General features: G+C 67.6%; 38 protein-coding genes. 14 read left to right on the forward strand and 24 right to left on the reverse strand.

Annotated features, from left to right (window positions below):
• Window positions 1–19 precede the first annotated feature (19 nt).
• From DRB06_RS09265 to DRB06_RS09275, 3 genes are all read left to right on the forward strand, one after another.
• The gene (locus tag DRB06_RS09265) at window positions 20–1390 is read left to right on the forward strand and encodes an anaerobic glycerol-3-phosphate dehydrogenase subunit C (RefSeq protein ID WP_111819783.1); all 1371 of its coding nucleotides are present in this window, start codon (window positions 20–22) and stop codon (window positions 1388–1390) included.
• A gap of 212 nt (window positions 1391–1602) precedes the next feature.
• The gene (locus DRB06_RS09270) at window positions 1603–2631 is read left to right on the forward strand and encodes a sugar-binding transcriptional regulator (RefSeq protein ID WP_258522219.1); all 1029 of its coding nucleotides are present in this window, start codon (window positions 1603–1605) and stop codon (window positions 2629–2631) included.
• On the forward strand, window positions 2609–3319 hold the full coding sequence (locus tag DRB06_RS09275) for an amino-acid N-acetyltransferase (RefSeq protein ID WP_083565793.1): 711 nt from the start codon (window positions 2609–2611) through the stop codon (window positions 3317–3319). The genes DRB06_RS09270 and DRB06_RS09275 overlap by 23 nt, the downstream gene beginning before the upstream one ends.
• Window positions 3320–3386: 67 nt before the next feature.
• On the opposite strand, the gene DRB06_RS16160 is transcribed toward DRB06_RS09275, so the two are convergent.
• Window positions 3387–4712, reverse strand: a complete 1326-nt coding sequence (locus DRB06_RS16160; protein ID WP_181575244.1) for a hypothetical protein — start codon at window positions 4710–4712, stop codon at window positions 3387–3389.
• 103 nt (window positions 4713–4815) lie between these two features.
• The gene (locus DRB06_RS09290; RefSeq protein ID WP_108965889.1) at window positions 4816–5229 is read right to left on the reverse strand and encodes a hypothetical protein; all 414 of its coding nucleotides are present in this window, start codon (window positions 5227–5229) and stop codon (window positions 4816–4818) included.
• 335 nt (window positions 5230–5564) lie between these two features.
• On the opposite strand from DRB06_RS09290, the gene DRB06_RS09295 reads away from it, so the two are divergent.
• Entirely contained in the window at window positions 5565–6467 is a 903-nt protein-coding gene (locus DRB06_RS09295; protein ID WP_111819784.1) for a hypothetical protein, read from the forward strand.
• A gap of 100 nt (window positions 6468–6567) precedes the next feature.
• On the opposite strand, the gene DRB06_RS16165 is transcribed toward DRB06_RS09295, so the two are convergent.
• The 13 genes from DRB06_RS16165 to eccD all read right to left on the reverse strand — a co-directional run bounded on the left by DRB06_RS16165 (window position 6568) and on the right by eccD (window position 20582).
• Complete coding sequence (locus DRB06_RS16165; protein WP_181575245.1) at window positions 6568–6723, reverse strand: hypothetical protein; 156 nt, start codon at window positions 6721–6723, stop codon at window positions 6568–6570.
• Entirely contained in the window at window positions 6720–7691 is a 972-nt protein-coding gene (locus tag DRB06_RS09300) for a hypothetical protein (RefSeq protein WP_111819785.1), read from the reverse strand. Before DRB06_RS09300 ends, DRB06_RS16165 begins: the two co-directional genes overlap by 4 nt.
• A gap of 231 nt (window positions 7692–7922) precedes the next feature.
• Complete coding sequence (locus DRB06_RS09305; RefSeq protein WP_111819786.1) at window positions 7923–8171, reverse strand: hypothetical protein; 249 nt, start codon at window positions 8169–8171, stop codon at window positions 7923–7925.
• Between the two features lie 287 nt (window positions 8172–8458).
• Window positions 8459–9517 carry a DNA/RNA non-specific endonuclease gene (locus DRB06_RS09310; RefSeq protein ID WP_111819787.1) on the reverse strand — a complete coding sequence of 353 codons (1059 nt, stop codon included), beginning with the start codon at window positions 9515–9517 and terminating at the stop codon, window positions 8459–8461.
• Window positions 9518–9860: 343 nt separating this feature from the next.
• Window positions 9861–10388, reverse strand: a complete 528-nt coding sequence (locus DRB06_RS09315; RefSeq protein WP_111819788.1) for a hypothetical protein — start codon at window positions 10386–10388, stop codon at window positions 9861–9863.
• Window positions 10385–11350, reverse strand: coding sequence for a hypothetical protein (locus DRB06_RS09320; RefSeq protein ID WP_111819789.1), 966 nt, complete (start codon window positions 11348–11350; stop codon window positions 10385–10387). Before DRB06_RS09320 ends, DRB06_RS09315 begins: the two co-directional genes overlap by 4 nt.
• Window positions 11351–11464: 114 nt before the next feature.
• Window positions 11465–12100, reverse strand: a complete 636-nt coding sequence (locus DRB06_RS09325; RefSeq protein ID WP_220093012.1) for a DUF6301 family protein — start codon at window positions 12098–12100, stop codon at window positions 11465–11467.
• 155 nt (window positions 12101–12255) lie between these two features.
• Window positions 12256–15393, reverse strand: a complete 3138-nt coding sequence (locus DRB06_RS09330; RefSeq protein WP_146750852.1) for a hypothetical protein — start codon at window positions 15391–15393, stop codon at window positions 12256–12258.
• A gap of 70 nt (window positions 15394–15463) precedes the next feature.
• Window positions 15464–15775: a type VII secretion target gene (locus tag DRB06_RS09335; RefSeq protein ID WP_073330027.1), complete on the reverse strand. Its 312-nt coding sequence runs from the start codon at window positions 15773–15775 to the stop codon at window positions 15464–15466.
• Window positions 15775–16287: a YbaB/EbfC family nucleoid-associated protein gene (locus tag DRB06_RS09340; RefSeq protein ID WP_111819791.1), complete on the reverse strand. Its 513-nt coding sequence runs from the start codon at window positions 16285–16287 to the stop codon at window positions 15775–15777. Before DRB06_RS09340 ends, DRB06_RS09335 begins: the two co-directional genes overlap by 1 nt.
• A gap of 84 nt (window positions 16288–16371) precedes the next feature.
• Window positions 16372–17946, reverse strand: coding sequence for a S8 family serine peptidase (locus tag DRB06_RS09345; protein WP_108965907.1), 1575 nt, complete (start codon window positions 17944–17946; stop codon window positions 16372–16374).
• Window positions 17943–19271, reverse strand: a complete 1329-nt coding sequence (eccB, locus tag DRB06_RS09350; RefSeq protein ID WP_108965909.1) for a type VII secretion protein EccB — start codon at window positions 19269–19271, stop codon at window positions 17943–17945. The genes DRB06_RS09345 and eccB overlap by 4 nt, the downstream gene beginning before the upstream one ends.
• The gene (eccD, locus tag DRB06_RS09355; protein ID WP_111819799.1) at window positions 19272–20582 is read right to left on the reverse strand and encodes a type VII secretion integral membrane protein EccD; all 1311 of its coding nucleotides are present in this window, start codon (window positions 20580–20582) and stop codon (window positions 19272–19274) included. It abuts the gene before it with no gap.
• 438 nt (window positions 20583–21020) lie between these two features.
• Here eccD and DRB06_RS09360 point away from each other — a divergent pair, with 438 nt between their 5' ends.
• Entirely contained in the window at window positions 21021–21353 is a 333-nt protein-coding gene (locus DRB06_RS09360) for a WXG100 family type VII secretion target (protein WP_073330015.1), read from the forward strand.
• 53 nt (window positions 21354–21406) lie between these two features.
• A complete protein-coding gene (locus DRB06_RS09365) occupies window positions 21407–21697 on the forward strand; it encodes a WXG100 family type VII secretion target (RefSeq protein WP_073330012.1) in 291 nt (96 codons plus the stop codon).
• Between the two features lie 185 nt (window positions 21698–21882).
• On the opposite strand, the gene DRB06_RS09370 is transcribed toward DRB06_RS09365, so the two are convergent.
• Both DRB06_RS09370 and DRB06_RS09375 read right to left on the reverse strand, forming a co-directional pair.
• A complete protein-coding gene (locus DRB06_RS09370) occupies window positions 21883–23388 on the reverse strand; it encodes an FHA domain-containing protein (protein WP_108965911.1) in 1506 nt (501 codons plus the stop codon).
• The gene (locus tag DRB06_RS09375) at window positions 23385–24737 is read right to left on the reverse strand and encodes a hypothetical protein (protein WP_073330003.1); all 1353 of its coding nucleotides are present in this window, start codon (window positions 24735–24737) and stop codon (window positions 23385–23387) included. The genes DRB06_RS09370 and DRB06_RS09375 overlap by 4 nt, the downstream gene beginning before the upstream one ends.
• A 219-nt stretch (window positions 24738–24956) precedes the next feature.
• Between DRB06_RS09375 and eccCa the strand changes: the two genes are divergently transcribed.
• The 3 genes from eccCa to DRB06_RS09390 all read left to right on the forward strand — a co-directional run bounded on the left by eccCa (window position 24957) and on the right by DRB06_RS09390 (window position 32037).
• Entirely contained in the window at window positions 24957–29018 is a 4062-nt protein-coding gene (gene eccCa, locus DRB06_RS09380) for a type VII secretion protein EccCa (protein ID WP_111819800.1), read from the forward strand.
• A 181-nt stretch (window positions 29019–29199) separates the two neighbouring features.
• Window positions 29200–30375, forward strand: a complete 1176-nt coding sequence (locus DRB06_RS15835) for a hypothetical protein (RefSeq protein ID WP_146750853.1) — start codon at window positions 29200–29202, stop codon at window positions 30373–30375.
• 234 nt (window positions 30376–30609) lie between these two features.
• Complete coding sequence (locus DRB06_RS09390; RefSeq protein ID WP_146750854.1) at window positions 30610–32037, forward strand: C2 family cysteine protease; 1428 nt, start codon at window positions 30610–30612, stop codon at window positions 32035–32037.
• 23 nt (window positions 32038–32060) lie between these two features.
• On the opposite strand, the gene DRB06_RS15840 is transcribed toward DRB06_RS09390, so the two are convergent.
• The 7 genes from DRB06_RS15840 to DRB06_RS09420 form a co-directional block, all read right to left on the reverse strand.
• The gene (locus tag DRB06_RS15840) at window positions 32061–32387 is read right to left on the reverse strand and encodes a hypothetical protein (RefSeq protein WP_146750855.1); all 327 of its coding nucleotides are present in this window, start codon (window positions 32385–32387) and stop codon (window positions 32061–32063) included.
• A 399-nt stretch (window positions 32388–32786) separates the two neighbouring features.
• Window positions 32787–33032, reverse strand: coding sequence for a hypothetical protein (locus DRB06_RS09395; RefSeq protein ID WP_073330000.1), 246 nt, complete (start codon window positions 33030–33032; stop codon window positions 32787–32789).
• Window positions 33033–33314: 282 nt separating this feature from the next.
• Window positions 33315–33695 carry a hypothetical protein gene (locus DRB06_RS09400; protein ID WP_108965916.1) on the reverse strand — a complete coding sequence of 127 codons (381 nt, stop codon included), beginning with the start codon at window positions 33693–33695 and terminating at the stop codon, window positions 33315–33317.
• A gap of 123 nt (window positions 33696–33818) precedes the next feature.
• A complete protein-coding gene (gene disA, locus DRB06_RS09405; protein ID WP_073329994.1) occupies window positions 33819–34889 on the reverse strand; it encodes a DNA integrity scanning diadenylate cyclase DisA in 1071 nt (356 codons plus the stop codon).
• A 164-nt stretch (window positions 34890–35053) separates the two neighbouring features.
• Window positions 35054–36475, reverse strand: a complete 1422-nt coding sequence (gene radA / locus DRB06_RS09410) for a DNA repair protein RadA (RefSeq protein WP_073329991.1) — start codon at window positions 36473–36475, stop codon at window positions 35054–35056.
• A gap of 43 nt (window positions 36476–36518) precedes the next feature.
• Window positions 36519–37019 (reverse strand): hypothetical protein, encoded by a 501-nt coding sequence (locus tag DRB06_RS09415; protein ID WP_073329988.1) that lies wholly within the window; start codon window positions 37017–37019, stop codon window positions 36519–36521.
• Between the two features lie 114 nt (window positions 37020–37133).
• Window positions 37134–37772, reverse strand: coding sequence for a hypothetical protein (locus DRB06_RS09420; RefSeq protein ID WP_111819793.1), 639 nt, complete (start codon window positions 37770–37772; stop codon window positions 37134–37136).
• Between the two features lie 583 nt (window positions 37773–38355).
• Between DRB06_RS09420 and DRB06_RS09425 the strand changes: the two genes are divergently transcribed.
• The 5 genes from DRB06_RS09425 to DRB06_RS09445 all read left to right on the forward strand — a co-directional run bounded on the left by DRB06_RS09425 (window position 38356) and on the right by DRB06_RS09445 (window position 43703).
• Entirely contained in the window at window positions 38356–39573 is a 1218-nt protein-coding gene (locus DRB06_RS09425; RefSeq protein ID WP_111819794.1) for an ABC transporter substrate-binding protein, read from the forward strand.
• A gap of 221 nt (window positions 39574–39794) precedes the next feature.
• Entirely contained in the window at window positions 39795–40808 is a 1014-nt protein-coding gene (locus tag DRB06_RS09430; RefSeq protein ID WP_073329983.1) for a siderophore ABC transporter substrate-binding protein, read from the forward strand.
• 104 nt (window positions 40809–40912) lie between these two features.
• Window positions 40913–41824, forward strand: coding sequence for an ABC transporter permease (locus DRB06_RS09435; RefSeq protein WP_395994439.1), 912 nt, complete (start codon window positions 40913–40915; stop codon window positions 41822–41824).
• 2 nt (window positions 41825–41826) lie between these two features.
• Window positions 41827–42954: an iron chelate uptake ABC transporter family permease subunit gene (locus DRB06_RS09440; protein ID WP_111819796.1), complete on the forward strand. Its 1128-nt coding sequence runs from the start codon at window positions 41827–41829 to the stop codon at window positions 42952–42954.
• The gene (locus tag DRB06_RS09445; RefSeq protein WP_108965927.1) at window positions 42951–43703 is read left to right on the forward strand and encodes an ABC transporter ATP-binding protein; all 753 of its coding nucleotides are present in this window, start codon (window positions 42951–42953) and stop codon (window positions 43701–43703) included. Before DRB06_RS09440 ends, DRB06_RS09445 begins: the two co-directional genes overlap by 4 nt.
• The last annotated feature ends 162 nt before the right edge of the window (window positions 43704–43865 follow it).

The following is a 43865-nucleotide window of genomic DNA, read 5'->3' on the forward strand; positions in this document are numbered from 1 at the left end:
TAACGAAGGAGCAGGACTGATGTTCGACGTCGACACCCTGGCTCAGCGCTGGGACCTGCCGCTGCCCGGCAAGGGCGGGGCGCGGGTCAAGAGCGGCGCCGCCGCCGTCGAAACCGCCGCCCACTCGCTGGCTCGAGCCAGCCTTGACTGCTGCGTCAAGTGCACCATCTGCGAGACGATGTGCCCGGTCATGGAGGTCACCGACCTGTTCCCCGGCCCGAAGTTCGTCGGCCCGCAGGCGGAGCGCTACCGCAACGGGGAGAGCGTGGACCACTCCATCGACTACTGCTCCTCCTGCGGCACCTGCACGCGGGTGTGCCCGCAGGGCGTGAAGATCGCCGAGCTGAACAACCAGGCCCGCGCCGTCATGCGCGCGCAGAACAACGCTGTGCCCGTGCGCGACCGGCTGATCACCCAGACCACCCTCATGGGCAAGGTGATGACCCCTATCGCGCCGCTGGCCAACGCCGCACTGGCCAACAAGCCCATCCGCGTGGTCATGGAGAAGACGGTCGGGGTGCACCGCGACGCGCCCATGCCGCACGCACAGCCGCAGTCATTGTCCGGCTGGCTGCGTCGTCGCACCAAGCGGGCCCGCACGCTGGTGCCCGCCGGCTCCCGCGGGCCGATCGTGTTCTTCCACGGCTGCGCCGGTGGCTACTTCGAGGTGGAGACCTCCAAACGCGCCATCGAGGTGCTTGAGCACATCGGCTATGAGGTGATCGTGCCCAAGCAGGGCTGCTGCGGCCTGGCCGCCCAGTCCAACGGCCTGTACGGGCAGGCGTCTGCCAATGTGGTCAAGTTGTGCGAGCAGCTGGCGGCGGCCGGCAAGGACCTGACGATCGTTTCCTCCTCCGGCTCCTGCGCCGGCATGCTCAAGCACGAGGCTCACGAGATCATGGGCGTGGACGCCGAGGTACTCGCCGACGTGTCCCCGCGGACGGTGGAGCTGTCGGAGTTCCTGCGCGACCTGGACGACGCCGGTGAGTTGCCGCACCACTTCCGCCGCATCGACGCCACGGTCGCCTACCACGCCCCCTGCCAGCTCAAGGGGCAGAACATGGGGATGCCCGCGATCGAGCTCATGGAACTGGTGCCGGGCTTCCACGTGGTCGAGTCCGGCCGGGCCTGCTGCGGCATCGCCGGGACCTACGGTTTGAAGAAGGAGAAGTACGACGTCGCCCAGGCGGTCGGTGGACCCCTGTTCGACATCGTGCGTGAGGTGAACCCGAACCTGGCGGTGTGTGAGACCGAGACCTGCCGTTGGCAGATCGAGCAGTCCAGCGGCGTCAAGACGGTCCACCCGATCTGGGTGCTGCACGCCGCCTACGGCCTGTCCCGGCTGGCCGGCATCGAGCCCAAGCCGGAGCGCGCCGACCGGGCGCGCTGACCCCGCGGATATCGCGTCCAACCCGTTTGGACCGCCATCCTCTGTTCGGACCCCTGCCTTCGGTTTGGAGCGCCGCAGTGTGCTACTGGGGCGATCCAAACCGACTTACGGGGGCCAAACCGGTGCCAGGTGTCAAGGGCAGCCGCCGGCGCATGCGATAATGGTCGCTCATGGCGCACGAACGTGCAGGCCAGTGGGTGACAGGGGGATGCATGACGGAGGGGGCCGGCAGCACGGTCTCACTCGAGCGCTGCTATGAGGCCGCCTCGATGTACTACGTCCAAGGGGAGACCATGGACGTGATCGCCCGCCACCTGGGCGTGTCGCGCTCCACCGTGTCCCGCCTGCTGACGCGGGCACGCGCCGACGGCATTGTCCGCATCACCCTGACCGCGCCCGGCGGTGCCGGCACCCTGGAGGCGGCACTGAGGGACACCTTCAACGTCTCCGCCCGGATCGTGCCCGTGCGCGAGGGCACCACCGAGATTCACCGGCTGGAGCAGGTCGCCGCCGTGGCCGCCGAGGAGCTGGTGGCCCTCGCCCCCGAGAACGGGGTGATGGGTGCGGCCTGGGGCACCACCATGTCGGAGGTCTCCGCCGCCCTGCCGCGACGCCGCGTGCCGGGACTGACCGTGGTTCAGCTCAACGGGGCCACCGCACCCGAGGGCGACGGCCCGAATGTGGGGGAGGTACTGGCCGACTTCGCCGAGCGACTCGGCGCGCGCACCGTCGCCTTCCCGGTTCCCGCGTTCTTCGACCACGCCGCCACCCGGGAGGCCATGTGGTCGGAGCGCTCCGTGCGGCGCGTGCTGGCGCTCGCGGACCGGGCGAGCCTGGCGGTTTTCGGCGTCGGCTCACTGGATCCGAGTGCGGCGCTGCCCAGCCAGGTCTACAGCGGCGGGCACCTGAGCGAGCAGGACCGCGCCCTGCTGCTGCGCGACGGCGTCGTCGGTGACGTGTGCACCGTCATGCTGCGTCAGGACGGCACTTGGCGTGACGTCGCCCTCAATGTGCGCGCCACCGGTCCGACGCCGGCGCAGCTGTCGCGGATTCCTCGCAGACTGTGTGTGGTGGCGGGTGTCGGCAAGACGCGCGCCCTGCTGGCGGCGTTGCGGGCCCGCGTGGCCACCGACCTGGTGGTCGACGACGCGACCGCCCGCGCGGTGCTGGCGCTGGCCGCACGGAAGGAGAAGCGCGAACATGGGCCGCATGCGCAATATGCCCAGCACCGACAACGCTGAGTCGAGCGCCGTGGTGCCCGCAACCAGCGCGGGAGCCGAAACGGATGCGACCACCGCGGCGGATGCGGCGGCGTCTGCCGCCCCGACGGCATCGCCGGCGGTACCCGTGGCTGCGTCCGACGCTGCCGCCCGGCTGCCCGACCGCTTCCGGGACGCGGCCTGGCGCACCGTGCTGCGCCCCGCCCGCCCTGCCGACGCGCGCGCCATCGCCGAGCTCGTGCGCCCCTATGCGGAGCGGCGCATCCTGATCGGTAAGGACCTGATCAACTACTTCGAGGACATTCAGGAGTTCACCGTCGCGGAGGGCACCGGCCAACTCGACGGCGCTACCGAGTCGGGGCTGATCGGCTGCGGCGCCCTACACGTCATGTGGGATGACATCGCGGAGGTGCGCACGCTGGCGGTACGCCGCGACCACCTGCACCACGGCGTCGGCCATGCCATCTTGAACAACCTGCTGGACCGTGCCCGCACCCTGGGGTTGCGGCGGGTGTTCTGCCTGACCTTCGAGGTCGACTTCTTCGCCGCCCACGGGTTCAAGGAGATTCAGGGCACGCCCGTGGGTACCGACATCTTCGTGGAGATGCTGCGCAGCCACGACGACGGCGTCGCCGAGTTCCTCGACCTGGCGCGTGCCAAGCCCAACACCCTGGGCAATACCCGCATGCTCCTGGAGCTGGACGACTGAGAGAACATCCGTTAGCCGCTCCGGGAGGCGAAGGACGCCGCTCGCGTTCAGGCGTTGTTCGTCGGGGTCACCAGGAGTCGGACTCCTGGGTCCACTCCGGGGTGGTCAAGGTCTCCAGCGAGCCCGCCTGCCCGGCCACGCCGGGATCCGCGATGTAGTCCTCCTGGACCTCGTCTTCCAGCAGTGGGATGTCGTAGGTGCCGTGGGGGCGCCGCCGTTGGCGCGACTGCCCCCCGCCGCGTCCCGCGGCCGGCGCACCCATGGCGGGGCGTCCGGTTGCGCCGTGCGCGGCGGATCCCGCGGTGCTGCTGCCCTGAGCGGAAGCGGCACCAGCAGTGGTAGCCGCCATTCCGGTGCTGCCGTTGATGCCGGCGGTCGTGGTGGCGCCCATTGTTGCGCTGGTGCCGACGGCTGCGGTTCCGCTGGCTCCGCTCAACCCGCGCACGACAGCCGCGGCCGCGGCTGTGGCGCCGACAGTGCCAGCAGTTCCGGCGACAAGGCCGGTGGTGCCGGGACCGCCCGCTCCGCCGACTGACGTGGTGTGACTTGCGGATGCCAGGGGGATGAGTTTGCCGTTCTCAACCGTGTAGCGTGCCGACGCAAATGCGGTGCTCTGTGTCGAAGCCGGACCGTTGACTCTGCTGGTGAAGCGATCAACCTGGGTGACGGAGTGACCGATATGGGTGTTGGGAACGAGACGTGAAGTCGCGGTGACCGCCGTCGTACCGATTGCGGCTGTACCGGTTGCGGTTGGCACGAGGGGGACGGCGTGACCGGTGGCGTAAGTGCCTGCCCCGTAGCCGGCGGTGCTCCCGGCTCCTCCGGAGCCTGCGGCCCCACCGCCGCCGGCGCCTGCTCCCGAAGTGGTGCCACCGCCGCCGCCGTTGCCTGCGGAACTGGAGCTGGGAAGCTCGTCGAGCGGTGTCTGGTCGACCTGGCGATTCGGGTCGAACTCCGGCCGTGAGAGGTCAATCGCGCGCAGGGCCGCTGCCGAGGCGGTCAGCGTGGTGTCCATGGGGGAGAGCGCTTCGGCGGCCTGCCTGTTACGCCTGTCCTCAATGACGATTTCTTCATCCATGATGTCTGAGGTGTGCTCGGGCAGTTCGTCATACTTGGGCTTGGCGGTGCGCATGGAGTCGCGGGCCGTGGTGCGCTCGGATTTGATGGCGTCTACTGCTGCGTACCATTTGCGCACCTCCGCCTGCAGCTGGGCGAGTGCCCCGTTGACGGCGAGTTGGGTCTCGCCCTCGAAGGCGGGGCTGGCGGCGATCGTGCGGATGGTGTCGTCGCAGGAGACCAAGTTCGACCGGATCTGGGCGAGGATGACGTCGTCCCCGTAGTCGTCCAGGTCGAGGTCGTGGATCTTCTTCAACTCGTCGGCGTTCGTTCCCATGCTTCGTTAGTCCTTGTCGATCCTTCGTCGTATGTCAGTCTTCTTGGTTTTCTCTACGCCGGGCCGAGGCGCGTGCGAATCGTACGGCCGCGGGCGGTGGACGCTACTCGGCGGTGGCCCTTGTCTGAGCGGGACCGCCGGGCAGGCCGGTGGGCCTCGACGTATCGGGGATTTCGGAGCGGTTCTCGCTCCACTTCTTCAGGGTCTGTAACGCGTCTTCCTTACTCTGCTCGTCCTGCTCGGTGAAGGCGGTGACGGCGGCGTCATAGTTCGTCTTGAGCGTGTCCAGATCCTTCTGCGTGGAGGCGATGCAGGCCTGGAGCTGATCGAGCACATCGGTGTATGCGCGCATGCAGGAGTGGGCCTGGGTGTGGGTGGACCAGGTCGTGGTCGACTGGTTGACGGTGACCGAGTCCACGCTGGTTGCTGCTGGTGAGGCGTACTCGTCGGAGGCGGTGGCCATCTTGGCGGAGTTGCTCGTCGCGGTGTCGTAGTCGACCGAGAAAGTACCGGACATTGTGTCTCCAACTGTTCGCAGGGGCGGATGTAAATCTGTAGTGGTTGAGGTGGCGGTGGAGCCGTATGTGAACGACCGTAGCCGGTGAGGGCGTTGATCTGAAGGCATGAGAGTGGGGAGCGCTCCCCACCCTCGCGCCGACGTCGAAGCGCCAGGCGTGGTGGGGGGGGCCGACCACCCACATGTCACGAACACGCTACGCCAGTTGTGTCCGGACTGTCACCGTTGTGCGGGCGCTGAAGGCGTGACATCTGCCTCGCCGCCGCGTCATCCCGGGGTTCCCGTCGACTAGCCCCGGTCGTTATCATGATCGTCCCGTGACAGAGGAGAGTGAGATGACGCAGCCGACACCGGGACGGGGGCAGGTCCAGGCGCCTCAGGGGCAGGGGCAAGGGCTGAGCCCGGGCGTACAGGGTTACGGCCAGTACGGGCAGCCCGGCGGGTATGGAGCCCCCGAGTACGGCTCAGATGCCGGCGGGCAGGCGCTCGGGAGCGGTCAGTATGGGCACGTCCCCACGCAGTCCGGCTACGGTTACGTGCAGCCGGGCCCCCCGGCCGGCCAGGGGGCGACGACGCCGTCGGCCGGGCAGCCTTATCCTGCGGGTTTTCAGCAGCCGGGAATGGCGGGTGAGGAGCAGCCCCTGAAAGTTGAACTGGCCCCGATCCCGCTCTCGCAGGAGCGGCTCGTGCTCAAGTCCAACATCACGACATCCGGTGGCTTTGCCTTCTGGTTGACGGCGGGTTTCGGACTCGCCTGCCTGTACGGCGCCGGCTGGTACCTGGTGAATGAGCCGGACAGGATCGGCTACATGCTGGTGGCGCTGTTCGCGGGCCTGGCGTCGCTGGCTCTGGTCGTCACCATGGCGCGCAGTCACACCGTACTGGACGCGACCGGAATCCACCTGCATGTGTTCGGACAAACGCGCGACTTCCCCTGGCCGACCTCGCGCACCAGCCTGTTCGCCCGCGTGACGCTGGGGAAGGTGGTTAAGAGCGCGGATGCCTACATGGTGATGCCGGATGGACAGGCGGTGGCGCTGACGGGACTGTCCTGGATGGGGGCGTGGCCGCCGTCGCTGGAGGCTCGGGCCGTGGCCCAGTGCTCGCGGATCTGGGACTGGGCGGTGGCCCGCGGCTACACGCAGGAGACGCATGAGTACATTCCGCTGTCGGGCGTCACCTGGCAGGCGCAGCAGGTGGTGCGTGAGAGTCAGGAGCGGCGTTACGGGCTGCGGTGATCGACGACTGCTATGAGCCGGTCCAGCATGTGCTGGTTCAGCTTGTCAGTGAGTTGATCAACCCGTCGTCCCGGCACTGCAGCATGTGCCGGGCTGTTGCTCATGCGATTGGTGCTGCGAAGCGGGCGCAGTAGGTGGGGTCTACCGGGGGTGTTTGGCCCTGGGCGTTGGTGATGGTGATGGTGATGGCGACGGCGCGTTCGAAGCGTTCCTGGGGCGTGGGCTGGTCGGGAACGGGCTGGTTTGGCGTGGTCATTGGCTGGTGTCCTCCTGGTCCGGGCCGCTTTCGGATTGTTGGCGCTCCTGCATCCTACGAAAAGTGAACATGGCGGCAATGCCCTCGGACTGCCGGTAGTACCGACGGTTTGGTGCGGGCTTGATCCATGGCTGGGGCCGGTAGGGCAGGATCGGATCACCGTCCCTCCACCAGGGGCCGAACAAGGCGTGGTCGGTGGCGACCCGTGCCGGGACGGGTTCGGCGGAGGGGACAGTTATCGGGCTGCCCGGGTCGGTTGGGACGGCGGGCAGTGGCGTAAGGGTCACGGGAAGCCACAGGACCGGGAGCCTGATCTCCATGGCGTTTAGGTCGGTGGGCCAGGGCTCTGCATCGGTGCGTGAGGCCGCCCATGCCCGCCCGTAGTGCTCCAGCACGAATGTGGTCTGGCCTGCAGGGTTGGTGGTGCGGAATAGTCCTACGATCCAGACGTCCTGATCCGACCGCTCCAGCCCGTAGTCCCACCGATCGGCGTCTATTTCTGTCCGGTCGGCCTGGTCGGTGTCGAGGCGGATGCTGGTCGAAAAGCCTCGACGCAACCGAAGGCTGTAGGTGGGAGGAGTCTTTACCGGCGATAGGACCTCATCGGCCCAACGCGGCTTGCTGGGCGGGACCCGACGCACCCTCGTACCGCCACGCTGATCCTCTAATGCGACGTATTCTGTCTGTGCGTGGCGCAGCCGGTTGCGGCGCCAATTCTCGGCGTCACGTTCTTGGGACTCCTGATCGGTCATGCATTCGTAGTCGATGGTGCCGTCCTCAGGACGGGTGGGGTACCAGCGTCGGTCCCAGTGCTGGTCCTCAAGATCATCGGGGATCTGTCCCAGCCCCAGACGTGTGGACTCGGACTGGTCAATGCGCAAACGGTCTTTGATGACACCGAAGCGGAGGTCTCTGATGTCGCCGGTGAATGGACGGCGCACCCCATCGTCGCCAATCAAATCAAACATGGTTGTGCGGCTCTCCCGGTTTGAGGGCGCAGCGGTTCCCGCGCGGGGCTGCGATCTGTGGTCGTATTTGGGTGCGAGGTGGCGTTGTCGTTGTCGGGTTGGGCGGCGGTGGGGCGTCGCCGATGCCGTGTGCATCGCTCAGGCACGTCCGTATTCCCAGGCGACGTTGCCGATTCCGGGCTTCCTAATCTCAATCGGTGATATAGGTCGACGCCCGCAAAACGGCTGTGGTCAGTCGCCGCGTTCCTGCTCGCGCTTGCGGCGGTAGTTCTCACGGCGACGTGCATTGCGCTCCTGGCGTTTGAGTTCGGCCTCGTAGCCCTTGCGCAGCCAGTCCGGGATGAACTCGTCGTCACGCGGATACAGATCCAGCTCAATCCAACAATCCCGCGGTCCCGGCGGGCCACCATCAGGTTCGTCGAAGATCGGCTCGCGCATCCAGTCGCTCTCCTGGTGCAGCACCCCGTCGGCGGCATCCATCCACAAGTGGCACCACGTCCACGCACCACGACCAGGCAACGCCTGCGCGTGACGAAGATCGCCGAATGGTAGTCGTGTACCGTATGGGGGTATAACCCTATTCGTGGTTCCGTCAACAGTTAACTGTGGGTCGTACTGGCTGGTTCGACCAATAGCGTTGATGACTATTTCGGTATGGGATGCTCCAGCATGCTGTATCCAGTTTTGGATAGTTTCTTCTAATTCTCTAATGACGCACTCTGTCGACTTTATTTCCCTTGGCGTCATTCTTGGTCCTCTTCTTGTGTTCACCGGTTTTCAAAGCGTCTTGGAACTCTAGAAATGCCATTCGCGTCCTGTGAATGTACTTCCCAACGTGTTGGTACTCTATCAACCGGGTTGACGTCGCTGAGACGGTTGACGGAGTCGGCGTTGGCTGGTGGGCCGTCGTACTCGATGCGGATGTCGATGTTCCTGTAGTTGTCCGGGTTAGCGGCGACCTCATACTCAAACCGTCTATAACTCTTCGGGTAGGTGCCGTTGGTCCCGCGGTTGACGTCCTTGTGCATGGGGACCTCGTTGAGATCCTCGGGCCCGCCTCCGCTCTGCGAACCAACCATGTGCCCACCATCATAGGTGTCCTTGGCGATTCCGTCCCCGTAATGGCCGATCCGCTGCTGCACGGACTCGGACCGATACCGCAGGCTCTGGTCGACCACATCCATGCGATCGACTTGGATGCGTACGGTGCGACCCCAGGGGTCGGTGGTGTAGTGGAACTTGCCGTCCACCGTATAGGTGGCATTAGGCAGCGGATCCTTCAGGTCCGGGTTCATCGGGGACACGCCGTCGTGGTCCCACCACGTCTGGCGCAGAGCCGCGGACTCGGTCTCCACGTGCACGATCTCGCCCTGCTCGTTGGTGTAGAACTTGCCGCGTTCGGCCACGTCGTAGCAGGTGTTCGGTTGCAGGTCGACGCCGTCACCGAAGGGCTTGGTCGTCTTAGGTGCCAGTGGGCTGTCGGCTCCAACCGTGACGTTGTGCTTGATGTCGGGCCGGTGCTCGTGGTTAAAGGCATCCTGATCCGGGTCATAGTGCTGCTTGCCGTCCCCGGCGTCAGGCGAGTCCTTCGCATCTGCAGAATCAGCATCCGAGGTCGACTCGCCGTGACGGTCATTGACGGCCTCGTGCTGACCGTCCTTATCGGCAGCGCCGTCCTTCGCGTGGTCGTTGCTGGTGTGGGTGTCGTTGTTGTGGCTGGTGTCGGGGTTGGGTGTGTCGTCGGTTTTGGTGTGTGGGGTTGTGGCCTCGGCTGCTGCGGTATTCGAGTGGGAGTTGTTGTCTTCCGGGTCCCTGCGGGCAGACACGGATTCGGGTTCCTGGCCCTTGGGGCGCTCGGGGTCCGGCGATTCTGGATCCTTGGGGTGCTCGTCGGGGGCCTGTTTGCCGTGCTCGTCGGGTTGATGCTGCTGTGGGCTGTGGTCGCCAGGCCGGTTGCCACCCGGGTCGGCGTCAGCATCGGACCGGCCGTGAGTGTCGGTGTCTGTGTCGTTGGGGTTGGTGTTCCCGGGGTCGCTGGTGCGCGAGAGTCAGGAGCGGCGTTACGGGCTGCGGTGATCGGCTCTGGCTGCTGTGAGCCGGGTGCTGGTTCAGCTTGTCAGTGAGTTGATCAACCCGTCAGCCCGGTACTCCAGCATGTGCCGGGCTGTTTCATGCGATTGGTACGGCGAAGCGGGCGCAGTAGGCGGGGTCTACCGGGGGTGTTCGGCCCTGGGCGTTGGTGATGGTGGTGGCGACGGCGCGCATGAGTTGGGCGACGGCGTCATTGGTGAGCTGGCTGGCCCACTGCTGTTCGTCGGTGGGCATGAGCTGCTCAACCAGTTCGACGGTGTGTCCGGCGACCTGGAGGAAGCGGCCGGTGTACAAGACGGTTCCGGGAAGCAGGGCCACCTCCTGGGCCTCGGGTACGGCAGAAACCGGTGCCACGTCCCTTCCTGTGTGCATTACCACGACGGCGATGCCGGGGCTGGTCATGCCCGCGGTGGCTACCACGAGGTCACGGCTGGTGGCGGTGATACCCCGGGGCACTACCACTCCTGGCTGGGTGCCGGTCGGGCTGGTAATGCCGCGGAAGGTGACCGCCCCGGTGGGCGGCAGCTCGCGCAGTCCCGCGACGGCGCGCTCGAAGCGCTCCTCGGCCGTGGGCTGATCGGGAACTGGCTGGTCGGGCGTGCTCATTGGCCAGCGTCCTCCTGGTTGCGGTGCATCTCCTGTTCCCTTTGCTCTTGTGCCTTCCGGTAGGAGCGCTTGGCTTTGTGGCCCAGTGCTTGTCGGTAGTGTTCACGGTTGGGGGCCGGCTTGATCCATGGCTGGGGCCGGTACGGCAGGACCGGGTCTCCATCACTCCACCAGGGGCCGAACACGGCATGATCGGTGGCGACTTGGGCCGCGACGGGCTCGGCGGATGGGGGGATGGATACTGGGCTGCCCGGGTCGTTGGGGATGGTGGGCAGGGGTGTCAGGGTCACGGGCAGCCACAGCGTCGGAATGCTGAGTTCACTGGCGTTCAGGTCGGTGGGCCAGGGGACGCCATCGGTGCGGGCCGCCGCCCATGCCTGCCCGTAGTACTCCAACACCAAGGTGGTCTGGCCTTCAGGAGCGTCAGTACGGAACAGTCCCACAATCCAGGCATCCTGCTCCTGACGGTTAAGCCGGTCATACCACTGGTTTACGTCGGGCTCAGGCTGGTTGGCGTCGAGGCGGATGCTGGTCAGAAAGCCCCGACGCAACCGGAAGCTGCAGGTGGGCGGGAGCATCTTCAGCCCCGTCGGGTCATCCGCCCAGCGGGGCCTTTTCGGCGGGACCTGGCGTACACGGGTCCTGCCGCGTGTGTCCTCGGTGACCGTGTAATGCAACTGTGCGTGGCGCAGCCGGTTGCGGCGATGATTCTCCGCGTCGCGTTCAAAGAACTCGTCTTTGGTTAAACAGTCGTAGTCGATGGTGCCGTCCTCAGGACGGGTGGGGTACCAGCGACGGTCCCAATACTGGTCCTCCAGATCGTCAGGGATCTGCCCCAACCCCAGGCGCGTGGCCTCCTCCTGATCAATACGCAAACGGTGTTGCACGACGCCTGGGCGGAGGTCACGGATATCGCCGGTGAACGGCCGACGCACTCCGTCGTCACCAATCAGGTCAAACACGGTCGTTCCTGGAGCGTGTGAGTGTCGTATTCAGGCATCGCGATCCGCCTGATAGCCATGCTCGCCTGGCAGAGGATCTGGAAGGGGCGCCAGCACCGCGGTGACCGTCTTGGGTCACCTGTTGGTGCGGGGCCGTGGCGGGGGCTCGGTTGGGAACTCAGCTTCCTCCGCGAGATAGCGTCGTTCAGCCTCGGCCGCACGATTAGCAGCAGGCGAGTCCACGGTGACGTCAATAATCCTTCCCAGGACGCCCACTGTCAGTGATGCCCCGCTCGGCAGGGTCCAGGTGGTGGACTCCTGGGGGCCGTTACGCCCCTGGAAGTGCTTAGTAGTGCCGGTACCGTACAAGCCGGTCAGCACTTCGACGTACTGGGCGTACACCTGGCGCACCAGCACAGCCGCCTCCGGCGGCGCACTGGCTTTAGGAATACGCGAAGCCAACCCCATGTGAAAGGAATTCAGCTGACCTTTGAGATCGATGAAGTATGCATCTTTTCCGCCCAGGTCGTGACCCGTAGTAAACATCATCTCGTCTGTTGGTGACGATTGCCAGCCGAGACGGTCGCGCAGCTCCAGGCCCTCCCGGACACTCATGGGCCACTCGTGCTCCAACCACAGCCGGATCACCGGCACACCCACCTCCGGCGGAACCACCCGAAACACCCCACCACCAGGCAAAGACAACTCAAACCCCGGAACCGCCCCAGCAGGGCCGCCGGTCCCGGCCTGTCCGTCGCTGGCACTGCTCATACCTGCTTCCTCCCTGAATCACTCGGACTGCCCAGTCGGCAAGGCTGTGACCCTTTAGACTACTAAGTATTTTAGGCTGCGCTGTCCGCAATGTCTACTGTATCGGCCGTTGAAGACTTTGCGTAACGCTCAATGCTCGTGGTTAGGGCCGTCATTCAGTCGAGCGCGTCGATCATCTCCTGCAGGGTGTCGCGAACCTTGTGGCCGTTTGGCCCGTCTCCGACCAGGTCGAAGAGGACGTCCTGCACGTGCGGCTCCCCGTGTGGTGTGCGAGTGGAAATGGTTCGGAAGCATAGTTTGGTCTTCCCGCTCTTGATCGCTTCCCACACGTCTTTATGGTCATGGAAGTACTGGGCGTAGCGCGGGTCGGTGATAAGGTGATCGCGCGCGTACTCTGGTGTGCCCTGAGGAAAGTCTCCTTCGAACGTGGTGTGCACAGGCGTTTTGCTCAGCTTGGCGGTGACGCCCTTGTACTCCAGCTCGTAGAAGGTCTTGCCGTCATCGCTCAACGCGGCGCCGTCGGAGTAGCCCCCCGGCGGGGTGTGGCCATTGTTCTCGTTACGCCACGCATCCAGCACCGGAGCGCCATGCGTATCCGAGTAGTGCTGCCCGCCGACCTCGCCGATCGCCGCGGAAGTCTCAGAGACATTCTGCCTGGCGGCGGTCAAATCGGTTGAGATCTTTTGCAGCTTCTTGATCTCTTCCGGGTCGTAGCCATCATCTAAAAGATCACGTATGGTCTGCTGTCGGTTCTCGACATTGAAGGCGTTTCGTCCTAGGCCGTCGGGCATTGAATCGTCCAATTGTCCCAGCAACTCATCGCGCACATTTATATAGTCTTTTCGGTCCTCGAATAACTCAGGAACACTCTTCTGATACCTGTCATCAACGTCGCCGTCAGCACCGTCTGCTCCATCTCCATCGGCGTGATCGTCAGCGTTGTGGTCGTCATCGCCCTCGTGCTGACCGTCCTTGTCGGCAGCGCCGTCCTTTGCGTGTTCGTTGTTGGTGTCGGTGTCGCTGTTGTGGGTGGTGTCGGCGTCGGGTGTGTCCTTGTGGTTGCCGGTGGGGTCGGGTGTGTCGTCGGTTTTGGTGTGTGGGGTTGTGGTGTCGGCTGCTGCGGCGTTCGAGTGAGAATTGTTGTCTTCCGGGTCCCTGCGGGCAGACACGGATTCGGGTTCCTGGCCCTTGGGGTGCTCGGGGTCCGGCTCCTGGCCCTTGGGGCGCTCAGAATCCGGCGACTCCGGGTCCTTGGGGTGCTCGTCGGGAGCCTGTTTGCCGTGCTCGTCGGGCCGGTTGCTGCCTGGGTCGGCGTCAGCATCGGATCGGCCGTGGGTGTCGGTGTTGTTGGGGTTGGTGTGCTCGGGGTCGCTGTCGGTGCCAGTCTTGCCGTCACCGGTGTCGTTGGCGTGTTGGGTGTCAGGCCGGTCACTCTCGGGGGCGCGCTCGGAGTGCGGGTTGCTGGCGTCCGGGGTGTCGGTATCGGGACTGCTGGTGCGCGAGGAGTGCGGGCCGGCACCCTCACCCGTGGGCTGGTCCGGGCGCTCGGAGCGGCCGGTGTCCTGTCCGGTCTCCGGGCTGGACCCGTCGCGGGCGGTGGTGTCGGGCTGGTCGGCGTCCGTGCGTGCTGGCGTGGTTTGGGCATCACGGCCGGCAGACTCGGTGTCGTGTTGTGCGGGCCGAGAGCTGTCCGCGTCGGCGCCGTCACCGGCGTGGGTGCCGTCGGCCTCGGCCTGGGCGTTACCAGAGTCGGCGCGCCCAGTGTCGGTGTTGTTTGTGCGGCTGGACCCGGCGTCAGGGTCGCCGGCCTCGGTCCGGCCGGTGTCCGCCTCGGGGCCGCTGGTGCGAGTGCCCTCCGGGCCACTGCTGCCCGCACGCGGGGAGTCGGCGCCACTTCCGGCGTCGGCGCGCGTGGTGTCGGCGTGTGTGGTGTTGTGGGCGGAGGGGGTGCTGGTGGTGTCGCCGTGGATGGGGTCGATGCCGTGGTAGCTGGCATCGGTCGTCGGGACCGCCGGGGTGGTGGCGGGGGTGTCGGCCTGCGGGGTGGTGGTGCCGGCCCGGGTGTGGCTACCACCAGCGGCATCAGCCATGCTCGCGGACGCCGGGGCCGAGGACGTCGATGCTGCTGGGGACGACGAGGATGCGTGCGTCGCGCCTGCCGAGGAACTCGTAGAGCTGTGAGCGGAGGACGAGGGCGTTGTACCGGTGGTGTCGCCGTGGATCGGGTCGATGCCGTGGTAGCTGGCATGGGACCCGCCGGAGCCGCTGCCTGGGCTACCCGCGCCGCCGGAACTGCTGGCGGAACTTGTGGTGCTGTGGCTGCCGCTGGTGCTGGTGGTGGAGTGGCTGGAGCTCGTACTGCTGGTGGAGTGGCTGCTGGTAGTGGAAGCGCTGTTGCCTCCGCCACCCGAAGTGCTGCTGGTGGTGTGGGCTGCGGTCAGGGTGGTGGTGTGGTGCTTGGGGGTGGAGCCGCTCATGTGGTTCTTGATGTCGCGGCCCACCTGGGTGCCCTTGCTCTCGGCCCAGTCGGACAGGTCGAGCTTCTTCAGGCCGTTCATGAGCTTGGTGACGCCCGGCTCGATCTTCTTCAGCAGCTCGGACAGCGCCTCGAAGGAGTTGACCAGGTCCTTGGCCTTGGAGGCCAGCATGCTGACCTTGTCCGCCACCCAGGTGCCGATCTGTGCCACCACCGCGGGCGTACCCAGGCCGAGGGAGAAGATCTCCTCTGCGGCCGCCTCGAAGAACATGCCGATCGCCTCGGAGATCGCGTCGCGCACCATGTCGTGCACGAACTGCACGATCGCCGCGGAGATCTCTAATCCCTTGGCGATGTTCGCCGCCGCAGCCGACATGGCATTCATACCGCCGGCCAGCTTGCCCGCGCGGGTTCTCCACGCGTCCGCGGTCTGCCCGGCCTGGTCGGCCATGTCCGCGATGAGGTAGTCGTTCAGGCTCGTGGCCTGCTGGGTGTAAGCGTCAGCGATGTTCGTCCAGGTCTGCGACCCGGCTATCACCGCGTCCGCGTCACCGGTGAGCTGCTCCAGCATCTCATCCAGTGGGGAGATGTGCTCAATGATCCAGCCGACGACGATGCTGACTCCGGCGGCGATCGGGTTGGTGACGGTGAAGAGCACGTCCCCGGCCAGACCCACACCCGCCAGGCTCCCCTGCACCCACGAACCCTCGCCGATGGCCTGGCTCAAATCCGAGATGTCCTCGCCAACACCGGTACCCGCCCAAAATGACGACTCCGACTCCTGTTGCGCGGCAACCAGCGGGTTAGCAACAGTCACGACAGACCTCCAGGGGGTGAGCTAATAACGAATAACAGGTGATACGGCGGGCGTGTGGGGTCAGCGGGGATCAGACCGTCGGGTAGGTGTTGTTAGCGTCGGTAGCCGCCTGGGAGTCGGTCTCCTCGAAGTCGGTAGCCACGCTCCGCAGGGTCTGCGCGTCCTCGTCCAGCTGTCCGCTGAGCGTGGAGGTGCCCGAGTCGAAGGCCAGCTTGGCGATCGCGTAGGCCGGGGCGAACAGCGGCGTACATATCACCCCGAAGGGCAGGCCGCTCAGGGCGGCGTCCGAAGCCTGGTCGATGGTGTCCAGTCCGTCGCCTACCGAGGCGACGTGCCCGGCGTGGGTGCGCCACACCTCCGGGGAGATCTCCAGGTCAGCCATCACCAACCACCCCTGAAGCCACGCCCGTCATCGCCCTGCCGGAAGCTTCCTAACGAACCTGTCGGGTCGATCAGGCCCGCACCCCGCGGGGCGGTCCCAGGCCGCCGGCCCGACCCCGACTGCGGCTGCGGTGTCCCCTCGTCCTCGCCGCCGGTGTAGGCCTGCCGGACTCGCTGTGCAACCGCCGAGTCCTCACCCCACACATCCGCGGCCATTTGGGCCGTCTTCTCGCCCGCACGCGCGGACGCCTTCTGGACCGCCCGCATGATCGCCGCGGCCAGATCGCCGGGCGTGAAGTCCATTGCCGGCTCGCGCAGCTTCAAATCGACCAGCCTGCCGGCCGCATCCACCGTCACGCTGATAGCCCGATCCCGGCTCACCTCGGTCTCGCGCAAAGACTCCACCTGCTTCGCCAGACGCTGGGAGGCCTCCGCACGCTCCTGCGCCTGACGCACCCAGCCATCAATATGCGCATGCGCCCGCGACGCGGCGTCATCGATCTCGTTGGCCACCGAAACTCCTCCTCATGCGTGTAACCGAAATGGAACATACCAAACCTGCAACGCCACTTACCAGGTGCACGCGTGGGTAGTTCTTCACTTGCGTGCCGCGGCTCGCGGTGCTCTACCTCCCGCCTTGGACGCCACCAGGGGCAATATCAGCGCGATGGTGCCCACTGCGCCGACGCTCGCCGCCAGCCGCCGCCGTCGAGCCGGCGCCGGGTCGGGGGACGGGGGCGTGGCCATGGCCACCGCCGGGGTTGCCCTTGTGGTACTCCCGCGCGGATTGGCGGGTCCGAGTGCCGTGCCATCGTTGACGAACTCGATGGCCGCGTAGGGCGCCACCAGCCCCCAACCGGTGTTGGCGTTGCGCTCCGCCGGGGAGGTGCGCAGGGCGGTGACGGTGAGTCGGTACGCCCAGTCCGCCGGAGACTCCGTCCCATGAGCCTCCGCCACCAGGGCCGCCGCGGCGCCCGCGTATCCGGTGGCCAGGGCCGTGGACGGAGCCTGCTGAGAGACCACGCAGTCGCCGTCGCCGAAGAATGCGGTCAGCACCGACTGCGCCGGGACGGCGAGGTCGACGTCGTCGCCGTGCAGCACGGCGTCGGAAACCGCGCCCGCGGAGTCCAGGGCGGTGACACCGAGGACACCCTCATAGGCGGCGGGATAACGGGTCGTCGAGTCCGCCTCGGCAGCTTCCGTGCCGGCGGTGCCGATGGCATCCGCAGTGGGCTGCGCGGAAGCATTGGCGGCGGATGACTCCTGCGGCTGGTCGCCGGTGGAGGCAACGACGAGCGCCCCGGCTGCGGTTGCATGCTCCACCGCCGCGGCCAGCTCTGCGGAGCCCTCGCTCAGCGCGCGCGGCACCACGATGATCGTGGCTCCGTTGTCCGCGGCCCAGACGATGCCCGACGCGGTCTGGTCGGCGCGTGGGCCCGTGCCGGCCTCAACGGCGGCCTCCGAGGTGTCCGTCAGCACCCGCACCGGCATGATCGCGGCGTCGTGTGCCAGCCCGGTCAGTCCTGACCCGGAGACGGCGCGCCCGCTGATCACCCCGGCGACGGCGGTGCCCAGGCCGTCCACGTCCGTGGTCGCCTCTCCGGTTCCGGTCAGGTCCACGCCGTCGACGAGCGCGTGGGTCAGGTGCGGGTTGGTTGCGTCCACACCGGAGTCGACGACGGCGACGACGACGCCCTGCCCGGTGGACACGGTCCACGCCTGCTCCGCACCGATCTGTGCGATCACCGACGGCGGGGTCTGCACGAGCGCCGTTTGTCCGCGTTCGCAGTCGGCGACCTCGGTCGCGGTGGTCGGGGTTGGGGCAGTGGTGGGCGTGGGGTCCGGCGTCGGCTCGACCGCTTCGGTGGCCTCTGGCGTGGGCTCCGGCTCCGTGGTCTCCTGGGCGACCGGCTCCTCTTCTGGTGCCTGCGGGGTGGGCTGCGGCTGCGGCTCCGCGGTTTTCTCGGTGCGGGGAATCGTGTTGCGGGCTACGAAGCCGTCGGTCTGAACCGTCGCGGGCGTCTCATCCGCGGACGCCATGCCGCCGGCCGGAAAACCAGCCGCTAAGCCGACTGCGACGATTGAGGACAGGGCGAGCACTGCGCCCAGGCGCCTGCGCCGGTGCGAGTGCCGCAGATCGGTGAACCTGCCGGAAGTGCCGGTGCGGATCATTCCTCGGTGACCCCCTCCCAGACCGCTTCTCGGGAGAGCTCAGTGCCTGTGGGGAACAGGGCCAGCCACGGTGAGGGGACCGTGGCGATCTGCTCCTCCGTGTACCCCAGCCGCTGCACCGTGTCGCTCGGGTCCCCGCCCAGGCCCCAAGCACGGCCCGCATCGGTGATCAGGAAGACCGGTCCCATGGTGCCGCCGGACACCGAACGCACCAGTGCCCCCGTGCCGCCGGCAACGCTCACTCCGCCCGTGGTGATTGCGTCGGCAGAGGCGAGAGCGGTCTGTGACGCATCGCCGGTGGAACTCGCGCCGAGCACGGCACATAGGGAGTCGTCTTCCGAAAGAGCGGTGTCCAGAGACTCGGGCCAGTCCGACGGTGCGCCACCGCTGGTGGATACACGCGTCAGATCGGAGACCCCGACCTCCTGGATCGGAGTGTCCGCTCCCTCGCCGAGTTGGTACATGGTCACCGCCACCTCACTGAGGCGGCTCAGGCTGCCGTCCTGCTGCACGACGTAGTACCGCTCGGCACCCGAAGCGTCGGTAACCGACAGCAGCATGCCCGCGACCGGGTCGGTTATCGCCGCGGACAGGCCGTTCACGGGGGTGCCCGCACCGGGGACGGAGAACGGTTCCAGCGTGCTGCCACGCGCGAATAGGTTGAGCCAGGTGGCGTCGACGGCGACGACGGGCTCCGATTCCAGCCCCAGCGCCAGCAGCGTGGTACTCAGCTGATCGGCAGGGATCTCGTGGCTGACGCCGTCGGCCACCAGATAGGTGGTCTCGCCGACCGACACCAGCGCATGCTGCACGCTGCTCAAGCCGGCGGGGGAGGAGCCCAGGTAGGTCATGGTGGTCCCGTCCGCCGTCGAGCAGGCCGACCATCCGTCCGCCACCAGCCGGTCGGCCTCGGGCAGGTGCTCCGGGGCGTCGTCGATCCCCACCTTGCTGCCGCGCTCAATGCCGTCGAGGACGGAGGCGTCAACGGAGACTTCCTGGAACGAACCGGTCTCGGACAGCAGCATGGCGCTGGCCAGGTTGGTGACCGGCCGCAATCTGCCGTTGATCGTCAGGTAGCGGGCACCCTCGCCGTTGACCACCACCAAGGTGTTGTTCTCCCATCCGTCCGGCAGGGAACTGATGAACAGTCCGGAGACCCAAGACACCAGCAGGATTACCAGTGACAAGGCGATACCACCGATTAGCGGACGTGTCACGCTGCGGGGCTCAAGCTCGCGGCCCCCGGGGGCACCGGCGACGAATACGGTGACGAGGCGACGGCGGTTGAACCGCTGCGCATCCAGGATGTCCTTATTGGAAGCCACCTACAACACCTCGCAGGCCAACGCCGCCAGCGGCAGGATGGTCAGCAGCACGATGATCTCGGCAGCGTCGGCGACGCGGGCCAACTGTGGCCGGTACGTCGGACCGAGCACATTCAACAGCAGCACAACAACCCCGACGGCACCAACGACAGCTGTCACCGGTGCCACCAGGTCGGTGCGGCTGACCGCAACCGTTACCACCACTGTCGCCAGGATTCCCATCCCGCCGACGATCCCCGCCACGACGTCGGCGCGCGAGCGCACCGCCCGGGTGCCCAGCAGCGAGGCGACGGCGATGGCGGTGGCCAGGGCGGTGCCGGCCCAGCCCTGGGACATGAGCGAGGGGACGCTTAGCAACACGATCAGCGAGCAGGCGATACGGGTGGATAGCACCAGGCCGCGAGAGTTCATCACTCGAGCCGTAAGGGACGGCGCGACCTCCATGTCCGGCTCCGGTCTGATCGAGTCGATGCGATCGGGCAGGCGTACGTCGATCGGCACGGAGGCAAGCGCCAGCCACGGCGCAAGCAGAGACAGGACCGCGGCGCAAGCGGACACGATCGCCAGCATGTGTGGTAGCGGCTGATGAGCGAGCTCGGTTCCGAACCCGACGCTGATCAACGCGACCCCGGCCACCACCGGTCCCGCGACGAGCGGACGGTCATTGCCGAGCAGCGGGATGCAGGCGAGCACGGTCATCGCCAGGGCTGCGCCGGCAAACGCCAGGCGCAGGCCACTGGGTGAGGCGGCCACTTCCGAGTAGCCGGTGTAGGCCGCGACGGCGACCAGCGCTCCCGCGGTGAGCACCAGCGCCCAACCGTGCGTCCTGCCGAGCCGCTTGAGCGCGTATGCGGCCAACACCAGCACCAGAGCCGCCGTCGCCGCGGCCACGGGCGCGAACAGGCCCGGACCGTCCTGCCGCAGCAGCAGCCCTCCGGCGACCAAGAACATCACACAGGTGGAGACTACGGACATGGTGGTGGAGTCCGCGGGACGCCACGCGACCTCCTGCCGCTCAACCGCCGTCGCCACCGCTTCCACGAGGTCGTCATAGCGGGCGGCCTCATCCGGGTTGCGCACTTCCAGGGTGAGCACACTGCCGGCCGCCACCCGTTGCTCCTCCAAGGACCGCGAGTCCTCCAGGCCGATGCCGGCTGCCGTGACCAGCCGCATGCCGTAGACCGCCCCGTCGGGCTCCAATGCGTCCAAGCGTTGCGCGAGGGATGGCAGGACCTCTGCCAGGGGTAGGTTCGCAGGCAGCGACACGTCGGCCGGGATGCCGCGATATATCACAGTGGCGGGCACTGTCATCACGCCGTGTACGGTACTGCTCGACTGGCTCAAAGGCACTCTCCTGCGACGGGAACGACCTGCGGGCAAGTCGGAAGAGGTCGGCGCCGGTGACACGTCATCCGATGCCGCCGCGCGGGGAGGACGCGGCTCCCGCCTGCCACGGGGAGGACTGTGCCATCGTGGCACATCTGGGCCTCCGTGTCACGGCGGCGTTAATGCCGCCGTTCTGCCGGGATGGGTATTTCTACCCACCGCAGGTGGCGGTGTTTGAGTGCGAGATTGGTTAAAACCGTAGACAACGGAACGTGTGGAGGGGTTAGTCTTGGTCCGTTACCGAACCTCCTCCGGGATGTGTCGCGGTGGTTACCGCGGTCACAGCGGATGAGGGCGGAACGGCGCTCGCGGTCCTCTGCTCGGCGCCAGACTCTGCACCACACCTGAGAAAGGTCACAGACCATGAGTACTAACCTCGCAGCCGGGAGCGGCACCCTAGCCAATGCCGCAAACGTCGTCGCCACCCATCGCGGCCAGCAGGAGAGCATCCTGCGCAACGTGGAGAACGCCGTCCAGGAGCTCAGCCCCGGCTGGAAGGGGACTGGTGGGGCGGCCTTCACCGCGGCGACCAACCAGTGGCTGCAGGACGCCCGCAGCATCGTACGGGTACTCAGCAATTTCGAGTCCGGGCTGCGGAACACCGACGCCGCCTACCAGAACACCGAGGAGGAGACGGCGTCGAACGCCCAGAGCCTCGGGGCCAACTCGCAGGGCTACCACGGGATGATGGCCTGATCCCGCAGGCTTACAGCTAGCTCACACCACGCTTACGACTTAGGAGAGTAACTATGACCGACATGCTGGTGAACTACGGATCGATGTCCGCCGCGGCCGAGGCCCTGACTCAGGCGTCCTCGGCGATGAGCTCCGACCTGGAGGACATGGACGCGGAACTGCGCCCGACCCAGTCCGACTGGAGTGGTGAGGCGCAGGCCCAGTACACGGCTGCCAAGGCGCAGTGGAACCAGTCGCTCCAGGACATGAACGCGCTGCTCGCGCAGCTGGGCGCACACGTGACCTCGTCCTCGGAGAACTACAACGCTACCGACGTGCGGGGGCGGGCCAACTTCGGAGGCTGAGCCGACCTGCCGCCGTTTTCAGCGGGCTGGTTCGTCCAGAACCATTGGAGTTCTGGACGAACCAGCCCGTTCTTGGTTGTCGGGCTCTTCGTGTTTGTGGGCGTGGGGGGTTCGGAGCGGTAGGCCGCTGTGTGGTGGTCGTGTTTGGGCGCGAGAGGACGACGTCGGGATGGCGATGACCGTTGTTACGACCTCTGCGCGCGCCTGGCCCGCCGGCTCGCCTCAACGGTGACTTGCACCTGCTCGGCCAGCACCACGACGCCTCCCCGCCCCAGCGGTGTGCGGACGCCGGGTTCCAGAGGGACTCGCGTGCCATTCGCCCGCAATATCATGCTGCCGTTCGCAGACCCGAGATCCTCCGCCCAGGGCCCGCCGCCGGCCACACCGATGCGCAGGTGCGAACGGGAGACTGCCGTGGAGGCATCCAGCGCTAGGAGCTGAACGTCGTCGTCGGCCAGTCGCTGTGGATCGCGTCCGAGGATGCACTGCCCTTCAAGCGGTAGCCATCGGGTCGAATCAATGACGATGTGGTACAGCGGTGGAGACGTGGCGCCGGACGAGTTTGCGGTGCCAGTGGCTGAACTCGCAGTTGTAGGTAGCTGCGTGGTGGGAACCGGACCGGTGGCGGCGGGGTCGAGCGCCGGGCCGGGGGCGGATTCGCGTGGCGTCCCGGTGCCGCCGGGCGGGAAGGACTGTGGCAGCTGCGCAGGCGGAGGCGGAGCAGGACTCGCAGCGGGCTGCGGTCGCGGCGGGGTGGACTGCACATCAGGCGGTGGGGCGTCGGGCGAGTGCAGCGACGGTGAGGTAGCTGAGGCGTACGAGGCCGCCGTGGACGGAGCGCCCGGGACGATGGGCGGGGTCGGAGCCGGGCCGGACGCTTGTGATGGGCCGTATTCGGCCTGTCGACCATACGCCTGCCGACCATATGTTTGCGGCTGTTGGCCATATGTCTGCTGGCCATACGCAGGTGCAGGGATAGCGGGGTCTGCGGGCAGGGCGGGCTCGGCCGGCGCCGCTGCGGGCCCCGGTGCCGACGCAGGCATGGGCGCGAAAGACGTTACGGGTTCCGGCGCGGACTGTGCCTGCGGCGCGGGTTGTGTCGGCGGGGCGGTGTAGAGATTCGCTGCCTGCGCGGGCTGTGTCGGCGGGGTGGGTTGTGTCGGCGGCGCGGTGTAGAGATTGACCGTCTGCGCGGACGTTTGCCGACTGGCCCGCCTGGTCCTGGTGCTGGTTCGGGTGATCGAGTCGACCAGCGACTTCCGCCCCCCGGCACCGGTGCCCCCGCTCGTGGCGCTCGGGGTGCGGCGTTGGATCGGCAGCAGCGGCGTCAGCAGAACCCGGGCCAGAGCCGTAGCGATGCCCGGTGTCTTCCCCACCGAGGATGCCGCGGATGCGGACATGACGGCCAGGCCCGGGGTGCGTCCGAGCGTGGCCAACAGCAGCGCCATGACGACCACGATTTCTCCGGCGATGATCCACGCCAGCACCGTCCAGTCCAGCACCAGGTGCACCAGCACTGCGGGAACCAGCACCAGCAGGACGTCGACGAGCGCGACCGCGATGGACTCTGGGACGTTGAGCGGGCGGCCGGTGCTCGGATCAGGGCGCGATGGGGCCGCCTGCGATGGATTCCTCCGTGGCGACTCGACTTGGGGCGTTTGTGCCTGGCGGACTACCTCGAATTGACTCACAGTTGCCTCATCACTTCTATCAGTCCGGCTGCGACCACCGCGGTGGGGAGTATCAGGAAGGCAGAAAGCCGTTCGAACACGTCGCCTAGGCGTCCCCACCACGCCGATCGTCTGAGCAGGGTGAATGCGCCGACCAGGCTCAAGGCGCCCCCGATCGCCAGCACCGCGCCCGCCGCGACCCACGGTTGAACCGCTTGCGTCGCTGCCGCCACCAGCGCGCTGAGACAAATGGCGATGCATGCGAACATCCGCGGAATAATGCGGGCAGCGTGCGAGCGGGCGGTGCGCGGCCGAAGCGTGAGCAGTGCCAGCGCAAAGATGATCTCTGCCCGTGCCCCCCAGGCCTCGATTCCGTGGCCTACCGCTACTCCGGTGACAGCGGGTAAGCACGCTGCGACGAGAGCGCCCAAGGCGATCTCAAGTGCGACAGAGACGGCTTCGGCGTCGGCAACGGTGCGCCGGGTGCGGGCGCGGGTGACCTGAACCGGGGGAGCCGTCGTCGGAGCACGTACCGACTGCCCCGCAGCCCTCTGCCCGGTCATGTCCAGGAGCTGTCGATCCGGCACCGAGGCCAAGGCGGCCCCTGAAATCAGCAGACCGCCGAGCGCCGCCAGCGCGGCCGTCAACAGCGCCAGCGTTGTGGCCGAGATCCCCAGCGCAGCGCCGACCGTCACCACCGTCGCCGCAGCGGCCCAGGTCGCCGCGGCGACGGCGTCGCTTGGGCCCCTGTGGCGCAGCCACAGTGCCATGGCCGTAGCCGCTGCGCCCCAAAGCGCAACGAGGGTCGCCAGCAGCGCCCAGTCCGGGTTGGTGGGAGGAACTAGCAGGGCACTCATGCTCGCACCCAGCAACGGAAGTGACAAAGTGAACAGTGCCGCCGATGTAGGCGTACAGGATGCGCGTTGTGGCAGCCCGAGCGCCGCTAGCAGCGCGAGCAACATCACAGCGGCCGTCACGCGGACGGGTAGCGACAGCACAGATGTTCCGGTGAGGATCCCGGCAAATACGAAGGCGAGCATCAGCGCGGCTAGCAGAACCGCCGTCGCCTCCGCCAGCCAGAACGGGGGACGTACTGCCGCCCAGGACGCTGGACGCGGATGCGTCGTCGCCCGGCCGTTAGTGTCCACTGCATCGGTGATCACCAACACCGATCCCTCGGCCACGTCCTGTCCGATCAACCCACCGGTCTCGATCGGAAGGCCCGACGGCGTGGCGATGGCCGCCGGACGAGCGTCCGGAACAATGCGTTGGGATCCCAACAGTTCGTCGACGCTCGTGCCCGGTGCGGCCGCAACGTCAACCGCGCCGCCCTCGTGGACGAGGGTGACATGAATGGCCGTTGCGCTCATACGCCTCGCTGCTCCGAGTATGGGGTGGCCCGTTGGGCCGCCCGACGGAAGGTTACTAACGCGGTTACTCTAGGTGCAGATAGCATAACGACGCGACGGGGTGGGCCTTGTGGCAAGGCTCGCCCCGTGCCGCCGGCCCCAGACTCGGACGGAACTGCCTCGATGGCGGCCCTCCGCCAAATGGTGCCGGAACACGACCGGAAGGTGCCCGCCCACCCCATGAATGCCAACAACAATCAGTCCCCAGAGCCCGCCGGCGGGACTATCGAGGTCAAGGCCCCGCCCGACACCATCGCCCCGCAGGACGCCACCAGCGTCCTTGCCTCCGTCTTGCCGCTGACCGGCTCCATGGGCGTGATGGTGTTCATGGCGATCTCCAACAGCTCCAACACGCGGATGCTGCTCATGGGCGGAGGCATGGTGGTGGCGATGCTGTCGATGGTGGCCGCCAACATCTACCGGCAGATCCGCCAGCATCGGGGCAACGTCACCGACCAGCGCCGCGAGTATCTGGCATACCTGTCGGAAATGCGCGAGACGGTGCGCAACGCGGCCCGGCAGCAGCGCGCCGAGTCCATACGCAGCTTCCCCGACCCGGTCTCTCTGCCTTATTTCGTCCAGTACGGGCAGCGCGTCTGGGAACGCAGCGAAGCTGCCGATGATCCGCTGGCGGTGCGTTTGGGGCGGGGAACGGTGAAGTTGTCCGCCGAGCTCAAGGCCGAGAAGCTCGATGCGCTGGCCAAGCCGGACCCGGTGTGCCTCTCGGCAATGACTCGGTTCGTGTCTACCCACGGGGAGATCGACGGGGTGCCATGGGTGGTTTCGCTGGGCAACCTCTCCCGCGTGGAGGTGGTGGGGGAGGGGAGCGTCACGCGCGCTCACACCCGGGCACTGCTCACCCACCTGCTTGCGATGACGCCTCCGAGTCTGTTACGCGTGGCGGTACTCGCCAGCGAGGAGAATCTTCCGGAATGGGACTGGATCAAATGGGCGCCGCACGCCTGGTCCGACTCGGTTAGGGACGCCGTCGGCCCGGCACGCCTGATCGCCACCGACCTCGACCAGCTCTTGGACAAGCTTCCCGAGGGGCTGGAACACCGGGGGGCCTTTTCCGCCGGTGCAGGCGAGGGGCCCACGCCCCACGTCATCATCGTCGTCGACGGCGGCCGGCTTCCCGATACCTCCCCGCTGGGCTCAGCCGCGGGAGTACGCGGCGTCACCATTGTTGATCTGCCCGCCGAGTGGGGACTGCTGACCTCCCCGACGACGCTGCGTCTCCTGCTCTACCCGCCCCAGCCGAGAGCCGCGGGCGACGCCGACGGGTCGGTCACCGTGCCCATGGAGATTGCCGTCGTCGGCCAGGACCCCGTTCCACTGGCGGCGGACATGCTTGACCCGACCGCGGCTGAAGCGGTGACTCGGCGTCTGGCGGCCAGGTTCACCGAGGTTGGGGAGGACGCTGCCGCCGTCCCCGTGGGCATCTCTGACCCCAAGCGCTCCGCGGACCTGTTGGACCTGCTGGGCCTGGGAGACGTGCGGGACATTGATCCGGAGCGGTGCTGGACGCCGCGTCTGGGCGACGACCGGCTGCGGGTTCCCTTCGGCGTCACGCCCGAGGGCACTCCCGTGGTGTTGGACATCAAGGAGTCGGCGCAGGGAGGCATGGGCCCCCACGGGCTGCTGGTGGGGGCAACCGGATCCGGTAAGTCAGAAGTCTTGCGCACCCTTGTCCTGGCGCTCGCGCTGACGCACTCGCCCGACCAGCTCAACTTCGTGCTGGTGGACTTCAAGGGCGGTGCCACCTTCGCAGGCATGTCCGAACTGCCACACGTGTCCGCCATGATCTCCAACCTCGAGAACGAGCTCGGTTTGGTCGACCGCATGGAGGAAGCGCTGCGCGGGGAGATGAACCGCCGCCAGGAGATCCTGCTCAAGACGGGCAACTACGCCAATGTCTCCGACTACGAGGCCGCTCGCCGCGCGGGCAAGCACAATGGCGAGCCACTGCCCGCACTGTTCGTCATTCTTGACGAGTTCTCCGAGCTGCTCGCCGCCAAGCCCGACTTCATCGAGGTATTCGTCGCCATCGGCCGTCTGGGCCGTTCCATGCAGATCCACCTGCTGCTGTCCTCACAGCGCCTGGAGGAGGGGCGCCTGCACGGCCTGGAGTCCCACCTGTCCTACCGAATCGGGCTGCGCACCTTCTCTGCCTCGGAATCGCGCACCGTCCTGGGCGTCACCGACGCATACGACCTGCCGCCCTACCCGGGAGTCGGCTACCTCAAGAGCGACACCCGCACCATGACCCGGTTCCGGGCCGCCTATGTGGCAGGGCCGCCGCCGGAGCGCGCCGCGGCCACCGGACGCGCCTCGGAGCGGCCGGAGCTCCCGGCCGCGAGCAGCCCGGGGCGCGGTGACACCGGTCCGCTGGTGCTGCCCTTCACCGCCCAGGAGATCCCGCTGCCGCCACAGGCACAGCAAGCAGAGCCCGAGCCGACGTCGGAGCAGCAGGTGCCGGAGACGTCCGCAAAGGACGCCACCTACGCCGACATGTCCACCATGGACATCGCCGTGGCGCGCATGACCGGTCACGGCAACCCGGCGCATCGGATCTGGCTGCCGCCGCTGGACGTCCCCGAGACCTTCGACTCGTTGATCGACGACCTGGCGGTCGACCCCGAGCTCGGACTGATCTCCCCATCATGGCGAGCTCGTGGCGACCTAGTGGTACCGCTGGGTATCACCGACGTGCCGCTGGAGCAGCGGCGCGACCAGTACAGCGTGGACTTGTCCGGGGCGGGCGGCCACGTGGGCGTCGTCGGCGGTCCGCTCTCCGGCAAATCCACCGCTCTACGATCGTTGCTCATGGGCCTGGCGCTGACCCATACACCCACCGAGGTCCAGTTCTATGTGATCGATCTGGGCGGCGGGACCTTCTCCACGATGCTCGACCTGCCGCATCTGGCCGGCGTGGGCACGCGTGACGACCCCGACATCATCGCCCGCATCGTGGCGGAGATCGAAGCGATGCTGGTTGACCGTGAACGCTACTTCAAGGCCAACCGGATCGACTCGATCCAAACCTATCGGCGCCGGCGGGCGGCCGGTCAGGCCGACGACGGCTACGGTGACGTCTTCCTCGTCATCGATGGCTGGTCCGTGCTCAAGACGGACTTCGAGAACATCACGGAGCGCGTGCAGGCGATCATGACGCGGGCGCTCGCTTTTGGCGTGCACCTGGTCATTTCCGCGGGCAGGTGGATGGAGATGCGTGCCGCGATCAAGGACGCCCTCGGTACCCGGATCGAACTGCGTCTGGGTGAGCCCTCCGATTCCGAGATCAGTCGCCCCGCCGCCAAGGCGGTGCCGACTGGCCGGCCTGGACGGGGGCTGGACCCCGCCGGGCGGCACATGCTGCTTACGCTCCCGCGAGTGGACGGCGAGCACGATCCCGCCACGCTCTCCGAAGGCGTCGGCCACGCGTGCCGCACCATCGCCGATGCTTATCAAGGACCGGCCGGACCGAAGCTGCGGCTGCTGCCGACCCGCATCGACCTTGCCGAGCTCCAGGCCCTGGTGCCCGCCGAGGATGGCCCCGTCATCGGGATCAACGAGGCCCGCCTGGAGCCCGTCACCCTCGACATGCGGCAGGAGCCCCACCTGATCGTGCTGGGCGATGCGAAGAAGGGCAAGTCATCCTTCCTGCGTGCCCTGATGGCCGAGCTGACCCGCGATCGCACCCCGAATGACCTGCGCATCCTTCCGGTCGACCCGCGTCGCTCCCTGCTCGGCGACATCCCCGAGGAGTTCATGCTCACGTATGTGACCCTGCGCGATCAGGCGGCCAAGGAGATGACGGATCTGGCGGAGTTTCTCAAGCAGCGCCTGCCCGGTCCGGAGGTGACGCCGGAGCAGTTGCGTACCCGCAGTTGGTGGAACGGCCCCGAGGTATACATCCTCGTGGACGACTACGACCTGATGACCACCGGCCAGATGAATCCACTGCTGCCGCTCCAGGCCCTGCTGCCCCAGGGGCAGGACATTGGCCTGCACCTGGTGTTGACTCGGCGCACGGGCGGGGCCAGCCGCGCCCTGTTCGAGCCCTTGGTGCAGACGCTTAACGACCTTTCCACCCCCGGGATCATGTTGCCCGGCAACCCTGACGAGGGGCCGCTACTCGGGCGTCAGCGTCCCAAGCCGGGGCCGGCCGGGCGTGCCAGCCTGATCACCCGCGACTCGGTCCAGTCCGTCCAGCTGGCCTGGTCCCCGCCGACGGCGTGAGCCGCCAACCCCCCGGCCTAGCGCCTTGTGACGCATCGCCGGGACGCTGCCAGAGGCGGTCGTGCCCGCCAGCCCCGGCTCGCGCCTCGTGGCGACACGCCTCCCGGCTTGGGCATGCCGGCGGGTGTCTTGGGCGGGGCGCTGACCGGGGCGGGACCGCGGCGCCGGTACAGTCGACCCCATGGCGCAGAGACGGAACTCGGGAGACGGCTCCCACGGCGGCGGGCGCGGTCGCAGCACGGGGGGCCGGGCGTCGTCTGCGCGTTCTGGCGGTTCCCGCTCCGCCTCCGCCCGCGGTGGCACCTCTCGCTCCGGCGCTTCGGATAGCGGCGGCGCATCCCGCTCGACGTCGTCGGCGCGCCCCCGCGTTTCCTCCGCATCCCGCTCACGGCAGGCGCCCCGCGGCCATGCCCGCGCGCAGCGCACCGTCACCACCCAGGATGGCCGCCCGGGATGGCGGCCCGCCCGCACCGCCCGTACCGGCCGCGGCCAGACCGCTCGTTCGGCGGCGCGCTCCGGCGTCGCTCAGTCGGCCGACCGGGGAGGCGCTCGTGGCGGCGCCAACCGCTCTGCGACGCGACCGGGTGCCGGTAATCGACGTGGGCAGACCCGGGGGCGCGGGGCCACCGCCAGCCGCAGACAGGCCAGGACCCGGCGGCCGCGCTACTGGCTGCGCCGACTCGTGGTGCTGCTGCTCGCCGTGGCTCTGCTGGCGGGGATTTCTGCCGGTGTCTTGTCGGCAGCCGTCTGGGCGCGCAACACCATCCGTGCCCAAGACGACCAGGCCGCCGCGCACACCGCCACCACCTACGCCAACCCGGTGGAGTGCACCGCAGCGGACCTGGATGTCACCTTCACCTCACCCGACACGGTATCCACCGGCGCGGGCTTGAAGCTGAACCTGACCGTGAACAACACCGGCTCCGAGGCCTGCCTGATCGACGTCGGCTCGCAGTCGCTCGGCGCCGTCATCACCTCCGGCGAGCAGACGATTTGGACCTCCACCGCCTGCCCGGCCAACCCGGCCAGCCGGCGCCTGCTGGTCGCGGCCGGCACCGCTGCGTCCGCCACCATCACCTGGGACGGCAACGTGGCCTCGTCGGAATGCACACCTGCTGACACGGCGTCGACCACGGCAGCTGCCCCCGCCGCCGAGGATGCCGCGGCGACGCCCACCGACGCGGAGCCTACGAAGGATGGTGAGGCCGCGCAGGAGGACGAAGGAACTGAAACAGCCTCCTCCGAGGAGACGGCCCAGGCCGCCTCCGGAAATGCGGCCACCGCCGGGACCTATCGGGTACGCATCCAACTGGACGGAACGGACCTCACCGAGGACCGCGTCTTCGTGATCGAGTAGGGGAGCGGCGTCGTTCTCTGCGTCGGCACCTACGCCGCACATCGACTTCTGTCCGATATCCGGTGGTGCGGTGTGTGAGGGTGGTTTCTCGGGCGGGGGTCTTGCTGATGTCCGTGCCGTGGCTGACGGTGGTGTTTTGGTGTCGGTGGGGTTACGGTTTGGTTTTGTGAACTGTGGTGTCGTCTCGGGCGAGCGGCGCGCCAACCACCTGGCGAGTGAGGGGTAAGTGTGGGTTTGAGCCTGGATGCGGTTGCGGGCGCCGTGGTCGGCGAGATCCCGGGCTCTCCCGGTGGGGTGCTGGCGGTGGCGGACTCCTGGAGGACCGGGGCCCGGGTGCTGGATGAGGCCGCCAGTGGGGTGGTGTCCTCATGCCTGGCGGTCCCGTCCTGGCAGGGGGCGAGCGCGGAGGCGTTCCGCTCCTCCTCCCGGCGCCTGGAGACGGACCTGGATGCCTCGATCACCAGTCTGCTGGACGGGGCCAGCCGTTTGGAGGCTTACGCCCAGGTGCTGGCTGAGGCGAGGGAGGCGTTGGAGCGGCTGCGCGCCCTGGTCGGTGCGGCGCTGTTGGAGGCCGTGGACGCTGGGGCGCCGGCGGTGCTGGTGGCGGGGGTGCGGTATGCGGCCGCGGGTGCGGCCGTGGGTATCCGTGCCCGGGTGAGTATCGCGGCCATGCAAACTGCCGCGGCCCTGAATGCCGTTGGTGTAGGTGCTAGCTCGCGAGTTGGTTCGGGGGCTGCTGGTGTGGGCGCGCATGGGGGCGGCGGTGTCGGTGCGGGTAAGGGCAAGGACGATGACGGCACTGGGAGCAAGACCAAGTTCAGTGATGAGGACATAAGGCGGTTGCGGCAGCAGGCGGACGGCTCCTCGGACTGGGACCCAGTGGACCAGTACAAGATCGGCGACTGTTACTTTCTGGCGACTTTGGACGCGTATTCGCAGTCGGAGGAGGGGGAGCAGTTTCTGCGGGATCATGTGCGGTGGAGTGAGGAGGATCAGGCGTTCATCGTCACCCTGTACAACTTCTTCGGCTTTCCGGAGGAGATCAAGGTCACCGACTACTACACCGACGGTAACCAGGGTGATGATCTGGGTGGTGGGCGGCGGGGGCCGAACCTGATGAGCGTGTACGAGCGCGCCTACGGCCAATACCTGGGCGACCACAACCTCCCGAACGGGAGGCCAGCTGATGCGATGCGGGCGATCTCCGGGCAGTACGGCCCGCCAGTAGTTGACACCAGAGGCACCTCGGGGTTCCTGGGGGCGGTGCGTGAAGATCATGAGTACACCGATGAGGAGTGGTCTCAGATCGAACAGGCGGTGAAGGATGGTAGGCCGGTCGTTGCAACTACGGCAGGAGGTGACTTCGGTGACGGCAACACGGCCTCGGATGCGACCGCCAACACCGACGCCCGCGCCGCCGACAGGCAGCACCCGGACGCCGCGATCGACACCCACGACAGGTCTGGCGACTACCAGATCGCCGAAGGCCACGCCTACACGGTGATCGCGATCGACGATAAGTACGTGACCCTGCGCAACCCCTGGGCACACAACAACCTGGCGAACGGCTCCGACGCCGGAGACGACGGCATTATCCGCATCACCAGCGAGGACTACGAGAAATACTTCGCCCGCACCGACATCGGTGGAGAAATACCATAACCAGAATCATGTCGCGAGAGCGTTCACCTAATTACCTCTACCCCGGGGTCGAGGACGATGTACACCTTGTAGGTCCAGCCCCCTGTCCGGTAGTCGGGGATCAGCGGTTTTGGGTTAACGGCGAACAAGGTGACTGTGCCCAGTCCGTCGATGTGGGTGGTTTCTCCTAGTCGTAGTTCAATGGGTTCTTGGACGCCGTCATTGTGACGCCATAGCAGCGTGCCGATCCATTCATGTCCCTCCGAGCGCAACGGCCCCACTTGCAACCCGCCTGCTGCGGTCTCTACCGGTTCGATACTCGTATGAATCCGTGCGTAGGTTCCGTCCTTGGCGGCAAGCTCATCGGGCAACGGCACCTCCCGTACTGGCGGTCTGGTCCACCACAGCCAACCGCCCGCGACTCCCACCACAACCACCACGACCACAAGGGAACCCCGCAGGAGATTCCGCATGAGGCGTCGGCGCGGCGAGACTAACGAGATGTCTCCACCTGATGGACTCACAGCACCGTACCCGACGGATTCTGCTTTCGTGTCCGCTCCAGCTGAGGCCACCTCGGAACGAGCACCGGACCCCCCGCCGTCGGCGATTGCTGATGCCACTGCCAACACCCTCCTTGTCCATCACGGGTAACCAGATGGTGACAATCCTACGCTGACTTACGTACGGGTAACAGGTCCTGATCCATGTAGTTCCGCAGCGACATCGGCGAAGAAATACCATGAGCAGAGTCGTATATGCGCGAACTATCACCACATTATCTCTACCCCGGGGTCGAGAGTGACATTAACAGCGTAAGTCCAGGCTCCGTCCCGGTAGTCTGGGAGCAATGGTTCGGGGTGGACCCGCAGTAGCGTCACGGTTCCCAGGCCGTCGATGTGCACGCTTTCCCCCAGGCGCAGTTCGAATATCTCCACGACCCCGTCACTGCGGTCCCACTCCAAAGACCCGATCCACTCATGGTTCTCCGAGCGCAGGGGTCCTTCTCTCAACATGCCCGCTTCGGTACTTGCTGGCCAAACGCTCGTGCCGATATACCAGACATGCCCGGCCTCAACACCGTCGGGCAGCGGCACCTCCCGTACCGGTGGCCTGGTCCACCACAGCCAACCCCCGAAGCCTGCCGTGGCCAGCAGTGCGACCAGGAGGCAGCTGGTAAGGACGCGCCGTACGCGTCGTCGCCTCGGCGGAGCCACTGAGGCGACGTACTCCTCGTCAGCCGCTGATTTCACGCTGCACTTCTTCCCCTGGAGTCGTCGATATTCTCGCGCCGTGGTCTAGCCGGTCAGGCCGTGGTAGGTGACGGTCTTAGCCCTGGCTCCGGCGACGGCACCGCCCGCAGCCGAGCCACCAAGATTGCGCAGCCCACTGGCCGATGCTGCGAGCCGATGCGCGCCGTCGGCAGCCTCGTCGTCGGTGCTCGCATACCCCTGCTGCGCGGCCAGCAACCCGTCTGCGTCCGCATTCGCCCGCGCCGCCGTACGCTCTGCCTGCTGCTCGTGGTGAGCAGCAAACCGGGCTGCAGCCGATGCGAGCACGGCAGAACCGAATAAGCCCTCACCGCCTGAGTCCAAATGGAACTGGGACAACGCATGGCGGCTGTCATCCAGGCGCGCTCGAGCGGCGGCGAGCTCCTCCGGCACAACCCGCAGTACCACTTCAACACCTTCCCTGGATGCCCACCCGAACCGTTGACAAGTGTGCCGCACAGCGCAAACGAACCGTTTCCAAACAATCTCAGTTTAGCATCGGCCGCCGTGCCTTACGCTCGCAGCCCGCCCTCACGCGTACCGGTCGGCGATGGACACCTCCGCCAGGCGCGACAGACCGTCGCGCAGGGTACGTGCCTGGCGCGCGCCGACGCCGTCGACGGCCTCCAGCTCCTCCACCGTCGCCGCGAGCACCGCCTGCAAGGAGCCCCAGTTATCCACCACCGCGCGCGCCGTCACCAGTGGCAGCCGCGGGATCTTGGACAGGATCCGCAGCCCACGCGGTGAGACCGACGCGTCCAGGTCTTGGCCGTCGGCGCCGCCGAGGCCCATTGCGCGGGCAACCATGGCCAGGTCCAGCAGGGCGGGGGAGCCCACCCACTTCAGGCGTGCGTCCACCGTGGCGGTGTCCAGTCCCTGCGGGAGGTAGTCGGTCAGCAGGAAGTCGCGCTCGGCCATGAGCCCGCGGGTCAGCTCCTCCACCTGTAGGGCGAGCAGCCGCCCATCGGTGCCGAGCTCGACCACGTAGCCGTCGATGTCGGAGGCGATGCGACTGACCATCTCCAACAGCTGCAGCACGGCGGTGACGTCGCGTACCGTCACCAGGTCCTCGATCTCCAGGGCATCCAGGCCGCCGGAGATCTTGTCCAGGCGCGCCTTGTAGCGCTCCAGCGTGGCCAGCGCCTGGTTGGCGCGCGCCAGAATCGCCTCGCTCGGCTCGATCACGTGCCGACGCCCGTCCACGTACAGGGAGATGATCCGCATGGACTGGCTCACCGAGATCACCGGGTGCCCGGTCTGCCGCGCCACGCGCTCGGCGGTGCGGTGACGCATGCCGGCCTCGGCGGTCTCGATGGAGGCGTTGGGCAACAGCTGCACGTTGGCGCGCCGGATGCGGTTGTTGGCCCGGTCCACGATCACGGCCCCGTCCATTTTGGCCAGCTCCCGCAGTCGCGCCGCGGTCAACTCGACGTCGAGCCGAAAGCCGCCCGAGGAGATCGCCTCCACCGTCTCGTCGAAGCCGAGCACGATGATCGCCCCGGTGCGCCCGCGCAGAATGCGCTCCAGACCGTCGCGCAGAACGGTGCCGGGGGCGACGAGTGCGAGGGTCTCGCGCAGCAGGTTGACGGGGTTTTCGGTCATGGGTCTCTCCTGGGGGTGGTCCGAGCGCGCCGACTGGCGCGGGCCTCGGACCGATGCCGCATCATGCTAACCGCCCGGGGCGGCCGACCGCCGTGAAACAGATCGCGCCTTACCCGCCCGCCCGCGTTTGGCGGGTGGTCTGTACGCACCGGAGCGGCCGGGGATCAGCCGCGGGGCAGGGCTGCGCCGATGGCTTCGCTCAGGTGCGCAACCGGCAGCACGCGCATGCCGTCGACGCCGCGCAACTCCTTAGAGCCGGCCAACGGCACGATGGCCCGGTCGAAGCCGAGACGCGCCGCCTCCGCCAGACGCCGCTGCACACCCACCGTCGCCCGCACCTCCCCGGTCAGGCCCACCTCCCCGAAGGCCACCAGGCCGGGGGGAGTGGGCAGGTTCTGCGCGGCGGAGACGACGGCGATCGCCACCGCCAGGTCCGTGGCCGGCTCCACCGCCCGCGCCCCGCCCACGGTGGATACGTACACGTCGGTGGTGGAGGTGTCCACTCGCAGCCGGGCCGCCAGCACCGCCAGCGCCATCGCCACCCGGGAGTGGTCGACCCCGGAGGTGGTGCGCCGCGGTGAGCCGGCGGCGGTCCCGGCCACCAGCGCCTGAATCTCCACCGGCATGGGGCGGCGCCCCTCCAGCGTCACGGTGGCGCACGTGCCCGGCACCTCGCTGCGCGCCGCCGACAGGAACAGACCCGAGGGGTCGGCCAGACCGACAATGCCGCGCTCGCCCAGGTCGAAACAGCCGACCTCATCGGTGGGGCCATAGCGGTTCTTCACCGCCCGCAGCAGCCGCAGCCGCGCATGCCGGTCTCCCTCGAACTGGCAGACGACGTCCACCAGGTGTTCCAGTACGCGCGGCCCCGCAATACCGCCGTCCTTAGTTACGTGTCCTACCAGCAGCACCGGGATGGCCCGCTCCTTGGCCACCTGGATGAGGGCGCTCGCCACCGCCCGCACCTGGGTGATGCCACCTGCGCCACCCTCGACCTGCGCGGAGGCGATGGTCTGGATCGAGTCCACAATCAGCAGGGACGGGGAGACGTCCTGCACGTGCCCGAGGAGCGCGCCCAGCTCGGTCTCGGCGGCGAGCAGCAGCGCCGGGTCGATGGCGTCGATGCGCTCGGCGCGCAGCCGCACCTGGCTGGCCGACTCCTCCCCGGTCACATACAGCACCGGCCCCTGTCCGCGCTCACGGGAGGCCGCGGCCGCCTTCGCGGCGACATCCAGCAGCAGCGTGGACTTGCCGACGCCTGGCTCTCCTGCCAGCAGCACCACTGCCCCAGGCACGACGCCGCCGCCCAGAACCCGGTCCAACTCGCCCACCCCGGTGGGGCGGGCGCGGGCCTCCTCCGCGCTGACTTCCGCGATGGGGCGCGCGGCGACGGCGGGGCGAATCGGCGCCGCCGACATGGGGACGCGTCCGGGAGAACCGATTCCGCCCGGGGCCGACTCTACGAACTCCTCCAACGTGCCCCAGGCGCGGCACTCGCGACACTGACCGAGCCACTTGGGGCTGGACCAGCCGCACTCGGTGCACACGTAGGCGGTGTGTGCCTTCGCTGTCTTCGTGGTGGCCATGGCGGCAGGCTACCGGGAGCCCCCGACATGAATTCGGGCGGCTTCAGGACGCCGTCGGTCCGTACCCGCCGACGCCGTATCCGTGCGCGGAGGGCTGTGTCTGCGTGGACGCTGTGGGTTGAGCGGGCGGCATGGGCTGGCCGGGTGCCAGCACCTGGTTGTAGCTCGGGACCTGGCCGTAGGCCGGCACGGGTCCGTGCCCCTGGGCCTGCCCGTAACCCGAGGCCGGATCGTTCCCGGCGGCGAGCGGGATGCCGGTGAGGGGATCGCGCCCGAGCCGTTCGGCGAGCAGCTGGCGGTCCTTTGGGCGCACCAGGTGCGGAGAGTTGGCGAGAATCTTCTCGTCTATTGCGCGCGCAGCACCGATGGTGAAGAACATCAGAGCGATCGCCAGGGCGCGAAGACCGAATTTGAATCCTAGGTATCCGACGAGCACGCCGAGGATGACGTAGATGCCCACGACGCCAATCACGATCGCCGCCGCGATCAGGGCCCAGTAGTACTTGGAATGGGGAACGGATTCATTGCGCTGCGTGATGGCCATGAGGACACTCCTGTAGTTGATGGTGTCGTTACCGCCCCAGTATTGGTCTCGATCTTGTCACGCGGCAATGGCGTCGACTGGGGACTACTACCCGTCTGCGTGGGTCCGTGTTACCTACGCCGTGGGGGCGCCGTAGCCGTAGGAGCCATACGCCTCCGGCTGTCCCTGGGGCGTGGACTGCCCATATCCCTGACCCTGACGCCCCTGGTCCACGTACCCCTGGGAGCTCGGCTGTGCCGACGTGGTCTGGGCGTATCCGTAACCCGGCGTGGTGGGCTGTGAACCCGCCGGCATCTGACCGTATCCCTGCAAGGCCTGGGTTGCCTGAACCTGCCCGTAGCCGTACTGGGGCGTCCTGCCCGCCTGGCCCAGTGGCTGCGGGCCGGGACCATACGCTGCTGTGCCGGGGATGTCGTTGCCCTGTGTCGGGGCGTAGCCGCCGACGTTGAGGGGCGCCCCGGTGATGGGGTCGTGTCCAAGCTTCTGGGCCAGCAGGTACCGGTCCTGGTTCCGCACCAGCCGTGGGGCCTTCGCCAGGATGGCGTCGTCGATGACGCCTGCAATGGCGATGAAGAGCAATAGCGGGAAGATCAGCAGGATCACGGGAATGCGCACCGATCCCTCGACGTGGCTGGAGATCCACACGTAGATCCCGATCACGCCTGGTATGCCCAGGATGACCGCCAAGGTGATGAGCAGCCAGTGGAACTTGGAGTGGGGCGTGGGCTCGTTCTTATCGCTTTTCTTGGCCATGAGGCAGCTCCTGGGTCGGGGTAAGGGCTCGTCCAGTATTTCGCTGCGGTGTCAGACGGGACAAGGGGTGGGGGCACGCGGGAAGTGTGTGATTCGTTATCAGGCTCTTACAGTTTGAGGATGTGGTGGGCGGCGTCGGTCGCAGCCCACGCTGCATGCCGGCGCTCCAGAGTCGGTCCGCACGCAAGAGCCGCCCGAGCAGACCTGGCTGAATCCCGTTTTCCCTTGGAAATAAGCGGAAATCACTTCTCCGGCAGAGTCCGGTGACACTGCTCCAGTGTGCAACGAGCCATTCGCTGCACACAGGAGCAGTGTCATGACACTCGGTCTGCAAGCCAAATCCGCACTATCATGCGGATCCCGCCCTGGCGTTTACTTCTCGAGTGTGCAGACCCACGACGGGAGCTCGAACAACGCCGTTCAACCGGCCGCTGCCACTATCCGGGCGTGCGGACATGTGGAGATTGCTTGGTCGCCGTGAGCCGCGAGCAACCTTGCCGCACGGCCTCCTCGCATAGGAAAATGCCCTCGACCGAGGCCCGGGCGCCCGGCGCCGGGGCCGTGACCGAAGGGAAGAACGTCTTTGGCCGATTCCGCCGATTCTGCCGGTTCTACCGACCTCGCCCGCGGCACCGAGCGGCGTCGCGCCAGTTCCGCCGCCCGCACCGGTGCCTGCCGCCTGAGCCGCCGCACCCTCCTGGCAGGTGCCGCCGCCGCGGGTGCCGCCGTACTGCTGGCGGCCTGCGCCTCCGGCGGCAGCAGCACGGCGGGGCCATCCGCCGCCGCGGGCAACGCCTCACAGGGAGCCACCGAATCCTTCCCCATTACCATTGCCCACACCTATGGCTCCACCACGATTGCGGCCGAGCCGACTCGCATCGTGGCCATCTCCACCGTCGACGCCGATGTGGTCATCTCCCTAGGCGTGGTCCCCCTGGGTATGCCCGCCGTCACTGCGGACGCCGACGGCGAGGAGGCCTACCCCTGGACCACCGCAGGACTCGAAGCGCTGGGCGCCGGCTGGGACACCGTCGCCGCGCCCACCCTGTACGCCGCGGCGGAAGATGTCGACGTTGACGCGGTCGCTGCGCTTGAACCCGACCTGATCCTCGGTGTGCACTCGGGCATGAGTGAGGACGAATACGCGCGCCTGTCCGCCGTCGCTCCGACCCTGGCCTACCCGGCCGATGCCTCCGCCTACGAGGCCTCCTGGGAGGCGGTGACCGTCGCCGTCGGCAGGGCGCTGGGGCGCTCCGCCGCCGCCGAGGCCCTGGTCAATACCACCACCGATGTGCTGACCACCGCTCGTACCTTGAATCCGGATCTGTCCGGTGCCACCTACGCGGCGGTCGCGCTAGATGCGAGCGGCCCCTCCATCACCGTGTACACCGAGGTCGATACGCGCTCGCAGGTGCTGCGCCAACTGGGCCTGACCCTCGCGCCTGCAGCCCAGGCGGCGGAGGGGGCCGCGGGAGCGGTCGCCGCGAACTATCCGCTCAGCGAGGCCGAGGAGTTGGAAGCCGACCTGTTGTGGGCTCAGGTGGGCGGCGACGGCGCCGTGGACGCCGTCAAGGCGGACCCCCAGTTGGCGAAGATTCCGGCCGTCGCCAACGGCACGGCCCTGTTCGTCGCCGACGAGGTCGCCGCCATGAGCCTGGCGGCGGCCTCCCCGCTGTCACTGCCGTGGTGCTGCGAGAACCACGTGCCCGACATCGTCGCCGCCGTCGAGGCGAGCCGGGGCGCCGCAACGGCGTCGCCGAGTGCCACTGCGAGTGCCGGCGCTTCGGCCTCGGCGTCGTGAACCGGCACGCCGCCACATCAACCGACCTCGGGATGTAACTTCCACCGACCTCGGCGGTTGCTTCGAGCGGCCTCGGGGCGAGATAGGGCTTGCCGTTCGCCTCCACGGCGACATAGGTTAGCCATACATAGGTGAACCTGACCTAAGTTCAGTGGGTTGGCGGAAGCCTGTGCCTCTCGCGTGGACCGTGCCGCGCGAGCCCTACCATCCTGAAGGAAGACATGTCTCGCAAACTCCCTGCGCTCCTGGCGCTGTCGGCGACCGTGAGCCTCGCCCTCGCCGGCTGCTCCGGCAGTACCGATTCCGCGTCCACCTCCGCGGCCTCAGACGCCGCCTCTACCTCCGTGTCCCAGGCATCCTCGGTCACCATCGAGGACAATCACGGCAGCGTCGAGGTGTCCTTGCCCGTCCAGCGGGCGGCCTCCACCGACAACCGCACCTTCGAGGTCCTCGCCGACTGGGATGTGCCGCTGGTCGCCGTGCCCAAGGGGGTCATGCCCTCCACCGTGACCGCATACGACGGCGACGACGTCGCCGACATCGGCAACCACCGTGAGCCCGACCTGGAGGCCCTGGCTGCGGCCGACCCCGATCTGGTGATCGTCGGCCAGCGCTTCTCCGACCAGTATGACTCGATCGCCGAACTGACCCCCGATGCCGCCCTACTCGACCTCGAGCCCCGCGACGGTGAGCCCTTAGACGCCGAACTCGAGCGCCAGGTAACCGACCTGGGGCAGGTGTTCGGCAAGGAGGCCGAGGCCGATCAGCTCATCGCCGACTTCGAGGACGCCCTGGAGCGCGCCAAGAACGCCTACGACGGCTCCTCCACGGTCATGGCCGTGATCGTCTCCGGCGGAGAGATCGGCTACTCCGGGCCCACCACCGGACGCACCTGGGGGCCGCTGTTCGACCTGCTTGAGCTGGAGCCCGCCCTCGAGGTAGAGGGCTCCACCGATGACCACCAGGGCGACGACGTCTCCGTGGAGCAGATCGCCGAGTCCAACCCGGACTGGATCTTCGTAATGGACCGCGACGCCGCCATCACCGCGGACGACCCGAATTACACGCCCGCCGCGGATGTGATCGCGGGCAACGCCGCGCTGCAGAATGTCACGGCGGTGACCTCCGGGCAGATCGTCTACGCCCCGGATGACACCTACACCAACGAGTCGATCATCACCTACACCGAGATCCTCAACTCGATTGCCGATGCCTTCGAAGGGGCACAGAACTGAGCACCCGGCAGCTCTCAAGGTCGGGCGCGCCGCCCAGTGACGCGACCGATACCGCCGCCCGCACCCGCGAGCCCCTGGTCAGCCGGGGGCTCGCGGTCGGGCTGCTGGCGGTACTGGCCCTGCTGGGCCTGAGCCTGGCTACCGGCCAGTACTCCATCCTGTCCCACGCGGACGGCTGGGAGATGTTCCGCAACGTCCGCGTCCCCCGCACGCTCGCGCTGGTTTTGGCCGGGGCCGCCATGAGCATGTCCGGCCTGGTCATGCAGCTGATCACCCAGAACCGATTCGTGGAGTCGACCACCACCGGCACCACCGAATGGGCCGGCCTGGGCCTGTTGACGGTGATGGTGGTCTTCCCGCGCGCCAGCGTGTTGGGGCGAATGGCCGGCGCCGTCACCGCCTCATTCATCGGCACCATGGTGTTCTTCCTGCTGCTGCGCCGGGTCTCCCTGCGCTCCTCGCTGCTGGTGCCGATCATCGGCATGATGCTGGGGGCGGTGGTCAGCGCGGTGTCTACCTTCTTCGCGCTTCAGACCGACATGCTGCAATCCCTGGGCGTGTGGTTCCAGGGCAGCTTCACGTCGGTGTACCGGGGCCAGTACGAGGTGATGTGGATCGTGGTGGCGGTCGTGGCCGCGATCTTCTACTACGCCGACCACCTGACCGCCGTCGGCCTGGGGGAGGACGTCGCCACGAACATCGGCGTCGACTACCGGCGCACGGTGCTGATCGGCACCGGGCTGGTGGCCGTGGCCACCGGCACCGTCACCGTGGTGGTCGGCTCGCTGCCCTTCCTGGGGTTGATCGTCCCCAACCTGGTGTCCATGCGCCGTGGGGACGACCTGCGCTCCAACCTGCCCTGGGTGTGCTTGGTGGGGATCGGCTTGATCACCGCCTGCGACCTGCTCGCTCGTACCGTCATCGCCCCCTTCGAGATCCCGGTGTCCGTGATTCTCGGCCTGGTGGGGGCCGCGGTGTTCATCGCCCTGATCATCCGCCAAACCGGGAAGGGATGAGCATGAGTCTCGGAGCTTCCGCCGCGCCGACCGCGGGCCGCCCCGACGTCGGCACGACCACCCGCAGCGCCGGTACGACGCCGGGCGCCCCCATCGACGCCGACGCGGCCACGCGCAGTCCCGCCGTCGTCCGCCGCTCCGGCGCCTTCCCTAACCCGGCTGCCCGCCGTCGCTGGTGGCTGACCTACCTGGCGGTCACCGGCCTGGCGGTCTGCTTCGCCGTCGGCCTGCTGGTGTGGAAGAACCCGATGGAACCGGGCAGCCGCGGCTTCTGGCTCATCGCCCAGCGGCGCCTGGACGCCGTAGTCGCCATGATCGTGGTGGCCGTATGCCAGGCCATGGCCACCGTCGCCTTCCAGACCGCAACCGGCAACCGCATCATCACGCCGTCGCTCATGGGATTCGAGTCCCTGTACCGGACCATCCAGACCGCCACCATCTTCTTCTTCGGGGCCACCGGCCTGGCCGCCACCCGTACTGCGCCCATGTTCGCCCTGCGGCTGGCGCTCATGGTGGGGCTGTCCCTGCTGCTGTACTCCTGGCTGCTGACCGGCGGCGCGCGCAACCTGTACTCGATGCTGCTGATCGGCGTCGTGATCGGCTCGGCCCTGGGGAGCCTGACCACCTTCATGCAGCGCCTGCTCACGCCCAGCGAGTTCGACCTGCTCTCCGCCCGACTGTTCGGCTCCATCGCCAATGCCGACCCCGACTACTACCCGATCGCCATCCCCCTGGCGGTGGTGGCGAGTGCCGCACTGCTGGCGTACTCGCGCCGGCTCAATGTGCTCGCCCTGGGGCGGGACACCGCCACCACTCTGGGGCTGAACCACACCCGCGCCACCATCGCCGTGTTGGTGCTGGTCTCGGTGCTCATGGCCACTTCGACGGCGCTGGTCGGCCCCATGACCTTCCTCGGCTTCCTGGTGGCGACCCTGTCCTACCAGCTGTCGGGCACCTACGACCACCGCTACCTGTTCCCCATGGCTGCCAGCCTGGGACTGCTCGTGCTCACGGGCGCCTACTTCGTCATGCGGCACATGTTCTACGCCCAGGGCGTCGTCTCCATCATCATCGAGCTGGTGGGCGGCTCGGTGTTCCTCGTCGTCGTGCTCAGAAAGGGGCGCCTGTGATCGAACTGGACCGGGTGCGCAAGGTCTACAACCCCGAGGTTGTCATCGGGCCGGTCAGCCTGGAGCTGCCCGCCGGCGGGATCACCGCCTTCATCGGCCCCAACGGGGCGGGCAAGTCCACCCTGCTGACCATGGTGGGGCGGCTGCTGGGCATTGACGAGGGCGCCGTGCGTGTGGCCGGGCTGGATGTGTCCTCCACCAAGTCGGCGGACCTGGCCCGGGTGCTGTCCATCCTGCGGCAGGAGAACCACTTCATCACCCGGCTCACCGTGCGTCAACTGGTGGGCTTCGGGCGCTTCCCCTACTCCCACGGGCGGCTCACGGCCGACGACGAGCGCATCATCTCCCGCTACATCGACTTCTTCGCTCTGGGCGACTTGGAGGGGCGTCACTTGGATGAGCTGTCCGGCGGGCAGCGGCAGCGCGCCTACGTGGCCATGGTGCTGTGCCAGGAGACCGACTACGTGCTGCTGGATGAGCCCCTGAACAACCTCGACATCGCCCACAGCGTGGAGATGATGAACCACCTGGAGCGCGCCGCGAAGGAATTCGGCCGCACCGTGCTGATCGTGCTGCACGACATCAACTTCGCGGCCCGCTACGCCGACCGCATCTGCGCCCTGAAGGACGGCGGCGTATTCCGCTTCGGCCCGCCGGCGGAGATCATGCGCGATGACGTGCTTACCGCCGTCTTCGGCACCCCCATCCAGGTGATCGAGGGCCCATCGGGGCCGCTCGCCTGCTACTAGGTCTGTTGTGTAAGCGCTTGGGTGGCGGTGTGTGGTTTTTGAGCCGGTCAGTTGGACCCCTGTTCCCCCGTTGGACCCCTGTTCCCCCGTTGGACCGCTGTTCCCCGGTTGGACCGCCGTAGCCGCCGGTTACAGCGGTCCAACGGGGCGTGGGCGGTCCAA

This window comes from Actinomyces sp. Z5, assembly GCF_003287795.1.
Lineage (GTDB): Bacteria > Actinomycetota > Actinomycetes > Actinomycetales > Actinomycetaceae > Actinomyces > Actinomyces glycerinitolerans.

Excerpts from the sequence above, each read along its gene's own strand:
- DRB06_RS09265 (WP_111819783.1), top strand. The coding sequence starts at position 20 with ATGTTCGACGTCGACACCCTGGCTCAGCGCTGGGACCTGCCGCTGCCC.
- DRB06_RS09270 (WP_258522219.1), top strand. The coding sequence starts at position 1,603 with ATGACGGAGGGGGCCGGCAGCACGGTCTCACTCGAGCGCTGCTATGAG.
- DRB06_RS09275 (WP_083565793.1), top strand. The coding sequence starts at position 2,609 with ATGCCCAGCACCGACAACGCTGAGTCGAGCGCCGTGGTGCCCGCAACC.
- DRB06_RS16160 (WP_181575244.1), bottom strand. The coding sequence starts at position 4,712 with ATGGGAACGAACGCCGACGAGTTGAAGAAGATCCACGACCTCGACCTG.
- DRB06_RS09290 (WP_108965889.1), bottom strand. The coding sequence starts at position 5,229 with ATGTCCGGTACTTTCTCGGTCGACTACGACACCGCGACGAGCAACTCC.
- DRB06_RS09295 (WP_111819784.1), top strand. The coding sequence starts at position 5,565 with ATGACGCAGCCGACACCGGGACGGGGGCAGGTCCAGGCGCCTCAGGGG.
- DRB06_RS16165 (WP_181575245.1), bottom strand. The coding sequence starts at position 6,723 with ATGACCACGCCAAACCAGCCCGTTCCCGACCAGCCCACGCCCCAGGAA.
- DRB06_RS09300 (WP_111819785.1), bottom strand. The coding sequence starts at position 7,691 with ATGTTTGATTTGATTGGCGACGATGGGGTGCGCCGTCCATTCACCGGC.
- DRB06_RS09305 (WP_111819786.1), bottom strand. The coding sequence starts at position 8,171 with ATGGATGCCGCCGACGGGGTGCTGCACCAGGAGAGCGACTGGATGCGC.
- DRB06_RS09315 (WP_111819788.1), bottom strand. The coding sequence starts at position 10,388 with ATGAGCACGCCCGACCAGCCAGTTCCCGATCAGCCCACGGCCGAGGAG.
- DRB06_RS09325 (WP_220093012.1), bottom strand. The coding sequence starts at position 12,100 with ATGAGCAGTGCCAGCGACGGACAGGCCGGGACCGGCGGCCCTGCTGGG.
- DRB06_RS09335 (WP_073330027.1), bottom strand. The coding sequence starts at position 15,775 with ATGGCTGACCTGGAGATCTCCCCGGAGGTGTGGCGCACCCACGCCGGG.
- DRB06_RS09345 (WP_108965907.1), bottom strand. The coding sequence starts at position 17,946 with ATGATCCGCACCGGCACTTCCGGCAGGTTCACCGATCTGCGGCACTCG.
- eccD (WP_111819799.1), bottom strand. The coding sequence starts at position 20,582 with ATGACAGTGCCCGCCACTGTGATATATCGCGGCATCCCGGCCGACGTG.
- DRB06_RS09360 (WP_073330015.1), top strand. The coding sequence starts at position 21,021 with ATGAGTACTAACCTCGCAGCCGGGAGCGGCACCCTAGCCAATGCCGCA.
- DRB06_RS09365 (WP_073330012.1), top strand. The coding sequence starts at position 21,407 with ATGACCGACATGCTGGTGAACTACGGATCGATGTCCGCCGCGGCCGAG.
- DRB06_RS09375 (WP_073330003.1), bottom strand. The coding sequence starts at position 24,737 with ATGAGCGCAACGGCCATTCATGTCACCCTCGTCCACGAGGGCGGCGCG.
- eccCa (WP_111819800.1), top strand. The coding sequence starts at position 24,957 with ATGAATGCCAACAACAATCAGTCCCCAGAGCCCGCCGGCGGGACTATC.
- DRB06_RS15835 (WP_146750853.1), top strand. The coding sequence starts at position 29,200 with ATGGCGCAGAGACGGAACTCGGGAGACGGCTCCCACGGCGGCGGGCGC.
- DRB06_RS09395 (WP_073330000.1), bottom strand. The coding sequence starts at position 33,032 with ATGTTGAGAGAAGGACCCCTGCGCTCGGAGAACCATGAGTGGATCGGG.
- disA (WP_073329994.1), bottom strand. The coding sequence starts at position 34,889 with ATGACCGAAAACCCCGTCAACCTGCTGCGCGAGACCCTCGCACTCGTC.
- radA (WP_073329991.1), bottom strand. The coding sequence starts at position 36,475 with ATGGCCACCACGAAGACAGCGAAGGCACACACCGCCTACGTGTGCACC.
- DRB06_RS09415 (WP_073329988.1), bottom strand. The coding sequence starts at position 37,019 with ATGGCCATCACGCAGCGCAATGAATCCGTTCCCCATTCCAAGTACTAC.
- DRB06_RS09420 (WP_111819793.1), bottom strand. The coding sequence starts at position 37,772 with ATGGCCAAGAAAAGCGATAAGAACGAGCCCACGCCCCACTCCAAGTTC.
- DRB06_RS09430 (WP_073329983.1), top strand. The coding sequence starts at position 39,795 with ATGTCTCGCAAACTCCCTGCGCTCCTGGCGCTGTCGGCGACCGTGAGC.
- DRB06_RS09440 (WP_111819796.1), top strand. The coding sequence starts at position 41,827 with ATGAGTCTCGGAGCTTCCGCCGCGCCGACCGCGGGCCGCCCCGACGTC.